Annotated in this window: 53 protein-coding genes (1 of these 53 only partly in view); 26 read left to right on the top strand and 27 right to left on the bottom strand. The window is 65.9% G+C overall.

Features of this window, described 5'->3' with window-relative positions; all coding sequences use genetic code 11:
- Positions 1–102: 102 nt before the first annotated feature.
- Entirely contained in the window at positions 103–1,002 is a 900-nt protein-coding gene (locus LDO54_RS23930; RefSeq protein WP_224013156.1) for an IclR family transcriptional regulator, read from the top strand.
- Between the two features lie 106 nt (positions 1,003–1,108).
- On the top strand, positions 1,109–2,554 hold the full coding sequence (locus LDO54_RS23935; protein WP_224013157.1) for a cytochrome P450: 1,446 nt from the start codon (positions 1,109–1,111) through the stop codon (positions 2,552–2,554).
- Here LDO54_RS23935 and LDO54_RS23940 read toward each other — a convergent pair.
- The 3 genes from LDO54_RS23940 to LDO54_RS23950 form a co-directional block, all read right to left on the bottom strand.
- Positions 2,551–3,435, bottom strand: coding sequence for a MurR/RpiR family transcriptional regulator (locus LDO54_RS23940; RefSeq protein ID WP_224013158.1), 885 nt, complete (start codon positions 3,433–3,435; stop codon positions 2,551–2,553). The two genes, LDO54_RS23935 and LDO54_RS23940, sit on opposite strands and share 4 nt — an antisense overlap.
- Positions 3,436–3,496: 61 nt before the next feature.
- Positions 3,497–4,561, bottom strand: coding sequence for an ABC transporter ATP-binding protein (locus LDO54_RS23945; protein ID WP_224013159.1), 1,065 nt, complete (start codon positions 4,559–4,561; stop codon positions 3,497–3,499).
- An 84-nt stretch (positions 4,562–4,645) separates the two neighbouring features.
- A complete protein-coding gene (locus tag LDO54_RS23950) occupies positions 4,646–5,419 on the bottom strand; it encodes an SDR family oxidoreductase (protein ID WP_224013160.1) in 774 nt (257 codons plus the stop codon).
- Positions 5,420–5,767: 348 nt separating this feature from the next.
- On the opposite strand from LDO54_RS23950, the gene LDO54_RS23955 reads away from it, so the two are divergent.
- The 3 genes from LDO54_RS23955 (at position 5,768) to LDO54_RS23965 (ending at position 8,977) form a co-directional block, all read left to right on the top strand.
- Positions 5,768–7,000, top strand: coding sequence for an ABC transporter substrate-binding protein (locus tag LDO54_RS23955; protein ID WP_224013161.1), 1,233 nt, complete (start codon positions 5,768–5,770; stop codon positions 6,998–7,000).
- 217 nt (positions 7,001–7,217) lie between these two features.
- The gene (locus LDO54_RS23960; RefSeq protein WP_224013162.1) at positions 7,218–8,135 is read left to right on the top strand and encodes a carbohydrate ABC transporter permease; all 918 of its coding nucleotides are present in this window, start codon (positions 7,218–7,220) and stop codon (positions 8,133–8,135) included.
- A complete protein-coding gene (locus LDO54_RS23965; protein ID WP_065057562.1) occupies positions 8,132–8,977 on the top strand; it encodes a carbohydrate ABC transporter permease in 846 nt (281 codons plus the stop codon). Before LDO54_RS23960 ends, LDO54_RS23965 begins: the two co-directional genes overlap by 4 nt.
- A 102-nt stretch (positions 8,978–9,079) precedes the next feature.
- Here LDO54_RS23965 and LDO54_RS23970 read toward each other — a convergent pair whose 3' ends face one another.
- The 5 genes from LDO54_RS23970 to LDO54_RS23990 all read right to left on the bottom strand — a co-directional run bounded on the left by LDO54_RS23970 (position 9,080) and on the right by LDO54_RS23990 (position 16,112).
- Entirely contained in the window at positions 9,080–11,428 is a 2,349-nt protein-coding gene (locus LDO54_RS23970) for an Orn/Lys/Arg decarboxylase N-terminal domain-containing protein (RefSeq protein WP_224013163.1), read from the bottom strand.
- Entirely contained in the window at positions 11,425–13,008 is a 1,584-nt protein-coding gene (gene adiC, locus LDO54_RS23975; protein ID WP_224013164.1) for an arginine/agmatine antiporter, read from the bottom strand. The genes LDO54_RS23970 and adiC overlap by 4 nt, the downstream gene beginning before the upstream one ends.
- 286 nt (positions 13,009–13,294) lie before the next feature.
- A complete protein-coding gene (locus tag LDO54_RS23980; RefSeq protein WP_224013165.1) occupies positions 13,295–13,486 on the bottom strand; it encodes a glycine zipper 2TM domain-containing protein in 192 nt (63 codons plus the stop codon).
- Between the two features lie 86 nt (positions 13,487–13,572).
- Positions 13,573–14,514: an AEC family transporter gene (locus LDO54_RS23985; RefSeq protein WP_224013166.1), complete on the bottom strand. Its 942-nt coding sequence runs from the start codon at positions 14,512–14,514 to the stop codon at positions 13,573–13,575.
- Positions 14,515–14,621: 107 nt separating this feature from the next.
- Positions 14,622–16,112, bottom strand: coding sequence for a DHA2 family efflux MFS transporter permease subunit (locus tag LDO54_RS23990; protein WP_224013258.1), 1,491 nt, complete (start codon positions 16,110–16,112; stop codon positions 14,622–14,624).
- Between the two features lie 377 nt (positions 16,113–16,489).
- On the opposite strand from LDO54_RS23990, the gene LDO54_RS23995 reads away from it, so the two are divergent.
- Entirely contained in the window at positions 16,490–16,942 is a 453-nt protein-coding gene (locus tag LDO54_RS23995; protein ID WP_224013167.1) for a MarR family winged helix-turn-helix transcriptional regulator, read from the top strand.
- Positions 16,943–16,958: 16 nt separating this feature from the next.
- Here the strand turns inward: LDO54_RS23995 and speB are convergent, their stop codons facing one another.
- The 3 genes from speB to LDO54_RS24010 all read right to left on the bottom strand — a co-directional run bounded on the left by speB (position 16,959) and on the right by LDO54_RS24010 (position 20,152).
- The gene (gene speB, locus LDO54_RS24000; RefSeq protein ID WP_224013168.1) at positions 16,959–17,921 is read right to left on the bottom strand and encodes an agmatinase; all 963 of its coding nucleotides are present in this window, start codon (positions 17,919–17,921) and stop codon (positions 16,959–16,961) included.
- An 85-nt stretch (positions 17,922–18,006) separates the two neighbouring features.
- The gene (locus LDO54_RS24005; protein WP_224013169.1) at positions 18,007–19,497 is read right to left on the bottom strand and encodes an aldehyde dehydrogenase; all 1,491 of its coding nucleotides are present in this window, start codon (positions 19,495–19,497) and stop codon (positions 18,007–18,009) included.
- An 85-nt stretch (positions 19,498–19,582) separates the two neighbouring features.
- The gene (locus LDO54_RS24010) at positions 19,583–20,152 is read right to left on the bottom strand and encodes a cupin domain-containing protein (protein WP_224013170.1); all 570 of its coding nucleotides are present in this window, start codon (positions 20,150–20,152) and stop codon (positions 19,583–19,585) included.
- 411 nt (positions 20,153–20,563) lie between these two features.
- Between LDO54_RS24010 and LDO54_RS24015 the strand changes: the two genes are divergently transcribed.
- The 11 genes from LDO54_RS24015 to LDO54_RS24065 all read left to right on the top strand — a co-directional run bounded on the left by LDO54_RS24015 (position 20,564) and on the right by LDO54_RS24065 (position 33,717).
- Complete coding sequence (locus LDO54_RS24015; RefSeq protein ID WP_224013171.1) at positions 20,564–20,788, top strand: hypothetical protein; 225 nt, start codon at positions 20,564–20,566, stop codon at positions 20,786–20,788.
- Positions 20,789–21,081: 293 nt separating this feature from the next.
- Positions 21,082–21,888, top strand: coding sequence for a gamma-glutamyl-gamma-aminobutyrate hydrolase family protein (locus tag LDO54_RS24020; RefSeq protein WP_224013172.1), 807 nt, complete (start codon positions 21,082–21,084; stop codon positions 21,886–21,888).
- A gap of 30 nt (positions 21,889–21,918) precedes the next feature.
- Positions 21,919–23,253: a glutamine synthetase family protein gene (locus LDO54_RS24025; RefSeq protein WP_224013173.1), complete on the top strand. Its 1,335-nt coding sequence runs from the start codon at positions 21,919–21,921 to the stop codon at positions 23,251–23,253.
- 19 nt (positions 23,254–23,272) lie between these two features.
- Positions 23,273–24,715, top strand: a complete 1,443-nt coding sequence (locus LDO54_RS24030; RefSeq protein WP_224013174.1) for an aspartate aminotransferase family protein — start codon at positions 23,273–23,275, stop codon at positions 24,713–24,715.
- A gap of 78 nt (positions 24,716–24,793) precedes the next feature.
- Positions 24,794–25,915: a polyamine ABC transporter substrate-binding protein gene (locus tag LDO54_RS24035; RefSeq protein WP_224013175.1), complete on the top strand. Its 1,122-nt coding sequence runs from the start codon at positions 24,794–24,796 to the stop codon at positions 25,913–25,915.
- 298 nt (positions 25,916–26,213) lie between these two features.
- The gene (locus tag LDO54_RS24040) at positions 26,214–27,365 is read left to right on the top strand and encodes an ABC transporter ATP-binding protein (RefSeq protein ID WP_224013176.1); all 1,152 of its coding nucleotides are present in this window, start codon (positions 26,214–26,216) and stop codon (positions 27,363–27,365) included.
- Positions 27,366–27,438: 73 nt separating this feature from the next.
- Positions 27,439–28,347: an ABC transporter permease subunit gene (locus LDO54_RS24045; protein WP_405044934.1), complete on the top strand. Its 909-nt coding sequence runs from the start codon at positions 27,439–27,441 to the stop codon at positions 28,345–28,347.
- Positions 28,344–29,255 carry an ABC transporter permease subunit gene (locus LDO54_RS24050; protein WP_224013178.1) on the top strand — a complete coding sequence of 304 codons (912 nt, stop codon included), beginning with the start codon at positions 28,344–28,346 and terminating at the stop codon, positions 29,253–29,255. The genes LDO54_RS24045 and LDO54_RS24050 overlap by 4 nt, the downstream gene beginning before the upstream one ends.
- 155 nt (positions 29,256–29,410) lie before the next feature.
- Entirely contained in the window at positions 29,411–31,042 is a 1,632-nt protein-coding gene (locus LDO54_RS24055) for a DUF3138 family protein (protein WP_224013179.1), read from the top strand.
- Between the two features lie 64 nt (positions 31,043–31,106).
- The gene (locus tag LDO54_RS24060; protein WP_224013180.1) at positions 31,107–32,399 is read left to right on the top strand and encodes an NAD(P)/FAD-dependent oxidoreductase; all 1,293 of its coding nucleotides are present in this window, start codon (positions 31,107–31,109) and stop codon (positions 32,397–32,399) included.
- 13 nt (positions 32,400–32,412) lie between these two features.
- Positions 32,413–33,717 (top strand): NAD(P)/FAD-dependent oxidoreductase, encoded by a 1,305-nt coding sequence (locus tag LDO54_RS24065; protein WP_224013181.1) that lies wholly within the window; start codon positions 32,413–32,415, stop codon positions 33,715–33,717.
- Between the two features lie 37 nt (positions 33,718–33,754).
- Here the strand turns inward: LDO54_RS24065 and LDO54_RS24070 are convergent, their stop codons facing one another.
- Positions 33,755–35,245 (bottom strand): PLP-dependent aminotransferase family protein, encoded by a 1,491-nt coding sequence (locus tag LDO54_RS24070; RefSeq protein WP_224013182.1) that lies wholly within the window; start codon positions 35,243–35,245, stop codon positions 33,755–33,757.
- Between the two features lie 135 nt (positions 35,246–35,380).
- Here LDO54_RS24070 and LDO54_RS24075 point away from each other — a divergent pair, with 135 nt between their 5' ends.
- On the top strand, positions 35,381–35,842 hold the full coding sequence (locus LDO54_RS24075; protein ID WP_224013183.1) for a GNAT family N-acetyltransferase: 462 nt from the start codon (positions 35,381–35,383) through the stop codon (positions 35,840–35,842).
- A 28-nt stretch (positions 35,843–35,870) separates the two neighbouring features.
- On the opposite strand, the gene LDO54_RS24080 is transcribed toward LDO54_RS24075, so the two are convergent.
- From LDO54_RS24080 to LDO54_RS24090, 3 genes are all read right to left on the bottom strand, one after another.
- On the bottom strand, positions 35,871–36,461 hold the full coding sequence (locus LDO54_RS24080) for a DUF3501 family protein (RefSeq protein WP_224013184.1): 591 nt from the start codon (positions 36,459–36,461) through the stop codon (positions 35,871–35,873).
- 37 nt (positions 36,462–36,498) lie between these two features.
- Positions 36,499–37,848: a heterodisulfide reductase-related iron-sulfur binding cluster gene (locus LDO54_RS24085; RefSeq protein ID WP_224013185.1), complete on the bottom strand. Its 1,350-nt coding sequence runs from the start codon at positions 37,846–37,848 to the stop codon at positions 36,499–36,501.
- Between the two features lie 184 nt (positions 37,849–38,032).
- Complete coding sequence (locus LDO54_RS24090; RefSeq protein WP_224013186.1) at positions 38,033–38,455, bottom strand: rubrerythrin family protein; 423 nt, start codon at positions 38,453–38,455, stop codon at positions 38,033–38,035.
- Positions 38,456–38,838: 383 nt separating this feature from the next.
- On the opposite strand from LDO54_RS24090, the gene LDO54_RS24095 reads away from it, so the two are divergent.
- Positions 38,839–39,198: a DUF3564 domain-containing protein gene (locus tag LDO54_RS24095; RefSeq protein WP_224013187.1), complete on the top strand. Its 360-nt coding sequence runs from the start codon at positions 38,839–38,841 to the stop codon at positions 39,196–39,198.
- A 34-nt stretch (positions 39,199–39,232) separates the two neighbouring features.
- Here the strand turns inward: LDO54_RS24095 and LDO54_RS24100 are convergent, their stop codons facing one another.
- The gene (locus LDO54_RS24100; protein ID WP_224013188.1) at positions 39,233–39,568 is read right to left on the bottom strand and encodes a hypothetical protein; all 336 of its coding nucleotides are present in this window, start codon (positions 39,566–39,568) and stop codon (positions 39,233–39,235) included.
- Between LDO54_RS24100 and LDO54_RS24105 the strand changes: the two genes are divergently transcribed.
- Entirely contained in the window at positions 39,540–40,325 is a 786-nt protein-coding gene (locus LDO54_RS24105) for a DNA/RNA non-specific endonuclease (protein WP_224013189.1), read from the top strand. The two genes, LDO54_RS24100 and LDO54_RS24105, sit on opposite strands and share 29 nt — an antisense overlap.
- A gap of 32 nt (positions 40,326–40,357) precedes the next feature.
- Here the strand turns inward: LDO54_RS24105 and LDO54_RS24110 are convergent, their stop codons facing one another.
- From LDO54_RS24110 to LDO54_RS24125, 4 genes are all read right to left on the bottom strand, one after another.
- Positions 40,358–41,263: a nucleotidyl transferase AbiEii/AbiGii toxin family protein gene (locus tag LDO54_RS24110; RefSeq protein ID WP_224013190.1), complete on the bottom strand. Its 906-nt coding sequence runs from the start codon at positions 41,261–41,263 to the stop codon at positions 40,358–40,360.
- Entirely contained in the window at positions 41,232–42,296 is a 1,065-nt protein-coding gene (locus LDO54_RS24115; protein ID WP_224013191.1) for a type IV toxin-antitoxin system AbiEi family antitoxin, read from the bottom strand. Before LDO54_RS24115 ends, LDO54_RS24110 begins: the two co-directional genes overlap by 32 nt.
- 137 nt (positions 42,297–42,433) lie before the next feature.
- Positions 42,434–43,027: a BPSL1445 family SYLF domain-containing lipoprotein gene (locus tag LDO54_RS24120; RefSeq protein WP_224013192.1), complete on the bottom strand. Its 594-nt coding sequence runs from the start codon at positions 43,025–43,027 to the stop codon at positions 42,434–42,436.
- 72 nt (positions 43,028–43,099) lie between these two features.
- On the bottom strand, positions 43,100–44,035 hold the full coding sequence (locus tag LDO54_RS24125) for a M23 family metallopeptidase (protein WP_224013193.1): 936 nt from the start codon (positions 44,033–44,035) through the stop codon (positions 43,100–43,102).
- A gap of 269 nt (positions 44,036–44,304) precedes the next feature.
- Here LDO54_RS24125 and LDO54_RS24130 point away from each other — a divergent pair, with 269 nt between their 5' ends.
- Positions 44,305–44,568, top strand: a complete 264-nt coding sequence (locus LDO54_RS24130) for a hypothetical protein (RefSeq protein WP_224013194.1) — start codon at positions 44,305–44,307, stop codon at positions 44,566–44,568.
- Positions 44,569–44,642: 74 nt separating this feature from the next.
- Here LDO54_RS24130 and LDO54_RS24135 read toward each other — a convergent pair whose 3' ends face one another.
- From LDO54_RS24135 to LDO54_RS24145, 3 genes are all read right to left on the bottom strand, one after another.
- Positions 44,643–45,881: a dienelactone hydrolase family protein gene (locus tag LDO54_RS24135; RefSeq protein WP_224013195.1), complete on the bottom strand. Its 1,239-nt coding sequence runs from the start codon at positions 45,879–45,881 to the stop codon at positions 44,643–44,645.
- A gap of 62 nt (positions 45,882–45,943) precedes the next feature.
- A complete protein-coding gene (locus tag LDO54_RS24140) occupies positions 45,944–46,585 on the bottom strand; it encodes an HAD family hydrolase (protein WP_224013196.1) in 642 nt (213 codons plus the stop codon).
- 199 nt (positions 46,586–46,784) lie between these two features.
- Entirely contained in the window at positions 46,785–47,498 is a 714-nt protein-coding gene (locus LDO54_RS24145; RefSeq protein ID WP_224013197.1) for a Crp/Fnr family transcriptional regulator, read from the bottom strand.
- A gap of 153 nt (positions 47,499–47,651) precedes the next feature.
- On the opposite strand from LDO54_RS24145, the gene LDO54_RS24150 reads away from it, so the two are divergent.
- Positions 47,652–48,200: a DUF962 domain-containing protein gene (locus tag LDO54_RS24150; RefSeq protein ID WP_224013198.1), complete on the top strand. Its 549-nt coding sequence runs from the start codon at positions 47,652–47,654 to the stop codon at positions 48,198–48,200.
- Positions 48,201–48,311: 111 nt separating this feature from the next.
- Here LDO54_RS24150 and rarD read toward each other — a convergent pair whose 3' ends face one another.
- Positions 48,312–49,208 (bottom strand): EamA family transporter RarD, encoded by an 897-nt coding sequence (rarD, locus tag LDO54_RS24155; protein WP_224013199.1) that lies wholly within the window; start codon positions 49,206–49,208, stop codon positions 48,312–48,314.
- A 367-nt stretch (positions 49,209–49,575) separates the two neighbouring features.
- On the opposite strand from rarD, the gene egtD reads away from it, so the two are divergent.
- Positions 49,576–50,556: an L-histidine N(alpha)-methyltransferase gene (egtD, locus tag LDO54_RS24160; protein WP_224013200.1), complete on the top strand. Its 981-nt coding sequence runs from the start codon at positions 49,576–49,578 to the stop codon at positions 50,554–50,556.
- A gap of 110 nt (positions 50,557–50,666) precedes the next feature.
- On the opposite strand, the gene LDO54_RS24165 is transcribed toward egtD, so the two are convergent.
- Positions 50,667–50,963 carry an acylphosphatase gene (locus LDO54_RS24165; RefSeq protein WP_205993738.1) on the bottom strand — a complete coding sequence of 99 codons (297 nt, stop codon included), beginning with the start codon at positions 50,961–50,963 and terminating at the stop codon, positions 50,667–50,669.
- 167 nt (positions 50,964–51,130) lie between these two features.
- Here LDO54_RS24165 and hpnA point away from each other — a divergent pair, with 167 nt between their 5' ends.
- Both hpnA and LDO54_RS24175 read left to right on the top strand, forming a co-directional pair.
- On the top strand, positions 51,131–52,153 hold the full coding sequence (gene hpnA / locus LDO54_RS24170; protein WP_065061633.1) for a hopanoid-associated sugar epimerase: 1,023 nt from the start codon (positions 51,131–51,133) through the stop codon (positions 52,151–52,153).
- A 176-nt stretch (positions 52,154–52,329) separates the two neighbouring features.
- A complete protein-coding gene (locus tag LDO54_RS24175; RefSeq protein WP_224013201.1) occupies positions 52,330–53,031 on the top strand; it encodes a hypothetical protein in 702 nt (233 codons plus the stop codon).
- 100 nt (positions 53,032–53,131) lie between these two features.
- On the opposite strand, the gene LDO54_RS24180 is transcribed toward LDO54_RS24175, so the two are convergent.
- Positions 53,132–54,310: a glycosyltransferase gene (locus tag LDO54_RS24180; protein WP_224013202.1), complete on the bottom strand. Its 1,179-nt coding sequence runs from the start codon at positions 54,308–54,310 to the stop codon at positions 53,132–53,134.
- Positions 54,307–55,176, bottom strand: a complete 870-nt coding sequence (gene hpnC, locus LDO54_RS24185) for a squalene synthase HpnC (RefSeq protein WP_224013259.1) — start codon at positions 55,174–55,176, stop codon at positions 54,307–54,309. The genes LDO54_RS24180 and hpnC overlap by 4 nt, the downstream gene beginning before the upstream one ends.
- A gap of 501 nt (positions 55,177–55,677) precedes the next feature.
- Here hpnC and ispH point away from each other — a divergent pair.
- Positions 55,678–56,160, top strand: the 5' portion of a protein-coding gene (gene ispH / locus LDO54_RS24190; protein WP_205993742.1) for a 4-hydroxy-3-methylbut-2-enyl diphosphate reductase. Its footprint extends 462 nt past the window's final position; the window shows 483 of its 945 coding nt (coding positions 1–483); the start codon lies at positions 55,678–55,680; the stop codon falls past the right edge of the window.

The following is a 56,160-nucleotide window of genomic DNA, read 5'->3' on the forward strand; positions in this document are numbered from 1 at the left end:
CGGCGCGCTCGACGTGCGGGCCGACGGCGCGCTCGTGCGCGCGCTGCGCGAGGCCACTGACGCAATCGCACGCGCCGCGTTTTCATCGACATCGAATTGACCATGCCGAAGTCCGCCCGACCCACGCCCGACGCCGAAGCGTCCATCGACACCCCGGCGCACACCGACGCCGCCGGCAGCGAAAAAACCCAGCGCGGCATCCAGGCGCTCGACGCGACCGGCGACCTGCTGGCCGCGCTCGTCGCGGCGGGGCAGCCGCTCGCGCTGCGCGACCTCGCGGCGGCGGCGGGCATGCCGAGCGCGAAGGCCTTTCCGCACCTCGTGAGCCTGCTGAAAACCGGCCTGCTCGAACGCGACGAAGCGGGCCGCTACGGCGCGGGGCCGCTCAGCCTCGAACTGGGCCTGCTCGGACTCGCGCGTCTCTCGCCGGTGCGTGAAGCCGACGCCGAACTCGTCGGCCTCGCCGCCGCGACCGGCATGAGCGTCGCGCTCGCGGTGCAGGGGCCGCTCGGGCCAACCGTCGTGCGGCTCGAAGAATCCACGCGGCCGCTGCACGTGAGCCTGCGGCCCGGCACCGTCATGTCGATCGTCAACACGGCGATCGGCCGCGTGTTCGCCGCCTGGTTCGACGACGACGTGCGCGCCGCGCTGCTCGCGCAGGACGGTTTGCGGCTCGCGGGCGCGACCAACGCGACGAACGCGACGAACGCGACCAACGCAACGAACGCGGCCAACGACGCCGCCTACGCCGAACGCCTCGCCGCGATCCGCGCGCAAGGGCTCGACACCGCGCTCGACAAGCCGATTCCCGGCATCAGCACGGTCGCCGCGCCCGTGTTCGACCACACCGGCAGCGTCTGCCTCGTGCTCGCGCTGATGGGGCCGTCGGGCAACCTCGACACCACGCGCGATGGCAACTGCGCGTCCTTGCTGATGGCGGCTTCCGAGCGCCTCTCGCGGCGCTTCGGCTACATGGCGGGCGCGGCCGCAGCGCCGCTATAATCGGCTTCCGTCAGACGATTGACGCGCAACGCTCAAGCGCCGCCGCGCGCCTGAGCGCCTTGATCCGCGTCGACACGCAAGGCGGCTCCATCACAAGGACAGCCTCATGAGCACCGCCTCCACCGGTACCGGTTCCGCCACCGCGCTGCGCCAGGTCGCCGACCTGCCCTGCCCGCGCGGCCTGCCGCTGATCGGCAACCTGCTGCAACTCGAACCCACGCGGCTGCATCAGATTCTCGAACGCTGGGCCGAGGAACTCGGCACGCCGTACCGCTTCCAGGTGGGCAGCATCCCCATCACGATCTGGACCGACACCGAGTTGATCCAGTCGATCATGCGCGAGCGCCCGCACCGCTATCGCCGCTATCAGCCGATCGAAAGCGTGTTCGACGAAATGGGCGCGAACGGCCTGTTTTCCTCCGAAGGCGTGCAGTGGGAATCGCACCGGCGGCTCGTGATGCAGGCGCTCTCGATCCCGAACATCAAAGCGTTCTATCCGACGCTCGCGGACATCACGCAGCGTCTGCGCGCGCGCTGGCTGCGCGCGGCCGAGCGCGGCGAGACCGTCGAGATGACCGACGACCTCAAGCGCTACACCGTCGACGTCACGAGCGCGCTCGCGTTCGGCGAAGATCCGCGCACGCTCGAACAGGATCACGGCGCGATCCAGGAGCATCTCGAACGCATCCTGCCCGCCGTGATGGGCCGCATCAACGCGCTGTTTCCGTACTGGCGCGTGTTCAAGCTGCCCAGCGACCGCAAGCTCGATCAGTCGCTGGCCGAAGTGCACCGCTACATCGACTCGATGATGGCGCGCGCCCGCGCGCGGATGCGCGACGAGCCGTCGGAGTTGCCGCGCAATCTGCTCGAAGCGATGCTCGTGCAGCAGCAGCAACACGACGGCGAGTCGATTTCCGATGCGCAGATTCGCGCCAACGTGCTCACGCTGCTGCTCGCGGGCGAGGACACGACCGCCGATTCGATCGCGTGGACGCTGCCCTATCTGGCCGCCGATCCCGCGTTGCAGACGCATCTGGGCGAGGAAGCGCGCCGCGTGATCGGCGACGCGCCCGTGTGCCCCGACTACGCCACGCTGAAGGACCTCGACATTTTCGAAGCGATCGCGATCGAAGCGACGCGTCTGCGTCCGGTGGCCGCCGTGCATTCGTTCGAGCCGCTCGAAGACGTGGTGGTCGACAACGTCGCGCTGCCGAAGGGCACGCGCATGTTCTTCGTCGCGCGGCCCGCGATGGTCGACGCGAAAAATTTCGCCGATCCGCAGCGTTACGATCCGTGGCGATGGATGCGCAAGGGCGAGCAAGCCGAGCAAGCGGGCGCGCATGACGTGCGCGCGTATCTGCAATTCGGCGCGGGGCCGCGCGTGTGCCCCGGACGCCATCTGGCGACGGTGGAAATGCGTCTCGCGCTGTCGATGCTGATGAACGAATTCGAAATCGAACTGGCGATCGATCCCGCGCAGATCAAAGAGGTGTCGGCGTTCACGATGGTGCCGGACACGATGCCGGTGAAGCTGCGCAAGCGCGTGCGTTAGGCCTTCACTTCGCCCGCGCTGTCCGAGTCGCTGCGCGCCTGCGCGTCGCGCATCTTGGCGAGCGTCTTCGGCCCGAGCCCGAGCGAGACGCCCAGCGCGAGCGCGTCGATCACCGCGAGATGCGCGATACGCGACACGCCCGGCGCGTGCGGTTCGTCCGCCGCCATGCCGGAAGCCGGCACGCGCAGCAGCAGCGGAATATCGACGACCCACGCGAGCCGCGAGCCCGCATTCGTCAGCGCAATGGTGGTCGCGCCGCGCTCCTTGGCGATCTGGATGCTCTCGTTCACTTCCACGCTGCGGCCCGACTGCGAGATCGCGAAGGCCACGTCGCCGGGTTCGAGCAGGCCCGCGTAGAGACGCTGCAGATGCCCGTCGGTGAACGCGCTCGCGGCCACATCCAGACGCAGAAAGCGCAGCGCCGCGTCGTTCGCGACCAGCCCCGAGCCCGCGCCCACGCCGAAGAAAAATACCCGCCGCGCGCTGCCGAGCGCCGCCACCGCCGCCTCGAACACCGCCGGATCGAGCGAGGCGCGCGCGTGCATCACGCCCTGCACCACGGCGTCGGCGACCTTGTCGAGCAGCGAGCCGATCTGCGTGGGCTCGCCGCCCGCCGCGTCGTCCGTGGCGGAAAACGGCACGCCGCCCGCCGCGCTCTGCGCGAGCCGCATCTTGAAGTCGCGCAGGCCGTGCGCGCCCACCGCGCGGCAAAAGCGCGTGACCGACGGCTCGGAGACGTCCGCGCGCAACGCGAGTTCGGTGATGCTCGCGCGCATCGCGAAGTCGATGTCGGCGAGCACCATCTCCGCGACCTTGCGTTCGGCGGGCCGCAGCGACTCCGCGACATTGCGGATGTGATGGATCAGGTTGGAGACCGGCAAGCTATGTTCCGTGGGTTGAGCCGTGGAAGATGCGAGACGCCCGATGCCCGGGTTCAGTGCTTCAATCGAGACGCTTGCCGCTTTCGGTGTCGAACAGATGCAGATGCGCGAGAGGCAGACCGAGCGTCATGCGCTGGCCCGGTTCGATGCCGGGCCGCGCGCGGGTCGTGACGCACCATGTTTGGCCGCCTATTTTCCCGTACAAGTGCGTTTCCGCGCCAGTCGGCTCGATCACGTCGACGGCGAACGGCACCTCGCCCGTGTGCGTTTCGACGTGCTCGGGACGAATCCCCAGCGTCACGCGCGCGCCCGCTGGCGCGCCGCCTTCGGGCAACGCGATGCGCACGCCGTCGTCGAGCACGAGCGCCGTGCCGCGCGCGTCGCTCATCACGCTGCCCGACGCGAAGTTCATCGACGGCGAGCCGAGAAAGCTCGCTACGAACAGATTGCCGGGCTTGTCGTAGAGATCGAGCGGCTTGCCGATCTGCTCGATGCGCCCCGCGTTCATCACGACGATGCGGTCGGCCATCGTCATCGCTTCGATCTGGTCGTGCGTAACGTAGACGACCGTGTTGCGCAGCCGCTGATGCAGCGCCTTGATTTCGGTGCGCATCTGCACGCGCAGCTTGGCGTCGAGATTCGAGAGCGGTTCGTCGAACAGGAACAGCGCAGGCTCGCGCACCACGGCGCGGCCCATCGCCACGCGCTGGCGCTGGCCGCCCGAAAGCGCGCGCGGCAGGCGGTCGAGATAGTTCGAGAGATTGAGCATCTTCGCGGCGGCTTCGATGCGCGGCTTGAAGCCGTCCTCGCGTTCCTTGCGGATGCGCGGGCCGAACGCGATGTTGTCGTAGACCGAGAGATGCGGATAGAGCGCGTAGCTCTGGAACACCATCGAGATGTTGCGCTGCTGCGGCGGCAGCGCGTTCGCGCGCGTGCCGCCGATCGTGAGGTCGCCGCCCGAAATATCTTCGAGACCCGCGATCATGCGCATCAAAGTGGTCTTGCCGCAGCCCGACGGTCCGACCAGCACGACGAACTCGCCGTCCTCGATGTCGAGGTCGACGCCGTGCACGACCTGCGTGTCGCCGTAGCGCTTGTAGATGCCGTTCAGTTGTACCGCTGCCATGCTGTCCTCGTGGGCTGTTGTCGCTGCTTGCGTGTGTTTTCCTGCTTTTTTCAGGGCATTGTGTGAAAGCGCGGATGCGAACGCTCAGAACGGATCGAGCGTCAGCTCGTTCGCCATCAGCCGGTTGCCCGCCATGAGGCCCGCGTCCACCGGCAAGGCCACGCCGGTAATCACGCGCGCCTGTGGCGAGGCGAGGAAATGCACGGCGTCGGCGATATCCTCGGGTTCGGCCACGTCGCCGAGTGGATACCATTTACTTAGCTGTTCGAAGATTTGCGGATTCTGCTCGACGCGCGCGCGCCACGCGGGCGTTTTCACGGTGCCCGGACACACGATGTTCGCGCGGATGCCATGCGGCCCGAGTTCCATCGCGAGCGCCTTCGTGTAGCTCACGAGGCCCGCCTTCGCGGCGCTGTACGCGGGATGCCCGAGCGCGCTCAAGCCGTTCACCGAACCGATCAGCACCAGCACGCCGCGCTGGCGTTCGATCATCGCGGCCCGCACGGTTTCGATCGTGTTGTACGTGCCGTTGAGATTGAGGTCGACGTCGCGCCGCCAGCTGGCCGCGTCGGTATGCGCGAGCGTCGTGCCGAGCGCGCCGCCCGCGTTCGCCACCGCCACGTCCACCGGCCCGCGCGCCGCCACGCCGCGCGCCACGGCGTCGGCCATCGCGAGCGGATCGCTCACGTCGGCGGCCAGCGCTTCGAGGCGTTGCGCGCCGAAGGCGTCGGCGAGTTGCTGCACGCCCGCCGCGTCGCGGTCGAGCGCGAGCACGGTGTCGCCGCCATCGAGAAACCGCTTGCACAGCGCGCGGCCGATGCCGCCGCTCGCGCCCGTCACCAGCACCACACGGCTCATGTTCGAACTCTCCGCGTATCGACTGAAAAGCCCGCCGGCGTGCGCGCCAGCGGGCCTGTAAATTTCCAACAGACTTACGTTAAATATCGTTTCGCCTGCACTCCGCCGCGAGTTGACACGCAGGCGTCCCACATATTGCACTGCATGATTTCCCCCTGTTTTACGGCATGTTAGGCAAATTCAGGAGCAGAAAACAATATCGCGATTCCCAGGTGACAACGTTTTTTTCATCCTGTAGGATTTTTTCAAACAAGGCAACTGGCACAAAAACAGGCAGCAAAAAAACGCGCCCATCCAGGCGGCGGCAGTCGGTGCAATAAAACAGGAAGACCACCCAGGAGAACGAGAATGTCGTTTCAGCAACGTGCAACCCTCACGCTCGGCAAGCTGGCCGCCGCGCTCGCGTTCGCCGGCATCGCCGTCGCGGCGCACGCCGACACGGTACGCGTGACCGTCGCGCACTACAGCGACGCCACGGCGCCGTACTTCGAGAAAATGGCCAAGCAGTTCGAGGCCGCCAATCCCGGCACGACCATCAAGATCGAAGACGTGAACTGGGACTCGCTGCAACAGAAACTTCAGACCGACATCTCCGGCGGCGCCAACGCCGACCTCGCCATCATCGGCACGCGCTGGCTGCTCGACTTCGTCAAGGACGACATCGCCGAGCCGCTCGATCCGTACATGGACGCGAACTTCAAGGGCCGCTTCATCGGCCCGTTCCTCGCGCCGGGCGAGATCAACGGCAAGATCTACGGCCTGCCGATCGCGGCGTCGGCGCGCGCGCTGTACTACAACAAGGACATGCTCGCCTCGGTGGGCTATCCGAACGGTCCGAAGACCTGGAACGATGTGATCGACGCCTCGAAGAAACTCAAGGCGAAGGGCATCGCGGGCTTCGGTCTGCAAGGCAAGGAAATCGAAACCGACGTGTACTTCTACTACGCGCTGTGGACGCACGGCGGCGACGTGGTGGGCAAGGACAACAAGGCCGCGTTCAATTCGGCGGCCGGCGTGAAGGCCGCCACGCTCTACAAGACCATGATCGACGAAGGTCTCACGGAGCCGGGCGTGACGGGCTACAGCCGCGAAGACGTGCAGAACCTCTTCAAGCAGGGCCGCGTGGCGATGATGATCTCCGCGCCGTTCCTCGCCAAGCAGTTGAAGAAGGAAGCGCCGAACATCAAGTACGGCATCGATCCGATTCCGGTTGCGACCACGCCCGCGACCTACGCGGTCACCGACTCGATCATGATGTTCAAGAACTCGAAGGTGAAGAAAAGCGCCTGGAAGTTCCTCGACTTCCTGTTCACGAAGCAGCCGCGCGTGGAATTCACGAGCACGGAAGGCTTCCTGCCGACGACCAAGGCCGAAGCGGGCGATCCGGCGTTCCAGGACCCGGACACGAAGGCCTTCGTCGCGCTGCTGCCGCACGCGAAGTTCGCGCCGACCGTGACGGGCTGGGAAGACACCGCCAAGGCCGTGTCCAACGCAATGCAGTCGATCTATCTCGGCAAGGCCAAGCCCGCCGACGCGCTGAACCAGGCCGCAACCGAAGCGAACAAGTCGCTCGGCAAGTAAGCATGCAGCCGTCTCGCCGCGGAGTGTGACCGCGGCCCTGACCGGCGCGACGCGTAGCACGCACTCCCGCTACGCGTCGCGCCGGTTGCCGCACGTTGATTCACCGACTGACCGGACGCCTCACGACATGACCACGGGTCCCCTGAAGCCGACACCGCGAGCCGCAACGGCTAACGGCGCCGCCCCCGACCCCACACGCGCACGCCAAAGCCCCAGCATGAGCCGCTCCGACCGCGCTGCCCGCAACGTTTCCGCGCCCCGCGCGCCCTGGCTGCTGATCGTGCCGAGCCTCGCGCTCGCGCTGTTCATCATCAGCTATCCGATCTTCAACATCATCTGGCAGTCGCTGCACGACGTGTCGCGCTTCGGCCAGATCCGCGATTTCAGCGGGCTGCAAAACTTCCTCAACGTGTTCGGCGACCCCGTGTTCCTGAGCGCGCTGAAGAACACGATCATCTGGACGGTCTGCGTCGTGGTGGGCACGGTGGCGATCTCCGTGCCGGTCGCGCTCGTGCTGAACCAGGACTTCTACGGGCGCGGCATCGCGCGCACGATCGTCATGCTGCCGTGGTCGGTCTCGCTCACAATGACCGCCGTGGTCTGGCGCTGGGCCTTCAACGACGACTACGGCATGGTCAACGTCACGCTGCAAAAACTCGGCCTGATCGCCGGGCCGATCCACTGGCTCGCCACGCCCGAATACGCGTTTCCGGTGGAGATCGCCGTCGGCATATTGGTGTCGATTCCGTTCACCACCACGATCTTTCTGGGCGGCCTCTCTTCGGTGCCGGGCGACATCTACGAAGCCGCGCGCATCGACGGCGCGAGCGCCTGGCAGCAGTTCCGCCAGCTCACGCTGCCGCTGCTCAAGCCCTTCATCAACATGGCGATCCTGCTCAACGTGATCTACGTGTTCAACTCGTTTCCGATCATCTGGGTGATGACGCAGGGCGGCCCCGACGACAGCACGCACATCCTCGTCACCTATCTCTACGAACTCGGCTTCCGGCTCGGGCGTCCGGGCGAAGCGGCGGCGGTCTCGCTGATCATGCTCGTGATCCTGTTCGCGTTTTCGGTCGCATATCTGCGCGTGCAGGCGAAGCGCAGCGGCGGCGCCGAAGGAGACCTCGCATGAACCGCAAGCTCAAACGCTCGCTCTGGTGCTGGCTCGCGCTCTCGCCGCTGGTCGTCGCGGTGCTGTTCCCGTTCGCGGTGATGTTCTTCACCTCGTTCAAGCCCGCCAACGAAGTGTTCGTCTATCCGGCGCGCTGGCTGCCGCAACATTGGCGCTGGGAAAATTACGTCGATATGTGGCAGGCCGCGAACTTCGGCGTCGCGCTGCGCAACAGCATCGTGATCTCGTTTCTCTCCACGGCGCTCGCGCTCGCGGTGAGCCTGCCCGCCGCCTACGCGCTCGCGCGCTTTCCGTTTCGCGGACGCGGCGCGTATCGCCAGTTCCTGCTGGTCACGCAGATGCTCTCGCCGATCCTGCTGGTGGTCGGCCTGTTCCGCCTCGCCGCGATGATTCCGTACGGCGACGGCAATCTCGTCGATTCGAAGCTCGGCGTGATCGTCTCGTATGCGGCGTTCAATATCGCGTTCGCGGTGTGGATGCTCTCGTCGTATTTCCAGACCGTGCCGCGCGACCTCGAAGAATCGGCGTGGCTCGAAGGAAGCAGCCGCACGGGCGCGGTGTTCCGCGTGTTCCTGCCGCTCGCGATTCCGGCCGTGGTGGTCACGGCCATCTTCACGTTCATCAGCGCCTGGAACGAGTTCGCCGTGGTCTACACGCTGATCCGCTCGCCCGAGAACAAGACGCTGACCGTGCAGGTCACCGACATGGTCGCGGGCAAGTATACGGTCGAATGGGAACTGGTGATGGCCGCCACGCTCGCGGCCACGCTGCCGGTTTCGGTGGTGTTCGCGTGGCTGCAACGTTATATGGTGAAGGGGCTGGCGCTCGGCGCGGTGAAATGAGGATGCCGAACTAATCGCGCACATAGCTTCGCCGATAAAAAGCGGGCCGATCACACGATCGGCCCGTTTCTTTTGCGCCTCGCGACTACGGCCGCCGCGCGCTCAGGCGTTCAACGCGCCCTTCCTCAAGCACGCGACGCGATACACGCCGTCTTCCGCCTCCACGCCGTGGATATCGTGCGTGAAGCCCGGAAACCGCCGGTCGAACGCTTCCAGCGCCTTCAGATAGCCAAGGAAAGGACCATCCGCATCGCCCGCGTTTTCGCCAGGCATCAGCAGCGGAATGCCGGGCGGATACGGCACCACGCCGGTCGCCACCGTGCGCCCGTCCATGCGTCCGAGTTCGAGCGTATCGATCTCGTTGTGCACGAGTTGCTCATAGGCCTCGGCGGGACTGCAATCGGGACGCGGCAGTGTCGAAAACGCCTGCGCCATCAGCGCGGTCGTGCGCAAATCGCGCATCGCCGCGAACATGCGGTCGCACAGTTCGCGCAGTCCGATGCCCGCATAGCGCTGCGGATGCTGATCGACGAGGTCGGGCAGCACGTGTTCGAGCGGCGCGTTCACGTCGTAGTCGCGCTTGAAGTCGAGCAGCGTGTTCACGAGCGTGCCCCACTTGCCCTTGGTCACGCCCAGCGAGAACAGGAACAGGATCGTGAAGTCCGCGGTCTTCTCGACCACGATGCCCTGGCGGTCCAGATACGCCGTCACCACGCTGGCCGGAATGCCCACCGGCAACAGTCCGCCATGCGGCGCGACGCCCGGCGTGATGATCGACACCTTGATCGGATCGAGCATGCAGTAGCCGTCCTCGATCGTGCCGAAGCCGTGCCAGTCGTCTTCCGGGTGCAGCACCCAGCACGACGGATCCTGCAACAGCAGCGCCTCGGGCGCATCGTGAAAAGCGTAGCGGCGCGCGTTACGGCGGTCCACCACGGTCTTGGGCTGCCAGACGTGGAAGAACCAGTCGTCGCGATCGTCGAAACCGGCGGCGAGGCGCGCGAGCATCTGCCGGAAGCCGATGGCCTCGCGCATCGCGTCGGTCGTCAGCGCGAGGCCGCCGGGGCCGTCCATCATCGCGGCGCTCACGTCGTTCGAGGCGATGATCGCGTACTGCGGCGAAGTCGACGCGTGCATCATGAACGACTCGTTGAAGCGCGTGTGACCGATCGCGCCGCGCCCGTTGCGCACGTGGATGAACGAGGCCTGCGAGAGCGCGGCGAGCAGCTTGTGCGTCGATTGCGTCGCGAACACGGTCGGGCGGCTCGCGTCGTGATCGGCCGGGTCGCCATGCATCGCGAAGCGCTCGCGATACAGCGGATTGAAACGCGCGTAGCCGTACCACGCTTCGTCGAAGTGCAGCCGGTCCACGCTCTCGCCGAGCAACGCCTCCACGCGCGCGACGTTGTAGCAGAGGCCGTCGTAAGTCGAGTTGGTGATGAGCGCGTGCACCGGCTTCGGCTTCACCTCGGGCCGCCCTTTCACGAGCGGATTGTGATCGATGGCGAGCCGCACGGCCGCCTTCGTGAGCCGCTCCGGCAGGATCGGCCCGATGATGCCGTAACGGTTGCGCGACGGCACGAGCCAGGTCGGGATCGCGCCCGCGAGCGTCATCGCGTGCTCGACCGACTTGTGGCAATTGCGGTCGCACAGCGCGACTTCGTTGCGCGTCACGCTCGCCATCACGATCACGCGGTTCGAGGTCGACGACCCACTGGTCACGTGATAGCTGCGGTGCGCGCCGAACACGCGCGCGGCGTACTTTTCGCTCGCGCCGATCGGCCCGCTGTGATCGAGCAGCGAACCCAGCTCGCCCACCGAGATCGACAGATCGGAGCGAAACAACTGCTCGCCGAAGAACTCGAAGAACGCGCGGCCGACCGTCGACTTGAGGAACGCCGTGCCGCCCGTGTGGCCCGGCGTGTGCCACGAATATTCGTAGACGCGCGAGAAGCGCGCGAGCGCGCCGAACATCGGCGGCAGCACGGTTTCGCGGTAACGCTCGATGGCCGCGACGATGCGACCGCCGATGAACGAGGTGGTGTCTTCGAGCATCCAGATGAAGTCGTCGGCCTGGCGCATCGCTTCGACGGGCACGCCCGCCGCGCTCATGCGGTCGGCGAGCAGGAACACCGGCAGCGTCGCGCTGCGCGCGCGCAAGGCGTCGAGCACGGCGCGCGCGGCGGCGTGCTCGCTGGCGTCGGCGTCGGCGCTGAGCGTGCCGAGTTCCCAGTCGAGCAGCAGGCATTGGACGCCGGGATCGGCGCCGATCACGGCGATGGCGTCGTCGGCGCTCGCGGCGGTCACCACGTCGACGAGGCGTTCGCGCAGCTCGTCGATCAGCGCGCGCGCGGCGCGTCCGTTGGCCGTGGCGGCGTCGATCTGCGGGTGGACGAAAAGCGCGCGCATGCCGAGGCGGCGCGACGCGTGTTGCGGGGACACGGTGCTCATGAAGCATTCTCCGAGGTCGTGGAAGGCGTGACGGGCGTGGCGGGCGGCGGGCCTGGCTGCGCCGGCGCGCTCGCGACGCCCGGCAGCGGCACGCGCGGCCGCAGCGTGAGGCCGCGATCGTGGCCCACCGAAATCCAGAAGGTCGCGACGAGCGCCACCACGGCGACGCCGAACGACACGTAACGCACCCAGCCTGGCGCGCGCCCGCCGGGATGCAGATGCTTCTCGGCGATCTCGCGCTGGCGATTCACCGAGAGCTCGTAGAACACCACCGTCGCGATCACGAAGATCAGCGACCAGCGCGTCTGCTGCCCGTCCGAGCCGACCATCGCCCAGAGCGCGTAGACCGCGCCGACCAGCCCGACGACCGTGTAGAACGTGAACTGATGCGGCGACATCTTCCCGTAGCCGATCACCTTGATCGCGATGCACGAATAGATGTACGGCAGGAGCGTCATGATCACGGCGATCGAGGCGATCTTGCCGAACTGCTCGCTCGCGTTCGGCGACATGGTGGCGAGCACCTGCACGGTCATGATCGTCGCGACGATGGCAAGCCCCGCCGACGGCACGTTCTTCGCGTTCACGCGCGCGAACACGTTGCCGAACAGGCCGTCGTCCGCGGCGGCTTTCGCGGTTTGCCCGACCAGCAGCGTCCAGCCGCCGAGCGAGCCCAGACAGCCGAGCGCCGCGCACAGCGCCACCGCGTTCGCCGCCGTGCTGCCGAGCGCGACGCGCGCGGCGTCGGCGAACGGCGCGTTCGACGCGATCAGCGCCTTATTCGGGATCATCCCCATGATGACGGTCGAGCTGAGCACGTAGCAGACGGCCGCGATCACCACGCCGCCCACGGTCGCGATCGGCACGTTGCGCTGCGGATTCGCCACCACGGCCGTAGACACCGAGGCGCTTTCCACGCCGATGAACGCCCACAGCGTGAAGTTCAGCGTCGAGCCGATCGCGCTGAACGCGTTGCCGCCACTCACGTTCCAGCCCGACATATAGACCGCGCCGCTGAACCAGAACCAGCCGAACACCGCCATGCCAACGATGGGAATCAGCGCGATGATCGTCGTGACCGACTGCACGCGCGCGACCACCTGCGGGCCGAGAATGTTCGCGTAGGTCAGCAGCCAGATGACGAAGATCTGCGCGGCGGCCAGCGTGAGCGGGTCGCGCAGCGAAGGGAAAAAGTGCGTGAGATAGCCGAGGCCCGCGACCGCGAGCCCGGTGTTGCCGAGCACGTTGGCGAGCCAGTAGATCAGGTTGGTCTGGTAGCCGACGTAGTTGCCGAACGACTTGCGCGCGTAGGCATAAGGGCCGCCCGCGAGCGGGTCGATGGCCGCGAGCTTCGCGAACACGAGCCCGAGCGACACCGCGCCCACCACCGTGATCAGCCAGCCGAAGATCGAAATGCCGCCGGTGGCGGCCAGATTCGCGGGCAGCATGAACACGCCCGAGCCCATCATGTTGCCGGCCACCATCAGCGTGGCGGGCACGACGCCGATTTTCGGCGTCTCATTGCTGCTCGCGGCGCCGCCCTTCGTGAGAGCGGTGCCGGAGGGTTTCGCATCAGACATGCGCTCTCCCAGTCAGGTGTGATGCAGCCGTGTGGGCTGCGATGACGACCTGGCGAGACGCGTCGGCGCAACGCCTCGCCGCCTGTGCGAAGCCGTCGGATGGACGGCCGCGAACAGGTAGGAAGAATAGTCTGGTGAAGTGCGAAAACAGGTCGATTCAGGTCAGAAGTCGTGCGTTTCTGGCGACTCCATGCCTTGAATCAACTCATCTCAATTTTGACTGGCGTAGCGCGCGCATCGATGCGAGCGACCGCGCGGATCGGTGCACGGTGACGCGCGGCGGGCGTTACTTGCCGAGTTCGTGCCCGATCACACCGCCCGCGACCGCGCCGCCGACGGTGCCGACCGCGCTGCCGTTCGTCGCTTTGTTACCGACATAACCGCCCGCGGCCGCGCCGCCGAGCGTGCAGGCGCTGCCGCCGAACGCCATGAGAACGAGGAGCGCGAGCGCCGCGCCGCTGCGAGTGAGCCGCTTCATCGTCAATCTCCTGATCGAGGGTGACGGCTTTCAGTCAGCAAACGGCGTGCCGCATTCGCAGGCTCAATCGTGACGCGATTCGCGCGTCAGCCGTGATGCAGATGCAGCAGGATCAGCGTGAGCGTGACGAGCGAGCCGAGCGTCGAGTGCAGGATCGTGCGGCCGGTCACGTGCGCCTCGCGCTTGTAGTACTCCGCGAGCATGAACGGCCCGGTGCCCGTGGGCAGCGCGGCGAGCAGCACGGCCGTCTCCACCAGTTGCGGCGAGAGGCCGAACACGCGGTCGGCGAGCAGCCACGTCAGCGCGGGCTGCGCGACCAGCTTCGAGAGCGTGAGCCACCACGACGACTCCTGCGGCGTATCGCTTTTCGCGCGGCGCTCGGCGAGAAAAAGACCGAGGCTCACCAGCGCGCACGGGCTCGCCGCGCCGCCGAGCAGCTTGAGGAAGGTTTCGCCGCTCGCGGGAATCGTCACGTGAAAGCCCGACATCAGCGCGCCCAGCGCGGGCGCGACCAGCAGCGGATTGCGCATCAGCGAGCGCGCCACCTTGATCAGCAGACGGTGCGGACGGCGCTCGCTTTGCAGCCCCGTTTCGATCAGCACGATGGCGAAGGCGAACAGCACGCACACCACGAGGATCGTCGCGATGGTGGTGGGCGTGAGGCTCGACGGCCCGAACGCGATCATGCAGAGCGGAAAGCCCACGTAGCCTGTGTTCGGATAGGCGGCGGCGAGGCCGTCGATGCTCGCGTCGGCGAGCGGCCGGCCGAGGAACAAACGCACCGCCACCACGCCCGCGAACACCACGAGCCCGGCGATGCCGAACGCGGCCACGAACGCGGGCTGAAAGAGTTCATGCCACGTTGCGTGCGCAAGGATGTCGAACAGCAGCGCGGGCAGCGCGAGCCAGACGACGAAGCGGTTCAGTTCGGAAGCGGCGGCGGGACCGAGCACGCCGAAGCGGCGGCAGGCGAAGCCCGCGAAGATGAGGCCAAAGACGGGCAGGAGAATCGAAACAGCGGAGAGCATCGGAGTTCGGAGTGAGGAGCGGCAAAAGCATCGCGCGCGGACCGGCCGCGCGCACGACATGACAACAAAAAGCGGCGAGACGGGTTCAGTTCATCGGCAAATCCGTCTCAGTCCATGGCCGCGTGGTTCGCCTCGGCGGCGCCCGCGGCATGCGAGGAAGGCCGGATGAACACCAGCAGCGGAATCACCAGCAGCGTGGCGACGAACATCATCTTGAAGTCGTTCAGATACGCAATCATGGTCGCCTGCTGCGTGATCGACTGGTTCAGGAGCGCGAGATCGACTCGCGATCCGGCTTCGAGCATCGGCTGCACCGCGGGGTTGAACGGCGTGATATTGGCGGCGAGATCCGAGTGCGCAACCTGCGTGCCACGCGTGACGAAGGTCTGCACGATCGAGATGCCGATACTGCTGCCGATATTGCGCATCAGGCTGTACGTGGCCGTGCCGTCGGCGCGCAGTTGCGGCGTGAGCGTGGAAAACGTCAGCGCCGACAGCGGCACGAACACGAAACCCAGGCCGAAGCCCTGCACCACGCCGGGCCAGACGATATCGGAGGCCGACAGCACGATGGTGTACTGCATCATCTGCCAGAGCGCATACGCTGAGACCACGAAGCCGAACAGCAGCATCGCGCGCGCATCGACGTGCTTGAGCATGCGTCCCGCGATCAGCATGGCGATCATCGTGCCCGCGCCGCTGGGCGCCGTGACGAGGCCCGTGGTGGCGACCGGATAGCCCATCAGGTTTTGCAGCATCGGCGGCAGCAGCGCGCGCGTGGCGTAAAGCACCGCGCCGATCACGAAGATGAAGAACGTGCCGGTGGCGAAATTGCGGTCCTTGAGCAACTGGTAGCGGAAGAACGTCATCGGCCCCGAAGAAGCCGTATGCACGATGAAGAACGCGAACGCCAGCACCGCGAGCAGCGCCTCGATGCGGATCTCCAGCGAGCCGAACCAGTCGAGTTGTTCGCCGCGGTCGAGCATCGCCTGCAACGCGCCGATGGCGAGCGCGAGCGTGGCGAAGCCGAACAGATCGAAGCGCGATTCGCGCAGCGGCTCGCGCGCGGGCAGGAAGGTGGAGACGCCGAACAAGGCGAACGCGCCGATCGGCACGTTGATGAAGAACACCCAGCGCCAGTTGTAGCTGTCGGTGAGCCAGCCGCCGAGCGTCGGCCCGAGCACCGGCCCGACCATCACGCCCATGCCCCACACGGCCATGGCCTGGCCCTGGCGCTCGCGCGGGTTGATGTCGAGAAGAATCGACTGCGAAAGCGGCACGAGCGACGCGCCGAAAATGCCTTGCAGCAGCCGCGAAAGCACGATTTCGCCGAGCGTTTCCGAGAAGCCGCACAGCGCCGAAGCCAGCGTGAAGCCTGCGATGGCGACGCCCAGCAGCTTCTTCACGCCGTAGCGGTCGGCCAGCCAGCCCGTGAGCGGCGTGGCGATGGCCGCCGCCACGATGTACGAGGTGAGCACCCACGTGATCTCGTCCTGCGAGGCCGAGAGCGTGCCCTGCATATGCGGCAGCGCGACGTTGGCGATCGTGCTGTCGAGCGTCTGCATCAGCGTCGCCAGCATGATCGAGAGCGTGATCATGCCGCGATTGAGCGGGGCTTGCGCGCGTGGGGCGTCCTTGCGCGGCGCGTCGTCGTGCGGCGGCGCCGGACGCGATGCGGCGGCGCCGTCCTGCGTAACAGCGGTCATCGTGAGCCGTTCGGGTGCGTGGGTGACGAGATCAGTAAGCGGTCAGTAAGCAGTAAATAAGCGGTCGGGTCAGGTCGAACAGAAATAATAAGCCTGCTTATTATACGAATCCGAAACGCCGGCGCAATCGGGAACATTCATGAAGAAGCGGCAAACGCGGCAAACGCGGGACCACTGCCGATAAAGCGCGTCGATGTGGAGAGGACGCGACCGAAGCGCCCCGGCCCTCGCGCGCGAAGCCGCCCACGGCGCGACCGTATAATTGCGCCATGACTACCGACACTACCGACCTCGAAAAACGCTTTGGCTTCTTGATCGTCGATGTGGGCCGGCTGTACGGCAAACGTTACGACGAGCTTGCGAAGTCGTCGCTCGATCTCACGCGCGCGCAGTGCCGCATGATTGCGTACCTCGCGCACTATGGCGCGATGAACCAGGCGAGCCTCGCCGAGCAGCTCGAAGTGGCGCCGATTTCGGCGGGCCGCCTGCTGGAACGCATGGAAGAAGCGGGCTGGGTCGTGCGCACGCCCAATCCCGACGATCGCCGCGAATTGCTCGCGAGCCTTACGCCCAAGGCCGAAGGCGTGCTCTCGGCCGCGCGCCGCGTGGGCGACGAAGTGCAGGCCGAAGCCCTCGCGGGCTTCACGCCGGAAGAAGCGGAGCAGTTCAGCAATATGCTCCAGCGCGTGCGCGGCAATCTGGGCGCGCTAGTCGAGCGCTAGCCGACGCCAGCGAGGCTCAGCGCCCCGCAACCTTCTGCTGCCGCCACAGGCACAGCAGATCGCACGCGAGATGCGCGGCGGCCAGCGCCGTGATCTCGCTCTGATCGTAGGCGGGCGCGACCTCCACCACATCCGCGCCCACCAGGTTCAGCGCCTCCAGGCCGCGCACGATCGCCAGCGCCTGCGCCGACGACAGCCCGCCCGCCACCGGCGTGCCCGTGCCCGGCGCGAACGCCGGATCCAGACAGTCGATATCGAAGGTCAGATACGCGGGCCGCTCGCCCACGATCTCCAGAATGCGATCGCGCGCCGCGCGCGGGCCGTGCTCGTGCACCCACGCGGCATCGAGCACATTGATGCCGAGAAAGTCGTCGTTCCACGTGCGGATGCCGACCTGCACCGAGGTCTGCGGATCGATCAGCCCTTCTTTCACGGCCTTGTAGAACATCGTGCCGTGATTGAGGCTGTCGGGCGCATCGTCGGGCCAGGTGTCGCAATGCGCGTCGAAGTGAATCAGCGAAAGCGGCTTGCCGTACTTCTCCGCGTGCGCAATCAGGAGCGGATACGTGATGAAGTGATCGCCGCCGAGCGTGAGCATCTTCGCGTTCGAGCGCAGGATCGTGCGCGCATGCTCGACGATGGCGGGCTTGATCGTCAGCGGATTGTGCGCGTCGAACCAGCAATCGCCGTAATCGGTCACGGCCAGCGTCTCGAACGGATCGAAACCCCACGGATACGGATGCAGCTCCGCCAGTTGCACGCTCGCCGCGCGCACCGCCGCCGGGCCGAGGCGCGCGCCCGAGCGGAACGTGGTCGCCAGATCGAGCGGCACGCCGCTGATCGCCACGTCCACGCCGTCCAGCTCGCGCGTGTACTTGCGGCGCATGAACGAGAGCACGCCCGCATAAGTATTTTCGATGGAAGAACCGTGCAGCGAGTCGCGGCGGATGGCGCCGTCGCCGTGTAGCGTGGCCGTCATGCGATGCCTTTGGTCGTGGGATCGGAAGAAGAAAAAACGCGGCGGCGCGCGAGCATCGATGCCCGCCACACCGCCGCGGTGACGCTTAACGCAGACGCACGAGCGTCGACTTCAACTCCGTGTACTTCTCCAGCGCGTGCAGCGACTTGTCGCGGCCGTTGCCCGACTCCTTGAAGCCGCCGAACGGGAAGTTCATGTCGCCGCCTTCGTCGTAGCAGTTGACCCACACGGTGCCCGCGCGCAGGCGTCGTGCGATCTCGTGCGCGTTCGTGAGATTCGAGGTCCACACGGCGGCGGCGAGACCATAGTCGCTGTCGTTGGCGATGCGCACGGCTTCGTCGATCGTACTGAACGTGATCACCGAGAGCACCGGCCCGAAGATTTCCTCACGCGCGATGCGGGCGTCGTGATGCGTGTCGAACACCGTCGGCTCCACGTAGAAGCCGCCGCTCGCCTCGTTCACGCGCTCGCCGCCATAAAGCAGCTTCGAGTCCTTGCGGCCCGCTTCGATATAACTCAGCACGCGTTCGAGCTGGATCTTGTCGACAATCGCGCCCATCGAAACATCGGGATCGAGAGGATTGCCAGGCTTATACGCCTTCGCCGCTTCCACGAGCTTCGCGAGGAACACGTCCTTGATGTCGCGATGCACGAGCAGACGCGAACCCGCCGTGCACATCTCGCCCATGTTGTAGAAGATCGCGCCCGCCGCCGCGTTGGCCGCGCGGTCGAGATCGGGGCAATCCGGCAACACGATGTTCGGCGACTTGCCGCCGAGTTCGAGCCACACGCGTTTGAGATTCGACTGGCCCGCGTACTGCATGATCTGCTTGCCGACGTTGGTCGAGCCCGTGAACGCGATGCAGTCCACGTCGCGATGCAGGCCGAGCAGCTTGCCCGGCTCGCCGCCGCCCGGCAGCACGTTGAACACGCCCGCCGGAATGCCCGCTTCGTGCGCGAGCTGCGCCACGCGAATCGCCGTGAGCGGCGATTTTTCCGAGGGTTTGAGCACCACGCTGTTGCCCGCCGCGAGCGCCGGGCCGAACTTCCACGACGCCATCAGGATCGGGAAATTCCACGGCACCACGGCCGCGACCACGCCGATCGGTTCGCGCGTGACGAGGCCCACGAGATGATGATCGGCGGGCACGACTTCGCCGCCCACCTTGTCGATGGCTTCGGCGAACCATTCCACGCAATACGCGGCGCCCGGCACGTCCACCGTGGTGGTGTCGCCGATCGGCTTGCCCGCGTCGAGCGTTTCGAGCAGCGCGAGTTCGTCCTGGTGCTCGCGCATCAGCGCGGCCCAGCGCAGCAGCACGGCCTTGCGCGCGCGCGGATTGAGACCGGCCCACACGCCTTCGTCGAAGGCGCGGCGCGCGGCGGCGACCGCTGCGTCAACATCGGCGGCGCCGCAGTCGGCCACGCTCGCGAGCACGCGGCCGTCGATCGGGCTCACGCAGTCGAAGCTGCGTCCCGAGTAGGCGTCGCGATACGCGCCGTCGATGAATGCACGGCCTTCGATCGAAAGCGTCGCGGCCTTGTCCTGCCAATAAGCGAGAGTTTTCTTTTCCATCAGGATGCCTCAATAAATGGCGATTCGCCCGGCGTGCCGCGCATCGCATGGCGCGCGCGGCTTCGGGCGCATCGGTTTCGCGCGATCAGAACGTGGGCGGCGAATTCGCCGACACCACTTCGCAGACGTCGGTCGCGCTGGGATTGCGAAATCGGTGCGGAAGGCGGCTTTCGAAGTAGTAACTATCGCCGGGGTCGAGCAGCCACGTCGTGCCGTCGACGGTCAGTTCGATCTGGCCGCTCACCACGACGCCGCCCTCGTGTCCCGCGTGAATCAGCATTTCAGGGCCGGTATCCGCGAGCGGCTGATACACCTCGCGCAGGATACCCATGTTGCGGTCCCTCACGTTCGCGCCCGCCAGATAGAGCTCGATCGACGCGTTGCCGAGGTTGGGCATCTCGTCGCGGCGCGACACCACGCTCGCACCCTCATTCAGATCGAAGGTGAAGAATTCCGCGAGGCTCATCGGAATGCATTCGAGCAGCTTCTTGAGCGATCCCACTGAGGGACTGACGCGACTTTGCTCGATCAGCGAAATCGCGCCGTTCGTCACACCCGCGCGTTTGGCGAGTTCGCGCTGCGACAAACCATAGCGCTTGCGCACATAACGCAGGCGCGTGGCGACTTCGGTGGAAACGGATGCGGACTCGGTCACGGTCGAAAAGCGGTTTGGATCAGGGAACGCGCATGAGACACACCTGCGCGGCGCGATAAACGTGTTGAATATTCTAATCAGTTTGCTTTTTTTTGCGTCAGTACAAACCCCTGTAAGTTATTCGAAATATAAAGACAGTGCGGCATATTTCGCACTCCGCTGTGTTTTCAGGGCTGTCCGGGAAAGTGCTGACATAAAAAACGTAAAAAAATAATTGACGGCCTTTTTGGCTCGTATATGCTGAAACACAGGTCGATCGAACGATGATTCACAGCATCACATCGCACCGCAACACGCGATCAATGCGCGATACATCGAACGGCACCTATGTTTAGTGTCGCGAAGCGCATTTTGCATACCGCGCGGTGCGAAACAAACAACTGACCAACAAAACCCAAGTCGAGTGTAATTGTGAGAGTCCGTGGCCCTCTGGTGAGATGGGATCGAAGTCATGCGAGGTGTCTTCGCAGCGACTGCGCCGCCATCGCCGACGGCAGTAGCGGCAGACTTGCCTCTCGCCCGCTTCTTTCCGTCTTCACAATCCTTTCCCGCCGGTCTGTCCGGCGCCATAACGCCGTTTCCGCACGCGCCTTTATTGCCGTCCACACGGACGAAGTCGCGTCGCTGCTGCCCTAGCGCCTCTCCTTCCTGCGCCGTTCGTTTTTATCGCCGTCTTTTGCATGCGAGGCCTTGTGTCGTGCATGCGCGGTGTGCCTGCGCACGTCTGAATACCGTCGCGCCGCATAACGGCAGAAAACGAACCGCCTACATGATCTCCACGCGCAGCGCGATGCGTTAGCGTCGCTCATCGCTGCGTCATTACGTTTGCGGCCGTGCATTCAGTGCGGTTGCAAGGTCATGTCACGCCTGTTGCGCCGACGCTTTATGTTTGCAAACGCGCATCAGGAAGAAGAAGTGAACCATTAGTCATGCGAACCAAACCTTTGATTGGCGTTACCGCCGATCGCACGATGATGGGACCGCACGCGTCGCACGTGGCCGGCGAGAAGTACATCGCCGCTGCCGTGGATGGCGCCGGGGCGCTCGCGTTCGTGCTGCCCGCGCTCGGCGAGCGTCAGGCGGCGGCGGACATACTGGATGCCGTGGACGGACTGCTCTTCACGGGCAGCTACTCGAACGTCGAGCCGCATCGTTACGGCGGCCCGGCGAGCGCTGCGGGCACGCTGCACGATCCGGCGCGCGACGCCACCACCTTGCCGCTCCTGCGCGCCGCGATCGAAGCGGGCGTGCCGGTGCTGGCGATCTGCCGCGGCTTCCAGGAGATGAACGTGGTGTTCGGCGGCACGCTGCATCAGGAAGTGCACGCCGTCGACGGACTGCACGACCATCGCGAGAACAAGGCCGATCCGCTCGATACGCAATATGGTCCGGCGCACACGATCGCGCTCGTCGAAGGCGGGCTGCTGCGCAAGATCGCAGACGGCGCGACCGAGGCGCGCGTGAATTCGCTGCACGGGCAAGGCATCGACACGCTCGGCAGCGGACTCGTTGCGGATGCAACGGCTCCCGACGGTCTCATCGAAGCGATCAGCGTGGCGAACGCGCGCGCCTTCGCGCTCGGCGTGCAATGGCACCCCGAGTGGCAGCACGCGCAGAACGCCTTGTCCACCGCCATCTTCCACGCCTTCGGCGCGGCTTGCCGCGCACGCATGCTGGCCCGAATACCGGGCGGTGCCGCGCATCAGCCCGCACGCGCCCACGCCGCGCACGTCTGAGCCCGGCCGAACAGAACAGAGAGAACGATCATGCACGACATCGACGAATTCCTGAAGAAGCACCACATTACCGAAATCGAAGCGATCATCCCCGACATGGCGGGTATCGCGCGCGGCAAGATCATTCCGCGCAGCAAATTCGAATCCGGCGAATCCATGCGTCTGCCGCAAGCGGTGATGATCCAGACCGTCACGGGCGACTATCCCGAAGACGGCACCCTCACCGGCGTCACCGACCCCGACATGGTCTGCGTGCCCGACGCCTCGACGATCCGCATCATTCCGTGGGCCGTCGACCCCACCGCGCAGGTCATCCACGATTGCGTGCACTTCGACGGCTCGCCCGTCGAAATCTCGCCGCGCCGCGTGCTGCGCCGCGTGCTCGAACTCTACGAGGCGAAGGGCTGGAAGCCCATCATCGCGCCGGAACTGGAGTTCTATCTCGTCGACATGAACAAGGACCCGGACATTCCGCTCGCGCCGCCGATCGGCCGCACGGGCCGTCCTGAAACGGGCCGCCAGGCGTATTCGATCGAAGCCGTGAACGAGTTCGATCCGCTGTTCGAAGACATCTACGAGTACTGCGACGTGCAGGACCTCGAAGTCGATACGCTGATTCACGAAGTCGGCGCCGCGCAGATGGAAATCAACTTCATGCACGGCGAGCCGCTCGGCCTCGCGGACCGCGTGTTCCTCTTCAAGCGCACCGTGCGCGAAGCGGCGCTGCGCCACCATATGTACGCCACCTTCATGGCGAAGCCGATGGAGAACGAGCCGGGCTCGGCCATGCACATCCATCAGAGCCTCGTCTCGGCGGAAAGCGGCCAGAACCTGTTCACGGGCGAGGACGGCAAGCCCACCGACATGTTCCATGCGTATATCGCGGGCCTGCAGAAGTACACGCCCGCGCTGATGCCGATCTTCGCGCCGTACATCAATTCGTATCGCCGCCTGTCGCGCTTCATGGCCGCGCCGATCAACGTGGCGTGGGGCTACGACAACCGCACCGTGGGCTTCCGCGTGCCGTATTCGTCGCCGGCCGCGCGCCGTGTGGAGAACCGCATTCCCGGCGTCGATACGAATCCGTACCTCGCCATCGCCGCCACGCTCGCCGCCGGTTATCTGGGCATGACGCAGCACCTCAAGCCCACCGACCCGCTCGTGAGCGACGGCTACGCGCTGCCCTACCAGTTGCCGCGCAATCTGGAAGAAGGCCTCACGCTGATGGGCGCAAGCGAGCCGCTGATGGGCATCCTCGGCGAGAAGTTCGTGCGCGCGTATCTCGCGCTCAAGGAAACCGAATACGAAGCGTATTTCCGCGTGATCAGTTCGTGGGAACGCAAGCACCTGCTGCTGCACGTGTAACGAGAAAGGAGACATTGCAATGAGCTATCGAATCGACGCCCCCGCCAGCGCGCTGCAAGAAGCGCCGACGACGCTGCGCGCACAAGCCGCGCAGGGCGCACGCACGACCGCCGAATATCGCGCGCTGGACGCCGCGCATCACATCCATCCGTTCTCGGACATGGGCTCGCTGAACAAGGCGGGCAGCCGTGTGATCGTGAAGGCCAAGGGCGTGTATCTGTGGGACTCGGACGGCAACCAGATCATCGACGGCATGGCCGGTCTCTGGTGCGTGAACGTGGGCTATGGCCGCAAGGAACTCGCCGACGCCGCCTACGAGCAGATGCAGCAACTGCCGTTCTACAACACCTTCTTCAAGACCACGCACCCGCCGGTGATCGAACTCTCGGCGCTGCTCGCCGAAGTGTCGCCGGAGCCGTTCAACCACTTCTTCTATTGCAACAGCGGCTCGGAAGGCAACGACACGGTGCTGCGCATCGTGCATCAGTACTGGCTCACGCAGGGCAAGCCGTCGAAGAAGATCGTCATCTCGCGCAAGAACGCGTATCACGGTTCGACCATCGCGGGCGGCACGCTCGGCGGCATGGGCTACATGCACGAGCAGATGCCTTCGAAGGTCGAGAACATCGTTCATATCGATCAACCGTACTTCTACGGCGAAGCGGCGGGCAACATGACGCCGGAAGAATTCGGCCTCGCGCGCGCCCAGCAACTCGAAGCGAAGATTCTCGAAGTGGGCGCGGAGAACGTGGCCGCATTCATCGGCGAGCCGTTCCAGGGCGCGGGCGGCGTGATCTTCCCGGCTTCGACCTACTGGCCGGAAATCCAGCGCATCTGCCGCAAGTACGACATTCTGCTGTGCGCCGACGAAGTCATCGGCGGCTTCGGCCGCACGGGCGAATGGTTCGCGCATCAGCACTTCGGTTTCGAGCCCGATCTCATCACGATGGCCAAGGGCCTCACGAGCGGCTATGTGCCGATGGGCGCGGTCGGCCTGCACGATCGCGTGGCCAAGGCGCTGATCGAGAACGGCGACTTCAATCACGGCCTCACGTATTCGGGTCATCCGGTGGCCGCCGCCGTGGCCGTCGCGAATCTCAAGCTCCTGCGCGACGAGAAGATCGTCGAGCGCGTGAAGACCGATACGGGTCCGTACTTCCAGCAGCAGCTGCGCGAGACCTTCGCGAATCATCCGATCGTCGGCGACATTTCGGGCGCGGGCCTCGTGGCCGCCCTGCAACTGGCCGAAGACCCGAAGACGCGCAAGCGCTTCGCGAACGGCGGCGACGTGGGCACGATCTGCCGCGACTTCTGCTTCAACGGCAACCTCATCATGCGCGCCACCGGCGACCGCATGCTGCTCTCGCCGCCGCTCGTCATCACGCGCGGCGAGATCGACGAAATCGTGTCGAAGGCGAAGAAAGCCGTCGACGCCACCGCGCAGCAACTGGGCTATTCGTAACGCAGTCACAACCGGGCCGGCGGCGCACAACGGGGTGCGGGCGCCGCCCGCCAACCTTCATCATTTGGGGAAATCAACATGAGTGTCAGACATCTTCGTCATGCCGTCGCACTGGCCGCGCTCGCCGTCTGCGCGGGTCTCACGGCGACTTCGAGCCAGCCGGCTCGCGCCGCGGACGACACACTGAACGTCTACAACTGGTCCGACTACATCGCGAAAGACACGATCCCGAACTTCGAAAAGCAGACGGGCATTCACGTCAAGTACGACAACTACGATAGCGACGACACCTTGCAGGCCAAGCTGCTCGCGGGCAGCTCGGGTTACGACATCGTGGTGCCCACGTCGAACTACATGGCCAAGCAGATTCAGGCCGGCGTGTACCAGAAGCTCGACAAGTCGAAGCTCCCCAATCTCTCGAACCTCGATCCGGTGCTCATGCACATGATCGCGGACGCCGATCCGGGCAATCAGTACGGCGTGCCCTGGGCCTACGGCACCGACGGCATCGGCTACAACCAGGAAGCCGTCGAGAAGGCGCTCGGCACGAGCGCGCCGGTCGACAGCTGGTCGCTGATCTTCGATCCGGCCAACCTCTCGAAGCTCAAGGGCTGCGGCGTGTCGTTCCTCGACCAGGCCGCCGACGTGTTCGCCGCCACGCTGCAATACATGGGCAAGAATCCGAACAGCACGAATCCGGCCGACTATCAGGCCGCCTTCGAAACGCTGAAGAAAGTCCGCCCGTACATCACGCAGTTCAATTCGTCGGGCTACATCAACGACCTCGTGAACAACGACATCTGCGTGGCCTTCGCGTGGTCGGGCGACGTGGGCATCGCGCATCGCCGCGCCGAGGAAGCCAAGCGTTCGTATCACATCAAGTTCGGCAATCCGAAGGAAGGCGGTCTGCTGTGGTTCGACGTGATGGTGATCCCGAAGGACGCGCCGCACCCCGAGGCAGCACTCAAGTGGATCAACTACATCCAGGACCCGAAGGTCAACGCCGCGATCACCAACGAAGTGTTCTATCCGACTGCGAACAAGGCCGCGCGCCAGTTCGTGACGCCGTCGGTGGCGCAGGACCCGACCGTGTATCCGGGCGACGACGTGCTCAAGAAGATGACGCTGATGCGGCCGATGCCGGCCGAAATCCTGCGCCTCGAAAACCGCCTGTGGTCGCAGCTCAAGACGGGCCACTAAGCGTCCATTGAGGCGCGAATAACAAGGAGAAGGAAGGAGACAACGCGCGGCTGAGGGATCGCTCGACCCCTCGCCGCCACGAAGTCCGCTGTTTGATGTCCGGCTGAGCGCGCCGCCCCCTTTCCCCGGCAACGCGCCAGCCTCCACCGAGCTCCGTTCGCAGTGCTGACGTCCGCGAGTCGCCTTGTGCGCCCCGTGCGGGGCGACTCGCGCCCGCGATTTGCAAAACCGTAGTGACGCAACAGGAAAACCGCGCGACGACGCGCAGTGCCGCGATCAGAAAGGAAACCGTTACATCATGAATTCGACGTCCAAAGTCCACGCCTCCGAAGCCGCGCAACCGGGCGCGCAGGCCACCTCCCGCGACGCTTTCGTGCGCATCGAAAACGTCGTCAAGAAGTTCGGCGACAGTGTCGCCGTGAACAACGTCAGCCTGAACGTCGCGAAGAACGAACTGTTCGCGCTGCTCGGCAGCTCCGGCTGCGGCAAGTCCACGCTGCTGCGCATGCTCGCCGGGCTGGAAACGGCCACCTCGGGCAAGATCTATGTCGACGGCGAGGACCTCGCGTCGCTGCCGCCCTATCGCCGTCCGGTCAACATGATGTTCCAGTCGTATGCGCTCTTTCCGCATATGAGCGTGGAATCGAACGTTGCGTTCGGCCTCAAGCAGGAAGGCGTGCCGAAGAACGAAATCAAGGAACGCGTGGCCGACGCGCTCAATCTCGTGCAGATGAGCCGCTACGCGAAGCGCAAGCCGCATCAGCTTTCGGGCGGCCAGCAGCAGCGCGTCGCGCTCGCACGCTCGCTCGTCAAGCGCCCCAAGCTGCTGCTGCTCGACGAACCGATGTCGGCGCTCGATAAAAAGATCCGCCAGAAGACCCAGCTCGAACTCGTGAACATCATCGAGAAGGTCGATGTCACCTGTGTGATGGTCACGCACGATCAGGAAGAAGCGATGACGATGGCCAATCGTCTCGCGGTCATGAGCGAAGGCCGCATCGTGCAGATCGGCTCGCCCAACGAAGTCTACGAATTCCCCAACAGCCGCTTCTCGGCCGAGTTCATCGGCTCGACCAATCTGTTCGAAGGCAAGGTGGTCGAGGACGAACCCGATCACATCTACGTCGAAAGCGAAGACCTCGAAACGCGCATGTACGTGAGCCACGGCGTGACCGGCCCGCTCGGCATGCCGGTGGGTATTTCGGTGCGCCCCGAGCGCGTGCGCGTGACGCGCGAGAAGCCGGGCACGCCAACCAACTGGGCGCGCGGCGTGGTGACGGATGTGGCCTACATGGGCAGCTATTCGCTTTATCACGTGCGTCTGCCGGGCGGCAAGGTGGTGGTGTCGAACCTGTCGAGTTCGCATCTGATGAACGAAGGCGCGCCGGCCTGGAACGACGACGTGTATGTGTCGTGGTCGCCCGCCAGCGGCGTCGTGCTCACGCAATAACGGAGATGCCGACATGAGTACGTCCCTGCCCTCCACGCCCTCCGTGTCGTCGCGCAGCAGCGCGCCGCGCGGCATGCTCGCGCGCATGTTCTCGCGCTTCGTGCCGTCGGGCCGCACCACGGTGATCGGCGTGCCGTTCCTGTGGCTCGCGCTGTTCTTCGCGCTGCCCTTCGTGCTGGTGCTCAAGATCAGCTTCGCCGACCAGGTGATGGGCATTCCGCCCTACACGAATCTGGTCGAGATGAAAGACGGCATGGTGCATCTGGCCTTGCAGCTTTCGCACTATGCGTTCCTGTTGCAGGACAGCCTGTATATCGCCACCTACATCAGCTCGCTGAAGATGGCGGCGGTCTCGACGATCTTCTGCCTGTTGATCGGCTATCCCATCGCCTACTACATCGCGCGTTCGAATCCGGCCACGCGCAACGTGCTGATGATGGCCGTGATGCTGCCGTTCTGGACCTCGTTCCTGATTCGCGTCTACGCGTGGATCGGCATTCTCAAGGACGACGGCCTGCTCAATCACGCGCTGATCGCCATCGGGCTGATTCACTCGCCGCTGCGTCTTTATCACAGCGATGCGGGCGTCTATATCGGCATGGTCTATTCGTATCTGCCGTTCATGGTGATGCCGCTCTACGCGCACCTCGTGAAGATGGACCTCACGCTGCTCGAAGCCGCGTACGACCTCGGCGCGAAGCCGTGGGTCGCGTTCACGCGGATCACGCTGCCGCTCTCGAAGAACGGGATCATCGCGGGCAGCCTGCTCGTGTTCATTCCGGCGGTGGGCGAGTACGTGATTCCCGAACTGCTCGGCGGCGCCGACACGCTGATGATCGGCCGCGTCATGTGGGACGAGTTCTTCAACAACATGGACTGGCCGATGGCGTCCGCCGTCACGGTCGCGATGGTGCTGCTGCTGCTCGTGCCGATGGCCGTGTTCCAGTACTACCAGGTCAAGGAACTGGAGGAAGGCAAATGATCAAGCCCAATCGCACGCTCTCGACCAGCGTTCTCACTTTCGGTTTTCTGTTCCTCTATATCCCGATCATCAGCCTCGTCGTGTACTCGTTCAACGAGTCGAAGCTCGTGACGGTGTGGTCCGGCTTCTCGCTCAAGTGGTACGCCGCGCTGTTGCAGGACGACGAGCTGCTGAGCGCCGCCTGGCTCTCGCTGAAGATCGGTTTGATGACGGCGTTCGCCTCGGTGGTGATCGGCACGTGGGCGGGCTTCGTGCTCGCACGCATGGGACGCTTTCGCGGCTTCACGCTCTACACCGGCATGATCAACGCGCCGCTCGTGATTCCCGAAGTGATCCAGGGCATCTCGCTGCTGCTGCTGTTCGTGGCGCTTCAGCAGATGATCGGCTGGCCCGCCGGGCGCGGCATCCTGACGATCTGGATCGGCCACGTGATGCTGTGCGTGTCGTACGTGGCGATCATCGTGCAGTCGCGTGTGAAAGAGATGAACAAGTCGCTCGAAGAGGCCGCGCTCGATCTCGGCGCCACGCCGCTGAAAGTGTTCTTCGTCATCACGCTGCCGCTGATCTCGCAGGCGCTGCTCTCCGGCTGGCTGCTCTCGTTCACGCTCTCGATCGACGACCTCGTGCTCTCCGCGTTCCTCTCCGGTCCCGGCTCGACCACGCTGCCGCTCGTCGTGTTCTCGCGCGTGCGTCTCGGCCTGAACCCGGAAATGAATGCGCTCGCCACGCTGTTCATCACGGCCGTGACGATCGGCGTGATCGCGGTGAATCAGTTGATGAGCGCACGCGAGAAGAAGCGTCTGCGCGACCTGCAGATGGCCTTCACGCAGCCCGATCCCGCCGAAACGCTCAGCGCCGCTTCACCGGCCGGCGCAGTGGGCGCGCCGATCGGACGGCGCGCGGCCTGAAGCGGTTTTCGCAGTTCGCAGTGAAGCTCGACGGAACCTGAGAGTTTGACAACAAGACGGCGCGCCTCGCGCGCGCCGCGTGCAACGGCCCGCCGCAAGAAAAGCAAGAACGCCTCGAAGTGTTTGCAATAACGACCCAATAAGGAGAATTGTCCATGAAGAAGAAGTTAATCTGTCTGCTGGTGGCCGGGGCACTGCCGGGGCTCGCTTTCGCGGACTCGACCAGCGATCAGATCAAGGCCCTCCAGGCGCAACTCAATGCGCTGCAAAAAGAGGTGAAATCGCTCAAGAGCGAAATCGCCAGTTCGAAGAGTACGGCGAAGGGGACGTCGAAAACGGCCACGGCGTCGGCAGGCGGCACGGCGGGTGCAGCAGGCGCGACGGCAGCAGCGGGCACGACAACCACGGCGGAAGCCGCGCCCATCGATATCAGCTCGCCCGACTACGGCAAGGCGCCCGCTCGTCTGACCAACGACGACGTCGACTCGATGAAGCAGCAGATCGCGAGCCAGCAGCTCAAGGTCGATTCGCTCAGCGACGCGGCCAGCACCGGTCCGATCGCGGGCCTCTCGATCACCGGCTATATCGACCCGTCGTACATCTATAACCGCGCGCCGGGCACCTCGTCGTTCCTGTTCGCGAATCACGAAAGCTCGTACAACTACTTCAACAGCACGTTCGGCGACCTCTACCTCGACATCAAGAAGACCTTCGGTGTCGGGCCGATGGCGCCGTCCGCCGAAATCACGCTCATGCCGAACCGCGGCAACGGCATCACGCTGCTCGCGAACGAACACGGCGATATCGGCAACAACATCCTGAACACGGCGATCGTCACGGTGCCGATCACGGCCACGCAGACCTTCGTCGCCGGTCTGATGCCGAGCTTCGGCGGCTACGAGGTGCAGCAGTCGAACCAGATGCTGACCCTCACGCACAACCTGCTGTACGACTTCTCGGATCCGGGCAGCTACGTGGGTGTGGGCTGGAACTACGCGCCGGACGGCAGCCAGTGGGCCTTCAAGTTCATCCTCGGCAACGAGCAGTACCGCACCTACGGCGCGGTCACGCAGACGGGCACGAACGCGCTGGGCGATCCGATCACGACGAGCAACAAGATCCCGACCTTCACGGCGCGCGCGGACTACACGATGTCGAGCGCGCTCGATATCGGCGGTTCGTTCAACATCGGCCGCCAGACGCTGTCGAGCGCGACCAACTCGGACGGTCAGGTCGTCTACGGTCCGGGCGGCCAGGCAACGAGCTCGGGCGGCTACTTCTTCTTCGGCGAGGTCGATGCGACCTACACGCAAGCGGACATCCAGTACAACGCCGAAGTCGATTACGGCCAGCAGCAGCGCGCCGCGTTCAACGGCGGCAACGCGCAGTGGTACGGTCTCTCGCTGCTCGCGCACCGCAAGTTCACCGCGCCGCTCGTGGGCCGCATGGGCGTGACCGCGCGTTACGACGTGCTCGCCAACAGCAAGAACGGCGGCGGCGGCGGCGGCATCGCGCTCAACGGCAACGGCATGGACCCGTACAACGGCTTCGGCATCGGCGCGGACTGCCTGACGAACTCGCAGGCGGGCGGCGGTTACGGCTTCGAGTGCAAGGGCGCGGTACGCCAGGACGTCGCGCTCGACCTGCTGTTCTTCCCGACGCAGCAGATCACCGTCAAGGTCGAATATCGCCACGACTGGGCCACGCAGAAGGTGTTCCTGCACGACGACGGCTCGTACGGCAAGAGCAACGACTTGCTGGGCGCGCAGTTCATCTACTCGTTCTAACGGGTACGCGGCGGGCGGCGGGCCACGCGCCCGCGCCCGCCGTTTTTTTTCGCACGCATTCCTTATGCACAAATTCGCCAATCAGCCTCACGCGCCGTCGTGGTACGCGGCCACCGCCAACGACGCCACCCGCCATCCCGCGCTGCAAGGCACGCTCGACGCCGATGTCTGCGTGATCGGCGCGGGTCTCACGGGCGTGTCCACCGCGCTCAATCTCGCGGAGCGCGGCTATCGCGTCGCGCTGCTCGAAGCCTCGAAGGTCGGATGGGCCGCGAGCGGACGCAACGGCGGCCAGCTGATCGGCGGCTTCGCCTGCGGCATCGACACCTTCGCGCAGTTCATGAACGAAGGCGAAGTCAAGCAGATGTGGGACATGGGCCTCGAAACGCTCGACATCGTGAAGTCGCGCGTAGCGAAGCACAACATCGACTGCGCGCTCACGGAAGGCTATTTCACCGCCGCGAACAAGGCGCGCGACGTCGACGAACTCAAGCGCTGGCGCGACGAAGCCGCGCAACGCTTCGGCTACGACCGCTTCCGCTACGTGGAGAGCGACGGCGTAGGCCGCTACGTGCAATCGGGCCGCTATCCGGGCGGCCTTTACGACCCGGACAGCGGCCATCTGCATCCGCTCAACTACACGCTCGGCCTTGCGCGCGCGGCGCACGAAGCGGGCGTGCAGATCTTCGAAGACAGCGCCGTCACGCGCATTCGCGACGAAGCGGGCGCGCACGTGATCGAAACGGCGCAAGGCAAGGTGCGCGCGAAGTTCGTCGTGCTCGCGTGCAATACCTATCTGGGCGCGCTGGCGCCAGCGCTCGCGCGCAAGATCATGCCGGTCGGCACCTACGTGATCGCCACCGGACCGCTCGGCGAGGCGCGCATGAGCACGCTGATGCCCGCGCAAGCCGCCGTGTGCGACAGCCGCTTCGTGCTCGATTACTTCCGCCCCGCGCCCGACACGAGGTTGCTGTGGGGCGGCAAGGTCAGCTATTCGACCTTCGCGCCGCCGAACCTCGGCGAAGCGATGCGCCGCGACATGCTGAAAACCTTCCCGCAACTCGCCGATGTGAAGGTCGATTACGCGTGGGGCGGCTACGTCGATATCACCATGAATCGCGCGCCGCATTTTGGCCGCGTCTCGCCCACGGTATATTTCGCGCAGGGATTTTCGGGGCATGGCGTGAACACCACGGGTCTCGCGGGCCAGCTGATCGCCGAAGCGATTCACGGCCAGGCCGCGCGCTTCGACCTGTTCGGCAAGATCCGTCACCGCGACTTTCCTGGCGGCGCTACGCTGCGCACCCCGGCTCTCGTGCTCGCGATGGCCTGGTATCGAATGAAGGACCTGCTTTGATGGATCTGAACCGATGAAACTCGACCTCGACGCCCAGGCGGACGTGCTCGCCCGCCACTCGTACTACGAAGCCTCCGTCACGCGCCCCGCCGCCGACGACCCGGTGCTCGAAGGCGCGCTCGACGCCGATGTCTGCGTGATCGGCGCGGGCTTCGCGGGCCTCTCGGTCGCGCTCGAATGCCGCGCGCGCGGCCTGTCCGTCGTGGTGCTCGACGCGCATCGTCCCGGCTGGGGCGCGTCGGGACGCAACGGCGGGCAGACGCTCGTCGGCTTCGCAAAGGACGAAGTGCTCGAACAGCAACTCGGGCCGCAAGGCATGCGCGCGGCGTGGGCGCTCTCGATTCAGGGCGTGGAACTCGTGAAGGAGCGCATCGCGCGCTACGGGATCGACTGCGATTTCACCTCGGGCTATGTGACGGTCGCGACCAAGCCGAAGCGTGTGCCGAGCCTGCGTTCGTGGATGGATGCGGCGCGCGCGCGCTGGGGCTACGACAAGCTCGAATGGCTCGACACCGACGCCACGCGCCAGCGCGTGAATTCGCAGGGCTATCTCGCGGGCGTCTACGATCCGCTCTCGGGGCATCTGCATCCGCTGAAATACTGCCTCGGTCTCGCCGATGCCGCGCGCAAGGAAGGCGCGCAACTGTACGCGCATTCGCGCGTCACGGAAGTCGTGCGCGGCGCGCAGCCCGTGGTGAAAACCGCGCGCGGCGAGGTGCGCTGCCGCTTCGTGGTGTCGTGCTGCAATGCCGCGCCCGGCGGCGTGCTGCCCGCGCCGGTGGAAGCGCGCATCGCGCCGATCGCCTCGTACATCATCGCGACCGCGCCGCTCGGACGCGCACGCGCCGACGCGCTGATTCCCGGCCGCGCCGCCATTTGCGACAACAACTTCTTCCTCGACTACTTCCGCCTCTCCGCCGACGACCGCCTGCTGTTCGGCGGCCGCGCCGATTCGACGGGCGCCGCGCCCGCGCAACTCACCGAGGCGATGAAGACGCGCATGACCGGCGTGTTCCCGCAGCTCGAAGGCGTGCAGGTGGAATACGCGTGGGGCGGTTTCGTCGATGTCACGCGCAATCGCGCGCCCGACTTCGGCGCGGTCGATCCGAACTGGTTCTACGTGCAGGGCTTTTCAGGCCACGGCGTGGCGCTCACGGGCATCGCCGGGCGCGTGGTCTCGCAAGCCATCGCGGGCGAGCGCGCCGCGTTCGATCTGTTCGCGCAGCTACGCCACGCGCGCTTCCCGCTCGGTCCGGCGTGGCGCCGTCCCGCGCTCGAAATCGGCATGTTCTATCACCGCATCATGGAGATGTTCTGAGCACTCGCAGAACCGCTGCGAAGCTCCTGGTCGCGGGTCAGAGCATCGCGCGCACCACGCGCGCGAGCGTGGCCATCAGCGCATCGGAGTCTTCGGGCGAGGCTTCCGCGTAGCCGAGCAGAAAGCCGTTGTAGTGCTCGGCATCGGGCGCGTCGAGGCAATACGCGCTCAACGGCGAGAGCGCGAGGCCATGCTCGCGCGCGGCCTCGCTTACCGCAACGTCGTCGAGCGGCGCGTCGAGACGCACGCTCAGATGCATGCCGCCCGCGTCCGCCGACACCGTCATCAGTCCGCCGAGATGCTTGTCGATCGCCGCGACGAGACCGTCGCGGCGCGTTAGATACAGCTTGCGCATGCGCCGCAGATGGCGCGCGTAACGCCCGCTCTCGATGAATTCCGCGAGCGCGCGCTGATCGGCCACGCGGCCCTGGCGCACCAGCGTGCGATGCGCCATGTCGACCTGCTCCACCACCTGGCGCGGCACGATCATGAAGCCCATGCGCAGCGCCGGAAACAGCGTCTTGCTGAAGGTGCCGAGATAGATCACGGGCGTGTCGTCGGCGAGACCCTGGATCGAGGGCAGCGGCGGACCGTCGTGGCGCAGCTCGCTGTCGTAATCGTCTTCGATGATCCACGCGCCGCACGCGCGCGCACGCTCGATCAGCGCGAGCCGCCGTTCGAGGCTCAGCACGCAGCCAAGCGGATATTGATGCGACGGCGTGAGATAAATCAGGCGCGGCGGCGTCTCGCGCCAGTGCTCCTCGCGCGCGGCCATGCCCGCGGCATCGACGGGAATCGGTACGAGCTTCAGACTCGCCGCGTGCATCGCGACGCGCGCGCCCAGATAACCGGGGTTTTCGATCCACACGCGCTCGCCCGCATCGGCGAAAAAGCGCGCGCAGAGATCGAGGCTTTCCTGCGTGCCTTCGGTGATGAACACCTGATCGGGCTGACAACGCACGCCGCGCGAGACACGCACGTATTGCGCGATGGCCTGGCGCAGCGCCGGAATGCCCGCGCTCGCGCCGTAGCTGAGATCTTCGGGGCTCAACTCGCGCTGCGCGCGTTCGACCGTGCTGCGCCACTGCGCGAGCGGAAACGCGTCGAGCGCGGGCACGCCCGGACGCAACGCGGTCACGCCCGCGCGATACGCGGGACGCGGCGGCAATTCGCTCACGCGCCGCGAGAGCGTGCGCGGGGCATCCGCCGCCTGTTCCGCGGCGGCTTGCTCAATCCCCGCTGGCTGCACGGACACGGCCTTCACGTCGTTCACAACCGAGCCGTGACGCGTGGCCGTGATGAAACCCTCCTCCAGCAAACGCTCGTACGCATAGAGCACCGAATTGCGCGCGATGCTCATCTCCTCGGCGAGCGCGCGGCTCGACGCGAGACGCGTGCCGCGCACGATGTCGCCATCGAGAATCGCGCGGCGCAGGCTCTCGTACAACAGATCCTGCTGCGTGAGCCTGCGCTGCACGCTCGTGCGCGCCTTGCGCTCGTAGGCCGCCATGATCAGCGCGTAATCCAATTTCGTGGCTCCATCGTTTGTCGGTTGCGTGGGACTAACAATGGTGCCACAGATCGCTTACGCTGACACCTGTGATTCGCGAAGGCCCGCCCTGCACGCCTTCGCTCCGCAGATGAAGCAAACAGGAGAACGAGATTGAACGAAGCGATCCAGGTGCGCCCCGTCACGCCCGACGACTACGCGGCATGGCGTCCGCTGTGGGACGGCTATAACCACTTCTACGAGCGTTCGGGCCCGACGGCGCTGCCCGAGTCGATCACGCGCACCACGTGGACGCGCTTCTTCGACGGCTACGAACCCATGCACGCGTTCATCGCGCTCAAGGGCGGCCGCGTGGTGGGTCTCGTGCATTTCATCTATCACCGCAGCACCACGCTCGACGGTCCGATCTGCTATTTGCAGGATCTCTTCACGGCGGCGGATGTGCGCGGCCAGGGCGTGGGCCGCGCGCTGATCGAAGCGGTCTATGCGCATGCGAAGGCCGCGAATTCGTCGCGCGTCTACTGGCATACGCACGAGACGAATCTGACCGCCATGCGCCTTTACGACGACGTGGCGGTGAAGCCCGGCTTCGTCATGTATCGCAAGGACGTTTAACGCGCACGGTGCGCGTCAAACGTCGTGCTCACGCGAGATCGCCGAGCAGCGACTCGCGCACCGCGCCGCCGATCGTCTGCACCGGCACGCGATAGTTCGGATGATCGCAGCCGATCAACAGCGCCGCGCCTTCGCGCAGGCGCTGTTTCATTTCCGGCGTCAGTTCGAAGCGCACGAAATGCACGGCCGAAGTCTTTTCTTCGTTGTCGCGTTCGAGATCTTCGTCGGCGATGGCGAACACGGGCGATTCGCCGTCCACCTGCACGAACACGCGGTCCTCGATGCCGATCAGCCGCGCGAGCGCCGCGCGGCGCTCCTTCTCGTGCTCGTACTCGATCTGCATGGTGGCCTTGAAATTGCTGCCGTCCGGCACGAGCGGCGCGTAAGCGTCGAGTTCGCCCTGAATGCCTGCCTCGTCGAAAATACGCTCGATATGCAGCATTTCCTGAATCTGATAGCGGATTGTCGCGTCGTCTTCGAACAGGAACGTGAGGTGATTGCCGAGCGCCACGGCGCGGCGCTTCTTGTGCTCGATGATACGGTTGCGCATCTCGGTGCGCTGCTTCGCGTACGCTTCCAGTGTGAGCAGCGAGTTTCTGGCGATTCTGGCGATAGTCATCGGTTTCTCTCGTCGATCAATTCAATCGTTATCCTGATCAAATGCCGTAGGCGCGGCGCAGCAGCGTGAGCGGATGCGCAAGCGGCGGCCCGCCCTGCGCGTCGCGCAACTGCTTCTCATCGATGCCCTGCGCAATGTGATGGCCCGCGAGCGCGCAATCGGACGAAATGAAATCGGGCTCGCCCTGCGCCATCTGCTTGAACACGGGCGTGCCGATCTTCATCGCCATCGCGTGAAATTCCTTCTTCACGCCGAAGGTGCCCGCGTGGCCCGAACAGCGCTCGACCACGTTGACCTTCGTTTCGGGCACGAGCGACAGCAGATCGGCGGTCTTGCGGCCGATGTTCTGCACGCGCGCGTGACACGGCACGTGGTACGCAACCGTGCCGAGCGGCGCGCGAAAATCGGTCTTGAGCAGACCGTCGCGATTGCGCGCCACGAAGTATTCGAACGGGTCCCAGAACGCTTCGCTCACGGCGCGCGTATCGGCGTCGTCGGGGAACATCAGCGGCAGTTCGTGCTTGTACATCAGCACGCAACTCGGCACCGCGCCCAGCAGCGCGTAACCTTCGCGCGCGTACTGCGCGAGGATCGGCGTGTTCGCGTCGTGCTTCTTCGCCACGCCGTCCAGATTGCCCTGTTCGAGCAGCGGCATGCCGCAGCACGATTCGCTTTTCACGAGCACGTAGGGAATGGCGTTGTGATCGAGCACCGCGAGCAGATCGTGGCCGATGCCCGGCTCGTTGAAATTCACGTAACAGGTGGCGTAGATCGCGACCTTGCCGGGCGTGCGCTCGCCGTCGCGCACCTCGCTCGCCGACGCCTTGCGCGCCGCGCCGCGAAACTTGCGCGTGGCGAACGACGGCAGCCACGCGTGACGATCCACGCCGAGCGTGTCCTCCATCGCCGCGCGCATCGCCTTCGTGCCGTTCACCGCGTTCACGGTCTGCGTGACGACCGGAATGCCCGCGAGATGGCCGAGTGCGTCGGTGTTCGAGAGCACGCGGTCGCGCAGTTTCACCTCGCCGTTGCGATAGTCGATCGCCTTCGCGCGCAGCATCAGATGCGGAAAATCGACGTTCCACGGATGCGGCGGCACATAGGGACACTTCGTCATGTAGCAGAGGTCGCACAGATAGCACTGATCGACCACCTTCGAAAACTCGGCCTTGTCGACGTCGTGCGCCTCGCCGCTATCGGTTTCGTCGACGAGATCGAACAGCGCCGGAAACGCGCCGCACAGCGACACGCAGCGCCGGCAGCCCGCGCAGATGTCGAACACACGCGCCAGTTCGGTGTCGAGCTGGGCGGAGTCGTAGAACGCATCGGAGCGCCAGTCGAGCGGATGCCGCGTCGGGGCTTCGAGACTGCCTTCCTTGTGGGGCATGACGTCTCCTTGTTTTATTTTTTCTTGTCGCTTGTCGATAGGGCGCGCGCGGACGAACGCGCGCGACGCGGCTCAGGCCGCGTGCGCGTTGCGTCGGCAAAGCGCCTGCGAAGGCGCGCGGGTCGCGCCGTTGACTGGCCGGAACCAATCGGCTGGAACCAATCGCAGCACCAATCGGCCAGCGCTAATCGGCCAGCACTTCGAGCGCTTTCGTATAACGGTTCGCGTGGCTGCGCTCGGCCTTGGCCAGCGTCTCGAACCAGTTGGCGATTTCGTCGAAGCCCTCGTCGCGCGCGACCTTGGCCATGCCGGGGTACATATCGGTGTACTCGTGGGTTTCGCCCGCGATCGCCGCCTGGAGATTCAGCCGCGAACTGCCGAACGGCAAACCCGTGGCCGGATCGCCGACCGCTTCCAGATATTCGAGGTGGCCGTGCGCATGGCCAGTTTCGCCTTCGGCGGTCGAGCGGAACAGCGCGGCGACGTCGTTCTGGCCTTCCACGTCGGCTTTCGCCGCGAAATACAGGTAGCGCCGGTTCGCCTGCGATTCGCCGGCGAAGGCGTCCTTGAGGTTTTGCTCCGTCTTCGAGCCTTTGAGCTGTGCCATCTGTGCCTCCATCCATCGTCTGATTGTGGGGACGCGGCGCTGCGCATCTTCGTGCGGTGCAGCAGACAGTCATGAGTGCGGATCACGCCGCACTATCAATCTAGGAAATGCCCTTTGCAGTCCCAATTGCGAATTTCAATCTCGCCGATAGCCGGAACCCGAATCGCCGCGCAAGCGCCGCGCGACGGCGGTCGGCGGCCCCCTCGCGGACAGCGGGACACGCGCAAACCCTGGTACTGCCGGGGCGCGACGATTTGACGTCCCACTATGTGAAGAATCGACTTGCGGATGCGCGCACACATCCTATGCTGAATGTCTGCCCCCGAGTCTCAATGAGTGTCACGACAGTTTTCGCGCCGATGGCGCGTCTTTGCGGAGATCACATGCGACTGACGATTCTGATTAACGGTCCCGATCCGACCGTCAACCACGACTACGCCGTGCTCTGGCTCGATACCGACCAGCAACGCTGGTCGCGCGAGTCGCACGACGGCATCGAGCTTCCCGCCTGGGGCGAGATTCGCGATGCGAACGGCGTGACGGCGCTATGCGCGCCGCGCGAGAACGAACCGCTTTGCACCCTGCGCGGCCTGCACGTGAACCGCCGCCAGGAAATCAGCTCGGCGCATGGCGACGCCACCTGGGCATGCGAAACCTCGCATACGCAGATGGAAGGCCAATGGCGCCTGCAAGCGGTGGATCGCCAGGCGATCCACGCCGAAAACGCGCTGTTCGCAGGCTGATCCCTTCGCGCCCCGCCCGGCGCGATCGTTCCCTTTAGTTGCTTTCGCTTGATTGGTTTAGCTTGATTGGTTTAGCTTGATTGTTTTCGCCTGATTGCCTCGCGGCGCCGCTCATCGCGGCGCCGTTTTCATTTGTTAGTTGCGCTTCGCGGCAATCGTGCAGGCCGATGACGCGAAGCCGCGTACAAAGATGGCCGCTCGCGAAAGCCGCCGCTATACTTTCGGGCCCTTTATGCACGTTGCGCAGGGCGCGCCGAAGCGTCGTTCGAATTCCGCTTCGCGTTTCACGTCGCCCCGCGTGATCCGATTTTCTTGCTGTACGTCTTCCTGTATTCCCGCCGATGAAGAAGCTGTTTGCCTGTCTCGTCATGGCCGTGTCGAGTTTTTCGAGCCATGCGTTCGCCGCGCCCGCGTGCACCGATTTCGTCCCCGACGGCCAGTTCCCGAAGCTCACCAATGCGCGCATGGCGCCGAAGACGCGCATGCTCTGCTATTCCGATTTCGTGGTGCTGCATTCGGGCGTCACGCACGGCCCGCTCTGGTCGGCGGAACACCTGACGCGCGATCACCTCGACGCCGCGAAGGACATGACGCGCACCAACCGTTTCTTCGAGGACGACCGCCTGCCCGCCGGCGAAGGCGCGACGCTCGCCGACTACAAGCGCAGCGGCTTCGACCGCGGCCACATGAGCCCGGCGGGCAACCGCTGGAATCCGCAGGCGATGGCCGAGTCGTTCTCGCTCGCCAACATCGTGCCGCAGAACCGGGAAAACAATCAGCGCCTCTGGGCACACATCGAAACGGCCGTGCGCAAGCTCGCGTCGAAATACGGCGACGCCTATGTCGTGACCGGGCCGCTTTTCTCGGGCGCGCAGTTGCAGACCATCGGCGCGTCACGCGTGCTGGTGCCCACGCAGATCTTCAAGGTGGTGTACGTGCCGTCGCAGCAGCTCGCGTTCGCGATCGTCGCCGACAACACGACCGCCGATCGCTACGACGTGCGTTCGGTGCGCGATCTCGAAGCGCAGAGCGGTATCGCGTTCCCGGGGATTCCGGCGAATGTCGCCGCGCAGACGAAGGTCGCGTTCAACGGGCACGCGTTTGCGGTGAAGAAGTGGGGGTGGTGAGCGAGTAAGTGCGGGTCGAGTCGACGACCCCGCTAAGCCCCGGTGCGCGTGCTCGCACTCGCGAACGCCTCGGCAAACGCGGCAAGCAGCGCGTCGGTGTTTTCGTCCGGTTCGCCGAACATCTGCGTTGCCGCGCGAGCAAATAAATCGGCTCGCAGCATGTCGTAGACTCGTGGCGAGTCGAGCATCGCGCGAATGAACTCGCGCGTTTGCGGTTTCGCGATCGCGCTCGCCTCCCGTCCCAGCAAGCCGGCTGCCGCATATTCGGCCTTGAAGTCGTGCCTGACGAGCAGATCCGCCGCGTGCTCGAAAAGGCGCTCGCCGTTGCCCGCATCAACGTAGCTACGCAGAATAAAGAGCAGATCCGAGGCATCGCTGTTCTTGCGGGCGCGCCGCTCTTTCCACGCAATCAATTTCAGCAACGCAAACGCAGGGAGCGCAACGACCGGCACCACGAGCCCCTCGCCGATTTGGACGCTGCATGCCGTATCCACAGCCTCCTGAAATCCCAGCACAGTCAGAACAATGTCCTCGCCGGGCGGCCACGCGATCGCGCCTGGCGGCGCTTCGAGCGCACCGAACGGCACCAGATCGAGTTGCGAGGCGAACGCGTCTCCAGGGCGCCTGAAAAGGAGCTTCTGCTGCTCCTTCGCGTCCTGCTCGAAGCGCCCCGTCCGCCCGAGCAGCGCGACCAGCTCATCGTACCAGGCCCAACTCACGACGCACACGGCGACATCGACGTCACGCGTCGCGACAGGGGCCTTGACGCCGTGAACGTGCCACATCTGGATATCGCGCGCCGCCGCGCCAGCAAGCACGAACTCGGCGCCTAGTCGGTCGCATGCAGTTTTGACTTCGCGAAGCAGCGCGATCGTCGTGTCATCGACGGGCCGCTCGTCCGCGACCTCAAACAGGGGGCGTGGAGAGGCACTGCTCATAAACGGCTTCCGCCACGCCGTGCAACCGGCTGTCGCCCGACGCAATCAGGTCGGCATAGATGAGCAAGGGGTGGACGAGTTGTACGCCATCGCCCCCGCGGGCTTCCGTGGCCGAAGGCCAGAATGCGTCGAGAATTTCGACCTCGCCGTGCACATCGGGCAGCAGACGCGCGGCAAGCAGGAACTCGGACGAGATGCCCGAGTGGCTATAGATCGTCACCGAAGCCGACTTCAACTGGCCGGTCAGGCGTTCGGCAGCCGCCTCGCCGCCGAGGTACATGGCGTAATGGTCGAAGGGCATGTCGCGCCACCATCCGCTCGTCGCGGCCTTGAACCGGCGCCCGCCGAGCTTCGGCCGCAAACGGACCGGATACAGGCTCACCCAGGCCTCGACGAAGCGGCGCCAATCGGCCATCACCCGCTCGTCGCCTTTCATACCCACGAACGCGCGGGCGATGAGATCGTCCATCGCCAGATTCACGGTGTTGAGCGATACGCCGGCATGCGCGGCAATCGTGCGATATGGCGCGTTGACCAGGGCTGGCTCGCTGGCCAGCGCGAACATGACGCGAAGGCCCTTGGGCGTGGTCGAGCGCGCGGACGTTTCCTTCACAAACGTCGCGGGCCGATCCCGCCCGACGATCATGATGGTGGCCTCCGGCTCATCGATATAGGCGTTGCCAGCGGTGTCGATAAACGGGATGCGCCCGGCAATGAGTTCTGAGGCGAGCTTCGGCGAAACGTACTGCGTGACCAACAGCAGCGCGCGCGCCGGATCGCCCCCTTCGCCTGCATGACGCCGATGCAGCATGCCGGCTGTGTATTGCCGGTCGGCCTGGGGTTCGACGACTGCCAGCATGTCGAAACGCTTGCCCGCAATCTTGAAGCTCACCGTCGCGTCCGCAATCTCGGCACGTGAGCGCGGCATGCGGGCGGGCTTCGCTGTATAACGCTGCGTCGCATCCTCGAATGCCTCGCACGCCTGCGCCAATGTCTGTTGTTTCGCCCGGGTGAGGCGGTCGGACAGTTCCATAATGGGCATCCTGTACGTTTTTTTGCGATTGTACGCTAAAGACATACAGCGACGATAAAACGTACAAAGCGGAAAAATGCGCTCGGGCATGCGCGAAGGCGTAGCGAGGGTTTGAGCGGCCACCGTCGGCTATCTCGTCAAAGATCCAGCCGCGAAACCTTCGACCCTTCCAGCGACACCCCGGCCATGAGCCCCGCATTGGTCAGCACGATGGCCTCGATGGGATTGATGGCCGTGGTGGTGTCGAGCGTGCCGTTCGCACCCATCTTGACGAGCGCGACGGTGGCGTCCGCGCCCGCCGCCCAGCCGCTGCTGCGCTTGAAGCGGTCGAGTGCGCCCTGGGTCATGAACGCGTAGAAAATCGCCCGCGACTGCGCGCCGACCTGCATGCCGAACGAGCCCGACGTCGTGCTGAAATAACCGATCGTGCGTCCGCTCACGCGCAGCGCGCCGCGTCCGTACTGGCCGCCGACGCCAAATCCCGCGCCCACCACATCGGGAAACACGAGCACGCCGCGCGCCTTGCCGATCAATTCGCGCGAGCCCTTCACAGTGCGATAGAGCTTCGCGAGCGCGGCGTCCACGTCGTTGTTGATGTCGCGGCGCGCGCGGATATTCTCTGCGGCGGCATCGCCCGCCGAAGCGGACGTGGTCGTGCACGCGCCGAGCGCGAGCGTGGTCAGCGCGGCGGCCGCAGCGCCGCCGGTCGCGAGGAATTGCCTTCTGTTCATGCGGGTTTCCAGTCAGGTGGACAAACGATATTTCGGCATGCGAATCAATCGCTGGAGAAGCATCGTAAGAAATCAGGGCGTCGCGCGCGGCAGACGCGTCTGCGGATCGACTGCCTTGCCGTCCTCGCGCACTTCGAAGAGAACGCCACCGTTGCCCGCACCGTCGGCGGCGCTCGTCGCGAGCGTCTGGCCTTGCTTCACGCTCTCGCCTTCCTTGACGAGCAATTTGCCGTTGCGCCCGTAAGCGGTGATCAGATGCGCGTCGTGCTTGACGATCACGAGCTTGCCGTAGGCCTTCATGCCGCTGCCCGCGTAGACCACGCGCCCCGAGGCGGCGGCCTTGACCGGCTGCCCCGGCCCGCCCGCGATGGCGATGGCCTTCGACTTGCCGACAGACGTCGGCGTGACCGCGCCGCTCATCGGCCAGACGAGGCGGCTGGTGGCGCGTGCGTTCGCGACTGAGGTCGTAGCGGTTGAGTTCGCAGCGGCAGTGGTCGCGGCGGCGGCGGTGGATTTCGCCGCGCTGCCAGCGGCGGCGGAAGCGGAGGCCTTGGCATCGGCGGCAACCGACGACGATGGCGTCGATGGTGTCGATGTCGTCGATGAAGTCGATGCAGAAGGCGGCGTCACCCGCAGCAATTGCCCCTTTTGCACCTGGCCCGACGCGGGCAGCTTGTTCCACGCGGCGATATCGGCGGCACGTTGCTTGTAGGTCGAGGCGATGTGATACAGCGTGTCGCCGGCCTTGACGCGATAGAAGCCCGTGGGCGCGGCAGCGGCGGTCGTTGCCGCCACCGGCGTCGCGGAGCTCGTCACGAGCGGCATGGCGACCGGCGACGCCACGACAGCGCCCGTGTCGGTCGGCGTGTGCGCGGTCGCGGCGGCCTCTTCGTCGCCTTCGCGCGAGAGCGACTGCCACGGCGTAAACGTGCAGGCGGCGAACAGCGAGACCCACCCGGCGGTGACCGCCACACGGGCGATGTCACCCGCCTTGTCTAGAATTCCCATGACGCACTCCCTGTTCAAGCTGCACGATTCATCCGCGCCGCGCGGCGCAGGTGCGTCATGATCTTCGCTTTACTGGAAAGTGCTGCGGATTCGCACGAAATTTCTGACGGTTATCAACGGTAAAGCCGCCATGCGCGCAATTTTTGACAATGAATTCACATTGACGCGCACAAAGCGCGCAAGCCGCGGCGACGGTGTGCAACCGTTTGATCGCGTCGCGCGCGGCTTCTTATAATGCTGGCCCGCGCATCATGCTCAAGGAGAAATCAATGGGGTTCGACGCATACGCAAACGACGACGACGTGCTCAACGTCCAGGGCGACGCCCTCACGCTCACGAACGGCACCACGCGCGTGACGCTGGCCGGCACGCTCGAACTCACGCGCGACAAGCGCGGCCTCGCCGCCGCGCTCGCGCTCAAGGCCGCGCTCGACAGCGTGGTCGCGAAGCTACAGGCCGATCCGCATCTGCCCGCGCAGGTGAAGGACGAGCCGGACGCGAAGCCCGGCGTCGTCGACAATCCGTTTCAGTGATCGTCGATCGCTGATCGCTGATCGTTGATCGTTGATCGTTAAAACGGCAGCGCGCAGGGCGCGCGCCGCGCGCCTCAGAACGGCTTGCCTTCGCTCGTCTGCCAGGCGGGCATGAGCGTGTTCGACGGCAGCGTTTCGTCGAGCAGCTTCTTCGCGCTCGCGATGCCCGCGATCGGCAGCCCGGTCGGATCGATCGCGCCGATCTGCGCGAGCACCGAAGCCTGATCCCAATAGATGTGCTCGTTATAGAGCTTCGCGCCGCGAAAGCAGATCACGGCCAGCATCGGCACTTCGAAATACTTGCCAGTGGGCGCGAGGCCCGGCAGCAGCCAGTCGATCTCGCGGTCGTGCGTGCAGCAGAAGATGAACTCGTCCACCACGCGGTCCGAGCCGATGGTGCGCGAGATCGGGATCAGGCGCGTGTCGGCGGGATTCGAATGCACGAAATGGTGCGTGTAGAAGCGCTTGAGTTCGTCGTGGCCGACGCCGCCCGTCATCGTCGGGATGTGGTTGACGTAGGGCTGCGCGACCATCGTCGGCATCACGTCGTCGGGATTGCGCGTGACGAACTCGTGATAGCAGTGCTCCTCCCAGAGTGCGTTGAAGTCGTAGATCGGGCCGAGCACGCGGCGCAGCATCGCGAGCGTGCGCGAGTACGCCATCATCGCGGCGGGCTTGTCGTATTGCGGACGCGCCGCCGACGCGAACGCGTGATCGCAGCCCGGATACGTGTACAGCTCGACGCCCGGCTTGCCCGCCAGCGCCGTTTCGATGCGCTCGCGCGTGGCGGCGTCGCACCATTTGTCTTCGGCGGGGAAGTGCAGCATGAGCGGGCAGCGGATCGTCCCGGCTTCGTTCAGCACGTTTTCCAGGCCCACGGCGTAGTAGCCGATCGCGCAATCCACATCGGTGCGTGCCGCCGCGAGATACGCGAGCCGCCCGCCCAGGCACCAGCCGAGCGCGCCCGCCTTGCCGCGCTGCGAGGGATGCGCGCGCAGCGCCGCGAGCGTCTGCGCGATGTCGTCGATGGCGAGATCGACGTCGAAGCGGTCGTAGAGATCGAGCGCCTTCGCCATGTCGGCGCCTTCGTAACCCAGATCGACGTCCGGCTCCAGACGCCAGAACAGGTCGGGCACCATCACCACGTAACCTTCTTCGGCGTAACGCTCGGCCAGCGCGCGCATCGACGCGTTCACGCCGAAGATCTCCTGCAGCAGCACGAGACCCGGCCCGCTGCCTTCGGGCGGCAGCGCCGTCCAGGCGCGGAACGTGCCGCCGTCGCGCGAAGTCACCTGGGTCCATTGTCCGTTCATGGGTGCGTCTCCTTGTGTTCGTTCGAGTGTCTGCGTGTTCGTAGCGGGGATGGGCGGCGCGCTCAGCCCGGCGCGAAGCCGCCTTGCGGCGCGAGCGCGGGCAGCGGCGCCTCGCCGCGTATCCATGCGTGGTTCGCGAGTTCGGCCATTTCGCGGTCGCCGCGGCTGTCGCCGTAAGCGTAGAGCGTGGCGGGCGGCTGCGCGCCCCACCAGCCGCGCAGCCGCGCGACCTTCTCCGGGCCCCAGCAGTTCTTGCCCGCGAGCCGTCCAGTGTAGACGCCCTCGCGCCATTCCAGCTCGCTCGCCAGCACGGTGCCGATGCCGACACCCGGCGCCCACTTGCGCAGATAGATCGACGGCGACGCGCTCACGAGCACGACTTCGTGGCCGAGCGCCTGATGTTCGCGGATGCGCGCGAGCATCTCGGGGCGCAGCAGATCGGGCAGACGCGTTTCGACGAAACGCTGCGCGGCGGCTTCGAGCGTCTCGCGCCGCACGTTGCCGAGCGCGGCGCGCAGGAAACGCGCCTTGGTGCGGCCACGGTCGGCCCAGCCGGGCGCGATGCCCGCGAGCCACGGCAGGCAGCGCAGCGCGGCGAGGGCGAAGCGCGCGGGCCCGGCGGCGTCGAGCATGAAGGCGCGGAAACTATCGGACGTGGTGATGGTGCCGTCGAAATCGAAGGCGGCAACGACGCGGTCGGTCATGAAGCGAAAGAGGGAACGCGGAAATCCGCGAGGTCGAAAGGCCGGACTTGCCGGTCGAAAGCAACGTAAGCCGCGTCATTGTCGATGCAAACGGCGCGGCGCTGCAATGGCGCGGGGGTGCTCGTCTTGCGCGATCGTCAATATTGATCTTATCGATCAACATTGATCCGACGATGCTTCATGGCGGGCATTGTCGAGATCAATGCGCCTGCTGCTCCAGCTTCACCGCATCGACGATCTCGATTTCGCCGTAGCGCAACTGCACGAGGCCGTCGCGCTCGAACTGGCGCAGGATCTGGTTCACGGTCTGACGCGAGAGCGCGAGCATCAGCGCGAGATCTTCCTGCGGCACGTTCACCACGCGGCGCGCAGACTGCGTGCCGCCGTAATCGGCCGCCAGCACGAGCAGACGTCGCGCCACACGCGCGGCGGCGGGCAGGAGCGCGCTTTCCTCGATGGCGTCGAAGGCAAAGCGCAGCTTCTGCGCGAGCAGCAGGCCGAAGGCGTGCCAGTAAGCGGGCGTGGCGTCGAGCAGCGCGGCGAGCGGCGCAAGCGGCACGTGAAAGAGCGTCGAGTCGCGTTCGGCGTAGGCATCGTGCGTGCGCACGCCCGCATCGAACAGCGCGATCTCGCCGAACCAGTGCGCGGGCCCGACCACCGCGAGCAGCGCCTCACGTCCGGCCACGCTGGCCGCGCCGACGCGCATCGCGCCGTCGAGCACGCAGTAGAGGCCGTCGGCGGCGTCGCCGCGCAGAAACAGGCGCTCGCCCGCGCGCAACGCGCGCACGCGGCCCGCCGCGCGCAACGCTTCGCGCAACGGCGCGGGCGCGGCGGCGAACCAGGCGCTGCGTTTGAGCACCGCGATCACGGCGGGAGACGTGGGAGCGACGGAAGGTGGGCGGGTCGAAGTCATCGGATCGGGTCGGTGCCTGCGCAAAGGTGCGCGGGCAAAAGGCGCGGTCGTCGATGAATCACTGAATCGATGATTCGCCGAATTGTCGGCTAGCCGAAGGTTCGCGGCCGCGCGCCCGACGATCATAATGATTTTGGAGACAGAGGGGCATCCATGAGAAACCTGACCGAGCAACTGACCCAATACGCCGGCTATCACCGCGATGCCCGCAACATCGCCACGCATTTCGTCGGCATTCCGATGATCGTGCTCGCGCTCGCGGTGCTGCTTTCGCGTCCCGCCTTCGCCGTCGGCGCCTGGCCACTCGCCGCCGTGCCGCTCTCGCCCGCGTGGCTGCTGTTCGGCGGCGCGACGCTCTATTACCTCGTGCTCGACGTGCCGCTCGGCGCGATGATGGCCGTGTTCTCGGCGCTCTGCCTCGCCTGCGGCGCGTGGCTCGCGCGCGAGTCGACGGCCGTGTGGCTCGCGGCGGGCGTGGGGCTGTTCGTGGTCGGCTGGATCTTTCAGTTCGTCGGGCACGTGGCCTGGGAACATCGCAAGCCCGCTTTCGTCGACGATGTGATCGGCCTGATCGTCGGTCCGCTGTTCGTGCTCGCGGAAGCGCTGTTCGCGTTCGGCTGGCGTCCCGCGTTGCGCGAGGCGATCGAAGCGAAAACCGGCCCGACGCGTATCAATCCGCCGCGCGCGCAGCACGCGCGCTGAGTGCGCTGAACAGGCCGACCAGCCTCGAGACTAGCGACACGCAAGCCCGCGCATCGCGATTACGCCACGGCAGCGCGCATCGCCGCCCCGGCGCATCGATCAATCGGCGCCTCAGCGCGAGACGCGCATGAGGCGCGCGCCATGCAGCGCCGTCAGCGCCACGGCGAGCCAGATCGGCACATAGGTCGCGAGCTGGCGCACGCCCAGATGCTCGCCGAGCATCGTCACCGACAGGATCACGAGCAACACCGGCTCCACGTAGCCGAGCACGCCGAACAGCGCCATCGGCAGCAGCCGGCTCGACTTCAGATAGGTCGCGAGCGCAATCGTGCTGATCACGCCCAAGCCCGGCAGCAGCACCCACGCGAGCAGCGCATGCTGGCCGACGATCGCGAGCGAGCCGCCCGCATGCACTTCGATGAACGCCACGGGCAGCAGCAGCACCATCTCCACGGCGAACATCGCCAGCGAATCCGCGTGGATCTTGCGGCGCAGCATGAAGTACGGCGGATAGCCGAGCGCCGTGATCAGCGTCGGCCACGAAAACGCGTGCGTGGCCCAAAGCTCGTGCGCCACGCCCATCGCCGCGCAGGCCACCGCGATCCATTGCAGCGGCTCCAGGCGCTCGTGATAGTAGTAGCGCCCGACCAGCACCATCACCAGCGGCAGCATGAAGTAGCCGAGCGACACTTCGAGCATGCGTCCGTGCAGCGGCGCCCACAGGAACACCCACAGCTGCACGCCGAGCAGGGCCGCGCCCACCACCAGCATCAGCGCGATGCGCGGCTCGCGGATCGCGCGCATCACCAGTTCCCGCAGGTGCGGCAGGCGCTTGCGCAGCACCACCAGCGCGAGCGCGCCCGGCACGGTCCAGATCACGCGCCACGCGAAGATGTCGAGGCCGCCGAGCGGCGCGAGCAGCAAGGTATACGCCGACATCAGCGCGAACAGCGCCGAAGCGGTCACGGAAAGCGTGATGCCGCGTCCGGGTTCGTACGTTATCGACATGACGCGGCGCACAAGGAAACGGGACGGGCGCGAGGCGCGGAGAACACGGCGGCGCGTCCGTCCAACGCGGCGGACGCTGAAAAAAGCGTTGTCATTTGAATGTTGTATTGATTTAGCGGCAGCCGGGCGCGGCGTTCGCGCGAGCCGGACTGCCGGCATTCTAGTCTCCCGCAAGCCGCGCCGATACGGCGGGCACGGCCGATGCGGCGTCTGCCGAGGCAGCGAAACCGCCAATTTAGTTCGTGAATTGCACGCGATGATGGACTAGAACGTAAGTCTCGCTACGGAACCGACCTTCGGCCGCCACGCGTCACGGCCCACGTCGCCGCGCACCGGCCGCCAGCCGCCCAACGCAAACGGAGCCCGCATGACACTTCCTGCGTCCCGCCCCACGCCGCAGCAAAGCCCGCCTTCCACCTTCGCCGCCGACGTCCGCGCGGGTCTCACGCACGCCCCGCAGAAGGAATTGCCGTCGATGTATCTGTATGACGAAGTCGGCTCGGCGCTGTTCGAAGTCATCACGGTCTTGCCCGAGTACGGCGTCACGCGCGCCGAGGAACGCCTGCTCACGCGCTACGCCAACGAGATCGTCGAAGCGCTGCCCGCCGACGTCACCGTCGCCGAACTCGGCAGCGGCAGCGGCCGCAAGACGCGCCGCATTCTCGAAGCGCTGTGCCGCAAGCGTCCGACCGCGTATTGCCCGATCGAGATCTCGCGCACCGCGCTGCAACTCTGCCGCCGCGAACTGGCCGACATCGAGCGCATTTCGATCGTCGGCTACGAGCGCGACTATCTGGCCGGTCTCGCCGAAGTGAGCCGCCAGCGCAAGGACGGCGAGCGCCTGTTCGTGCTGTTTCTCGGCAGCACCATCGGCAACTTCGCGCGCCTTGCGGCGACGCGTTTTCTGCGCGACATCCGCGCGATGCTGCGCCCCGGCGACACGCTGCTGCTCGGCACCGACCTCGTCAAACCCGTCGATACGCTGATCGCCGCCTACGACGATTCGATCGGCGCCACGGCCGCGTTCAACCTGAACCTGCTCTCGCGCATCAACCGCGAGCTTGACGGCGACTTCGACCTGCACGACTTCGAGCACGTCGCGCGCTTCAATCCCGACGTGCGCAGCGTGGAGATGCATCTGCGCGCGAAGCGCCACGTCGAGGCGCACGTGGGCGCGGCGCGTCTGAACATCGAGATGGAAGCGGGCGAGACCATCTGGACCGAAAGCAGCCACAAGTATCACGCCGACGAAATCCCCGCGATCGCCGCCGATGCGGGCTTCGAGTGCGCGCATCAGTGGATCGAGAAGGAGTGGGGCTTCGCGGAGAGTTTGCTCGCGGTGCGCTGAGGTCCGCTGAGATCCGCTGACATGCGCGGGCTTTTATCCCGGGCGTGATCCCGAGCCGAAACGAAAACGGGGCGCTTTCGCAAGCGCCCCGTTTTTTCGTCGATGGGTTTTCAGTGCTGCTCGAAGCGCTCGTAACGCTTCTCGGTGCGGCGCTCCTCGCTCTCCACCGAACTCACGCGCGCCGCGGGCGGCCCGTGACGCAGCCACGACAGCATGCGGTCCACCTGATTCGCCGAGCCCTGAATCACGGCCTCGACCGAGCCGTCCTCAAGATTGGCGACGTAGCCGCGAATGCGCAGCGCGTGCGCCTGACGCACCGTCGCGTGACGAAAGCCCACGCCCTGCACCGTTCCGCGCACGCGCACGTAATACGTTTCCAGGCGCGCATCCAGATCCGGTTCGCTCATCGTTCGATCTCCTTAAGCCATGCATGCACGATACGGTCGGCATTGTAGACGCGATTGCCGCGACCCTGCGCGCGCACGCGCCGCCGTCGCGCCACGTACAATCCGTGCCACTGCGGCGGCCGGCGTGAACGGCGCGCCGCTCATCGAACCCGAAAGCGAAATCCAGAATGACCGACACTTCCCGCGCTAACAAGGACCTCGTGCTGATCACCGGCGCGTCCGGCTTCGTCGGCTCGGCCGTCGCCCGCATCGCGCTGGAAAAAGGCTTTGCCGTGCGCCTGCTGGTGCGCGCGACGAGCCCGCGCAAGAACCTCGAATCGCTCGACGTCGAGATCGTCACCGGCGACATGCGCGACGAAGCCTCGATGCGCCGTGCGCTCGACGGCGTGCGCTACCTGTTCCACGTGGCCGCCGACTATCGCCTCTGGGCGCCCGATCCGCTCGAAATCGAGCGCGCCAATCTCGAAGGCGCCGAAGCCACCATGCGCGCCGCGCTCGCCGCGGGCGTGGAACGCATCGTCTACACGAGCAGCGTGGCCACGCTCAAGGTCACGAGTTCCGGCAACTCCGCCGACGAAACCTCGCCGCTCAAGGCCGATCAGGCGATCGGCGTGTACAAGCGCAGCAAGGTGATCGCCGAGCGCGCGGTCGAGCGCATGATCGAGCAGGACGGCCTGCCCGCCGTGATCGTCAATCCGTCGACGCCGATCGGTCCGCGCGACGTGAAGCCCACGCCCACGGGCCGCATCATCGTCGAGGCGGCGACGGGCAAGATGCCCGCGTTCGTCGACACGGGCCTGAACCTCGTGCACGTCGACGACGTGGCGAACGGCCACTTTCTCGCGCTGGAGCGCGGGCGCATCGGCGAGCGCTATATCCTCGGCGGCGAAAACCTGCCGCTCCAGCAGATGCTCGCCGACATCGCCGGGATGGTGGGCCGCAAGCCGCCGACGATCGCGCTGCCGCGCTGGCCGCTCTATCCGCTCGCGATGGGCGCGGAAGCCGTAGCGCGCATCACGAAGCGCGAGCCGTTCGTGACCGTCGACGCGCTGAAGATGTCGAAAAACAAGATGTATTTCACGTCGGCGAAGGCGGAGCGCGAGCTGGGCTATCAGGCGCGGCCGTATCGCGAAGGTCTCAAGGACGCGCTCGCGTGGTTCCGTGAAGCGGGTTATCTGAACGCGAAGTAAGCCGCGCGCAGGTCGCGCGAAGCTCGGCACGCGCCGCCGGAAACGCCCGATTTGCGGCCTTCCGGCGGCTTCTCGCGCACTTTGTTACAACTTTTGTTGCGACATGCTTACAACGGCGGACGGGCAATGCGCGTGCGCTATGGGTAAAATCGCGGGTCTTACCAGAGAAGCCTCGCATGAATCTTCAAGACCAGATCGGCGCGCTCGAAGTGGGTGTCGATCAGCTCATCCAGGCCGTCCGCACCGCGCCCGCGCTGCATATCGTCGATACGCCGGCTGCCGCAGCGCCCGCCACGGCGCTCGCACCCGACGACGCGCCCGCGTTCGAAGCCCCGCCGAAGCTCGAAGTCCCGCCTTCGCCTTTCGAAGACGCCGAGTCCGTCGCTGCGCCGGCGCAGCCGTCCGCGCCTGCGCAAGCCGTCGCCGCGCCGCAGGCCGAAGTGCAATCCGCGGCTGACGAAGCCGTCGAATCCGCTGAAGTCGTCGAAACCGTCGAAACCGTCGACTCCGCAGCCGACCAGCCCGCGAACGCCGAAGCAGCCGCGAACGCCGCAGGCCCGCTGCTCGAAGTCGGCCGCCCGTCGCAGAACGAGATCACGATGACGATCGGCGGTCAGACCGTGTCGCTGCATCCGATGCAGGTCGGCCAGCTGATCGAGGAACTCGCGAACGCGCGCGCCTCGATGCAGCCCGAGCCGCCGCCCGGCATTCCGCCCGGCTGGCGCTTCGCTTCGACGAAGAATCCGACGATGGCCGTGCAGAAGCAGTCGAACGGCGACCGTCTGCTCGTGCTGCGCCACAACGGTCACGGCTGGGTGCCGTTCACGTTCTCGCCCGACATGGTCGTGCAGATGTACATGATGCTGACGCAGCGCTAAACCGCGCCGCCTCGACCTACCGCATCGACGTAAAAAAAGCCGCCGCGTGAAAACGCGGCGGCTTTTTTACTGTTCTGCTGAACGGCTGAAGCGGCGAATCTCAGCGCCCTTGCACCGGCGCCTGCACGCGCGCCTTCCACTGGCCGCCCTTGCCGCGCCAGAAGCGCCACGCCGAAGCGAACGTCGCGCCCACGTAGAACAGCGCGACGAGCGGCAGGAACGGCGCCCACAGCGGCGAGCGGCGGTAGTACGCGAGCATCGGCGCATAGGCGCAGCACATCAGCGCCCAGGCGAGCCACGCGGGCCAGCCCTGCGCGCCCAGCGCGAGCGCGACCACGGGCGGCGCGAGATAGATCACCGCCATGCCCAGCAGCGTGCCCGCAAGCTGCCACGCCGAGTAATGCAGCTGCGTGAACGCGGTGCGCGCGATCATGTTCCAGATGTCCTTCCACGAATCGTAGGGGCGCAGCGACACGCTTTTCGCCGCCACGTCCAGACGGATCGGATGCTGGCCCTGGCCGCGATGCTTGATGCGCGCGGCGAGGCTGCAATCGTCGATGAGTTCGGCGCGGATCGACTCGATACCGCCCGCTTCCTCCAGCGCCGTGCGGCGCACCAGCATGCAGCCGCCCGCCGCCGCCGCCGTCTTGTTGCGCGGATTGTTGACCCACGCGAACGGATAGAGCTTGGCGAAGAAGAACACGAAGGCCGGAATCAGCGCCTTTTCCCAGAACGAGTCGCAGCGCAGACGCACCATCAGCGAAACCAGGTCGCGCTTCTCGGCCTGCGCGCGCACCACGAGCTGCGCGAGCGCGTCGGGCGGATGGCCGATGTCGGCGTCGGTGAGCAGCAGATAGTCGGCGTCCAGACCGAGCGTGCGCACGGCCTCGATGCCCTGCGACTGCGCCCAGACCTTGCCCGACCAGCCCGCCGGCAGCGGTTTCGCGCTGATGACGGTGAGCTTTTCCGGGCAGTGCAGCGCGAGCGCGGCGGCGCGCGCGGCTTCGGCGGTGCCGTCGGTGCTGTGGTCGTCGATGACGATCACGTGGAAGTCGCCGCCGTAGTTCTGCTGGAGCAGCGAGGCGACGGCTTCGCCGATCGCGTCGGCTTCGTTGCGCGCGGGCACCACGGCACACGCCGACGGCCAGCCCGCCGCGGGCTCGACGAGCGGCAGCGGCGCGGCCGGACGCGAGCGCCAGAAGCCGCCGCGCCCGAACAGCAGTACGAGCCAGATCACCAGCGACAGGCAGGACACGGCAAAGAGAATCGTTGTCATCATGCGTTATTACTCTCGATCGAAGGCGCGCGCACGCCTACGCGGCGCGACAGCCACATGGCCGCCGTGCGCATCAGCACCACGGCCCAGTCGGATGCGCGCAGCGCGGGCCGCACGCGGAAGATGTCGTAATCGGCGCGCTCGATGAGTTCGAGCACGCGCAGGCCGCCGTGCACCACGCTGCACAGCTCCAGTCCGAAGCGCCCCGGCGCGCGCAGCGCGAGCGGCGCGCCGCTCAGCATCAGCGCGCGCGCTTCGTTGACCTCGTGGCGCATCAGCGCGCGCCACGCGTCGTCCACCACGCCCGCGGCGATCTGCGCCTCGCTCACGTTGAAACGCGCACGTTCGGCCTGCGGCAAGTAGACGCGGCCGCGCTGCCAGTCGGCGGACACGTCCTGCAGGAAGGTGATGAGCTGCAGCGCCGTGCAGATGGAATCGGAATCGGCGAGATTCGCGGGCGAGGCCTCGTCGATCAGATGCAGCATCAGATGGCCGACCGGATTCGCGGAGCGGTGGCAGAAGTCGAGCAGCGCCAGCCGGTCGGCGTAACGCGTGGTGTCGATGTCCTGATCGAACGCCGACACCAGATCGTAGAACGGCTGCAACGGCAGGCGGCAGCGGCGCACGACGTCGGCGAGCCGCGCGAACAGCATCGGATGGACGGGCGCCGTGCGGCCCTCGGCAACGGCGTCGAGGCCGTCGCGAAAGTCCGCGAGCCGCGCATGACGCTCCTCGGGGAGCCAGTCGCCTTCGTCCGCGATGTCGTCGAGCGCGCGCGCGACATGGTAGATCACGCCGACAGGCGCACGCAGCGCCTTCGGCAGCAACAGCTTCGCTACCGGAAATTCGTCGTAGTGGTCGGGTTCCATGGCGTCCATTGGGGTCGGTCCCGCCCGGCCTCTGGCGCACGGACGGCGGGGAGCGATAGTTTAAGGGTTCCCGCGTCATGTTGCACCGCGCCACCGCCGGCCGTCGGACAAAGCGCGCGCGCCCCGGCGAATCGGCGCCGGATCCGCCCCCGAACGGCTTTCAATCACCTGACGAAAACCCGCCGCGCCCCCGCCAGCACAGCCTTGTCACCGTATCGCCGCGCACCTGACATTTGCCCGACACCGCGCTGTCACGGCCCGTAAGCCGCGCCCGAATAGAGGCCAAAACGGGGCCCTATTCGATTATCGTCGCGTGCGCGCCGCACCTTCTCGTTCGCCAACCAGCAAACACGGGGCGATGGGGTTAAAATGCGCGTCTGGTTTTTCCGCCATCCCCTGGCGGATCAAGCATTTACTAGCTTCTTATTAATAATGATGGTCGCGGCGAGCGGGGCTGACACGCCCCTTTCGGTAACCGCGGCAGTCGGAGTTCGCCACCTTATGCGAGTCATCCTTGCCCAACCCCGCGGCTTTTGTGCGGGGGTTGTCCGTGCGATCGAGATTGTCGATCGCGCATTGCAGAAGCACGGCGCGCCCGTCTACGTGCGCCATGAAATCGTCCACAACCGGCACGTGGTCGAAAACCTGCGTAACAAGGGCGCGCGTTTCGTGGAAGAGCTCGACGAAGTGCCCGAGGGCGCGGTCGCCATTTTCAGCGCCCACGGCGTTGCCAAGACGGTCGAACGCGCAGCCGAAGTCCGTGACCTCGACGTGCTGGACGCAACCTGTCCGCTCGTCACCAAGGTTCACGTTCAGGGCCGCCAGTACGTGGCCGCCGGCCGCACGCTGATCCTGATCGGCCACGCCGGTCACCCGGAAGTGGAAGGCACGATCGGCCAGATTCCGGGCACCGTGCTGCTGGTGCAGAGCGAGGCCGATGTGGCCAAGCTCGAGCTGCCGCTCGACGCGCCGCTCGCGTACGTG

The sequence above is a fragment of the Paraburkholderia tropica genome (genome assembly GCF_914484835.1).
GTDB lineage: Bacteria > Pseudomonadota > Gammaproteobacteria > Burkholderiales > Burkholderiaceae > Paraburkholderia > Paraburkholderia tropica_A.

What these genes read in the sequence shown, in the direction of transcription:
- LDO54_RS24165 (WP_205993738.1), bottom strand. Translation starts at nt 50,963, where the DNA reads ATGAGCGAACCGGATCTGGATGCGCGCCTGGAAACGTATTACGTGCGC.
- LDO54_RS24085 (WP_224013185.1), bottom strand. Translation starts at nt 37,848, where the DNA reads ATGCCCCACAAGGAAGGCAGTCTCGAAGCCCCGACGCGGCATCCGCTC.
- LDO54_RS24030 (WP_224013174.1), top strand. Translation starts at nt 23,273, where the DNA reads ATGAGCTATCGAATCGACGCCCCCGCCAGCGCGCTGCAAGAAGCGCCG.
- LDO54_RS23935 (WP_224013157.1), top strand. Translation starts at nt 1,109, where the DNA reads ATGAGCACCGCCTCCACCGGTACCGGTTCCGCCACCGCGCTGCGCCAG.
- LDO54_RS24180 (WP_224013202.1), bottom strand. Translation starts at nt 54,310, where the DNA reads ATGATGACAACGATTCTCTTTGCCGTGTCCTGCCTGTCGCTGGTGATC.
- LDO54_RS23965 (WP_065057562.1), top strand. Translation starts at nt 8,132, where the DNA reads ATGAACCGCAAGCTCAAACGCTCGCTCTGGTGCTGGCTCGCGCTCTCG.
- LDO54_RS24050 (WP_224013178.1), top strand. Translation starts at nt 28,344, where the DNA reads ATGATCAAGCCCAATCGCACGCTCTCGACCAGCGTTCTCACTTTCGGT.
- LDO54_RS23945 (WP_224013159.1), bottom strand. Translation starts at nt 4,561, where the DNA reads ATGGCAGCGGTACAACTGAACGGCATCTACAAGCGCTACGGCGACACG.
- LDO54_RS24140 (WP_224013196.1), bottom strand. Translation starts at nt 46,585, where the DNA reads ATGACCGACCGCGTCGTTGCCGCCTTCGATTTCGACGGCACCATCACC.
- LDO54_RS23950 (WP_224013160.1), bottom strand. Translation starts at nt 5,419, where the DNA reads ATGAGCCGTGTGGTGCTGGTGACGGGCGCGAGCGGCGGCATCGGCCGC.
- LDO54_RS23930 (WP_224013156.1), top strand. Translation starts at nt 103, where the DNA reads ATGCCGAAGTCCGCCCGACCCACGCCCGACGCCGAAGCGTCCATCGAC.
- LDO54_RS24115 (WP_224013191.1), bottom strand. Translation starts at nt 42,296, where the DNA reads ATGGAACTGTCCGACCGCCTCACCCGGGCGAAACAACAGACATTGGCG.
- speB (WP_224013168.1), bottom strand. Translation starts at nt 17,921, where the DNA reads ATGACGGCCACGCTACACGGCGACGGCGCCATCCGCCGCGACTCGCTG.
- egtD (WP_224013200.1), top strand. Translation starts at nt 49,576, where the DNA reads ATGACACTTCCTGCGTCCCGCCCCACGCCGCAGCAAAGCCCGCCTTCC.
- LDO54_RS24020 (WP_224013172.1), top strand. Translation starts at nt 21,082, where the DNA reads ATGCGAACCAAACCTTTGATTGGCGTTACCGCCGATCGCACGATGATG.
- LDO54_RS24100 (WP_224013188.1), bottom strand. Translation starts at nt 39,568, where the DNA reads ATGACGAGACAGGCAAACAGCTTCTTCATCGGCGGGAATACAGGAAGA.
- LDO54_RS24055 (WP_224013179.1), top strand. Translation starts at nt 29,411, where the DNA reads ATGAAGAAGAAGTTAATCTGTCTGCTGGTGGCCGGGGCACTGCCGGGG.
- hpnC (WP_224013259.1), bottom strand. Translation starts at nt 55,176, where the DNA reads ATGGAACCCGACCACTACGACGAATTTCCGGTAGCGAAGCTGTTGCTG.
- LDO54_RS24005 (WP_224013169.1), bottom strand. Translation starts at nt 19,497, where the DNA reads ATGGAAAAGAAAACTCTCGCTTATTGGCAGGACAAGGCCGCGACGCTT.
- rarD (WP_224013199.1), bottom strand. Translation starts at nt 49,208, where the DNA reads ATGTCGATAACGTACGAACCCGGACGCGGCATCACGCTTTCCGTGACC.
- LDO54_RS24125 (WP_224013193.1), bottom strand. Translation starts at nt 44,035, where the DNA reads ATGGGAATTCTAGACAAGGCGGGTGACATCGCCCGTGTGGCGGTCACC.
- LDO54_RS23990 (WP_224013258.1), bottom strand. Translation starts at nt 16,112, where the DNA reads ATGATCACGCTCTCGATCATGCTGGCGACGCTGATGCAGACGCTCGAC.
- LDO54_RS24120 (WP_224013192.1), bottom strand. Translation starts at nt 43,027, where the DNA reads ATGAACAGAAGGCAATTCCTCGCGACCGGCGGCGCTGCGGCCGCCGCG.
- LDO54_RS24095 (WP_224013187.1), top strand. Translation starts at nt 38,839, where the DNA reads ATGCGACTGACGATTCTGATTAACGGTCCCGATCCGACCGTCAACCAC.
- LDO54_RS24090 (WP_224013186.1), bottom strand. Translation starts at nt 38,455, where the DNA reads ATGGCACAGCTCAAAGGCTCGAAGACGGAGCAAAACCTCAAGGACGCC.
- LDO54_RS24045 (WP_405044934.1), top strand. Translation starts at nt 27,439, where the DNA reads ATGCTCGCGCGCATGTTCTCGCGCTTCGTGCCGTCGGGCCGCACCACG.
- LDO54_RS24110 (WP_224013190.1), bottom strand. Translation starts at nt 41,263, where the DNA reads ATGAGCAGTGCCTCTCCACGCCCCCTGTTTGAGGTCGCGGACGAGCGG.
- LDO54_RS24135 (WP_224013195.1), bottom strand. Translation starts at nt 45,881, where the DNA reads ATGAACGGACAATGGACCCAGGTGACTTCGCGCGACGGCGGCACGTTC.
- LDO54_RS23955 (WP_224013161.1), top strand. Translation starts at nt 5,768, where the DNA reads ATGTCGTTTCAGCAACGTGCAACCCTCACGCTCGGCAAGCTGGCCGCC.
- LDO54_RS24025 (WP_224013173.1), top strand. Translation starts at nt 21,919, where the DNA reads ATGCACGACATCGACGAATTCCTGAAGAAGCACCACATTACCGAAATC.
- LDO54_RS24035 (WP_224013175.1), top strand. Translation starts at nt 24,794, where the DNA reads ATGAGTGTCAGACATCTTCGTCATGCCGTCGCACTGGCCGCGCTCGCC.
- hpnA (WP_065061633.1), top strand. Translation starts at nt 51,131, where the DNA reads ATGACCGACACTTCCCGCGCTAACAAGGACCTCGTGCTGATCACCGGC.
- LDO54_RS24150 (WP_224013198.1), top strand. Translation starts at nt 47,652, where the DNA reads ATGAGAAACCTGACCGAGCAACTGACCCAATACGCCGGCTATCACCGC.
- LDO54_RS24060 (WP_224013180.1), top strand. Translation starts at nt 31,107, where the DNA reads ATGCACAAATTCGCCAATCAGCCTCACGCGCCGTCGTGGTACGCGGCC.
- LDO54_RS23985 (WP_224013166.1), bottom strand. Translation starts at nt 14,514, where the DNA reads ATGCTCTCCGCTGTTTCGATTCTCCTGCCCGTCTTTGGCCTCATCTTC.
- LDO54_RS23980 (WP_224013165.1), bottom strand. Translation starts at nt 13,486, where the DNA reads ATGAAGCGGCTCACTCGCAGCGGCGCGGCGCTCGCGCTCCTCGTTCTC.
- LDO54_RS24040 (WP_224013176.1), top strand. Translation starts at nt 26,214, where the DNA reads ATGAATTCGACGTCCAAAGTCCACGCCTCCGAAGCCGCGCAACCGGGC.
- LDO54_RS24145 (WP_224013197.1), bottom strand. Translation starts at nt 47,498, where the DNA reads ATGACTTCGACCCGCCCACCTTCCGTCGCTCCCACGTCTCCCGCCGTG.
- LDO54_RS24130 (WP_224013194.1), top strand. Translation starts at nt 44,305, where the DNA reads ATGGGGTTCGACGCATACGCAAACGACGACGACGTGCTCAACGTCCAG.
- LDO54_RS23960 (WP_224013162.1), top strand. Translation starts at nt 7,218, where the DNA reads ATGAGCCGCTCCGACCGCGCTGCCCGCAACGTTTCCGCGCCCCGCGCG.
- LDO54_RS24080 (WP_224013184.1), bottom strand. Translation starts at nt 36,461, where the DNA reads ATGACTATCGCCAGAATCGCCAGAAACTCGCTGCTCACACTGGAAGCG.
- LDO54_RS23970 (WP_224013163.1), bottom strand. Translation starts at nt 11,428, where the DNA reads ATGAGCACCGTGTCCCCGCAACACGCGTCGCGCCGCCTCGGCATGCGC.
- LDO54_RS24105 (WP_224013189.1), top strand. Translation starts at nt 39,540, where the DNA reads ATGAAGAAGCTGTTTGCCTGTCTCGTCATGGCCGTGTCGAGTTTTTCG.
- LDO54_RS24065 (WP_224013181.1), top strand. Translation starts at nt 32,413, where the DNA reads ATGAAACTCGACCTCGACGCCCAGGCGGACGTGCTCGCCCGCCACTCG.
- LDO54_RS23995 (WP_224013167.1), top strand. Translation starts at nt 16,490, where the DNA reads ATGACTACCGACACTACCGACCTCGAAAAACGCTTTGGCTTCTTGATC.
- adiC (WP_224013164.1), bottom strand. Translation starts at nt 13,008, where the DNA reads ATGTCTGATGCGAAACCCTCCGGCACCGCTCTCACGAAGGGCGGCGCC.
- LDO54_RS24175 (WP_224013201.1), top strand. Translation starts at nt 52,330, where the DNA reads ATGAATCTTCAAGACCAGATCGGCGCGCTCGAAGTGGGTGTCGATCAG.